The organism is Microbacterium sp. B19, from assembly GCF_000333395.1.
Classification (GTDB): Bacteria; Actinomycetota; Actinomycetes; order Actinomycetales; family Microbacteriaceae; genus Microbacterium.
The window spans coordinates 1-56260 of the sequence record NZ_BADA01000110.1 but is presented as its reverse complement, the minus strand read 5'-3'; the positions used below and the strand labels follow the sequence as shown (position 1 = coordinate 56260).

At 69.9% G+C, this 56260-nt stretch carries 56 protein-coding genes and 1 pseudogene (1 of these 57 cut by a window edge); 36 read left to right on the top strand and 21 right to left on the bottom strand.

Going from position 1 to position 56260, the window contains the following annotated elements; translation table 11 throughout:
* On the bottom strand, positions 1-95 hold the 5' end (the start) of the coding sequence (locus tag I5G_RS04320; protein ID WP_026095643.1) for a nucleotide pyrophosphohydrolase. 226 nt of this gene lie to the left of the window's left edge; 95 of the gene's 321 nt are visible here — the first part of the coding sequence; the start codon lies at positions 93-95; its stop codon lies beyond the left edge, outside the window.
* Positions 96-461: 366 nt separating this feature from the next.
* Here I5G_RS04320 and I5G_RS24435 point away from each other — a divergent pair, with 366 nt between their 5' ends.
* The 3 genes from I5G_RS24435 (at position 462) to I5G_RS04305 (ending at position 3753) form a co-directional block, all read left to right on the top strand.
* A complete protein-coding gene (locus I5G_RS24435; protein ID WP_239642489.1) occupies positions 462-1727 on the top strand; it encodes a hypothetical protein in 1266 nt (421 codons plus the stop codon).
* Positions 1728-1870: 143 nt separating this feature from the next.
* Complete coding sequence (locus I5G_RS04310) at positions 1871-3055, top strand: DUF4041 domain-containing protein (RefSeq protein WP_239642488.1); 1185 nt, start codon at positions 1871-1873, stop codon at positions 3053-3055.
* A 140-nt stretch (positions 3056-3195) separates the two neighbouring features.
* Entirely contained in the window at positions 3196-3753 is a 558-nt protein-coding gene (locus I5G_RS04305; RefSeq protein WP_022877964.1) for a dihydrofolate reductase family protein, read from the top strand.
* A gap of 46 nt (positions 3754-3799) precedes the next feature.
* Here I5G_RS04305 and I5G_RS04300 read toward each other — a convergent pair whose 3' ends face one another.
* On the bottom strand, positions 3800-4255 hold the full coding sequence (locus tag I5G_RS04300) for a VOC family protein (RefSeq protein ID WP_022877963.1): 456 nt from the start codon (positions 4253-4255) through the stop codon (positions 3800-3802).
* Between the two features lie 96 nt (positions 4256-4351).
* Between I5G_RS04300 and I5G_RS04295 the strand changes: the two genes are divergently transcribed.
* The 4 genes from I5G_RS04295 (at position 4352) to I5G_RS04285 (ending at position 8734) form a co-directional block, all read left to right on the top strand.
* The gene (locus I5G_RS04295; protein WP_022877962.1) at positions 4352-5332 is read left to right on the top strand and encodes a YafY family protein; all 981 of its coding nucleotides are present in this window, start codon (positions 4352-4354) and stop codon (positions 5330-5332) included.
* Positions 5333-5604: 272 nt separating this feature from the next.
* Positions 5605-5799: a hypothetical protein gene (locus tag I5G_RS25135; protein WP_148286398.1), complete on the top strand. Its 195-nt coding sequence runs from the start codon at positions 5605-5607 to the stop codon at positions 5797-5799.
* A 308-nt stretch (positions 5800-6107) separates the two neighbouring features.
* Positions 6108-7334 carry an AAA family ATPase gene (locus I5G_RS04290; protein ID WP_022877961.1) on the top strand — a complete coding sequence of 409 codons (1227 nt, stop codon included), beginning with the start codon at positions 6108-6110 and terminating at the stop codon, positions 7332-7334.
* Positions 7331-8734, top strand: a complete 1404-nt coding sequence (locus tag I5G_RS04285) for a lipopolysaccharide assembly protein LapB (RefSeq protein WP_022877960.1) — start codon at positions 7331-7333, stop codon at positions 8732-8734. The genes I5G_RS04290 and I5G_RS04285 overlap by 4 nt, the downstream gene beginning before the upstream one ends.
* A gap of 28 nt (positions 8735-8762) precedes the next feature.
* Here the strand turns inward: I5G_RS04285 and I5G_RS04280 are convergent, their stop codons facing one another.
* Positions 8763-9890, bottom strand: a complete 1128-nt coding sequence (locus tag I5G_RS04280) for a helix-turn-helix transcriptional regulator (RefSeq protein WP_022877959.1) — start codon at positions 9888-9890, stop codon at positions 8763-8765.
* Between the two features lie 141 nt (positions 9891-10031).
* Between I5G_RS04280 and I5G_RS20520 the strand changes: the two genes are divergently transcribed.
* The 10 genes from I5G_RS20520 to I5G_RS23880 all read left to right on the top strand — a co-directional run bounded on the left by I5G_RS20520 (position 10032) and on the right by I5G_RS23880 (position 17784).
* A complete protein-coding gene (locus tag I5G_RS20520; protein ID WP_022877958.1) occupies positions 10032-11408 on the top strand; it encodes an FAD-binding oxidoreductase in 1377 nt (458 codons plus the stop codon).
* 42 nt (positions 11409-11450) lie between these two features.
* Positions 11451-11747 (top strand): hypothetical protein, encoded by a 297-nt coding sequence (locus tag I5G_RS04270; protein WP_022877957.1) that lies wholly within the window; start codon positions 11451-11453, stop codon positions 11745-11747.
* A gap of 125 nt (positions 11748-11872) precedes the next feature.
* A complete protein-coding gene (locus tag I5G_RS20515; protein WP_022877956.1) occupies positions 11873-12436 on the top strand; it encodes an RNA polymerase sigma factor in 564 nt (187 codons plus the stop codon).
* A gap of 323 nt (positions 12437-12759) precedes the next feature.
* On the top strand, positions 12760-13422 hold the full coding sequence (locus I5G_RS04260) for a hypothetical protein (RefSeq protein WP_148286397.1): 663 nt from the start codon (positions 12760-12762) through the stop codon (positions 13420-13422).
* 15 nt (positions 13423-13437) lie between these two features.
* On the top strand, positions 13438-13899 hold the full coding sequence (locus tag I5G_RS23885; RefSeq protein WP_022877954.1) for a hypothetical protein: 462 nt from the start codon (positions 13438-13440) through the stop codon (positions 13897-13899).
* A gap of 185 nt (positions 13900-14084) precedes the next feature.
* Positions 14085-14519, top strand: coding sequence for a hypothetical protein (locus tag I5G_RS04250; protein ID WP_022877953.1), 435 nt, complete (start codon positions 14085-14087; stop codon positions 14517-14519).
* Between the two features lie 141 nt (positions 14520-14660).
* Positions 14661-15062, top strand: a complete 402-nt coding sequence (locus I5G_RS04245) for a hypothetical protein (RefSeq protein ID WP_148286396.1) — start codon at positions 14661-14663, stop codon at positions 15060-15062.
* A complete protein-coding gene (locus tag I5G_RS04240; RefSeq protein ID WP_148286395.1) occupies positions 15050-15883 on the top strand; it encodes a hypothetical protein in 834 nt (277 codons plus the stop codon). Before I5G_RS04245 ends, I5G_RS04240 begins: the two co-directional genes overlap by 13 nt.
* A 3-nt stretch (positions 15884-15886) precedes the next feature.
* The gene (locus I5G_RS20505; protein WP_036326210.1) at positions 15887-16600 is read left to right on the top strand and encodes an ABC transporter ATP-binding protein; all 714 of its coding nucleotides are present in this window, start codon (positions 15887-15889) and stop codon (positions 16598-16600) included.
* A complete protein-coding gene (locus I5G_RS23880; RefSeq protein ID WP_148286394.1) occupies positions 16597-17784 on the top strand; it encodes an ABC transporter permease in 1188 nt (395 codons plus the stop codon). The genes I5G_RS20505 and I5G_RS23880 overlap by 4 nt, the downstream gene beginning before the upstream one ends.
* Before the next feature lie 74 nt (positions 17785-17858).
* Here I5G_RS23880 and I5G_RS04225 read toward each other — a convergent pair whose 3' ends face one another.
* Complete coding sequence (locus I5G_RS04225) at positions 17859-18644, bottom strand: SDR family oxidoreductase (protein ID WP_022877948.1); 786 nt, start codon at positions 18642-18644, stop codon at positions 17859-17861.
* 83 nt (positions 18645-18727) lie between these two features.
* Positions 18728-19258, bottom strand: coding sequence for a MarR family winged helix-turn-helix transcriptional regulator (locus I5G_RS26685; RefSeq protein ID WP_022877947.1), 531 nt, complete (start codon positions 19256-19258; stop codon positions 18728-18730).
* A gap of 114 nt (positions 19259-19372) precedes the next feature.
* Between I5G_RS26685 and I5G_RS04215 the strand changes: the two genes are divergently transcribed.
* Positions 19373-19729 (top strand): nuclear transport factor 2 family protein, encoded by a 357-nt coding sequence (locus I5G_RS04215; RefSeq protein WP_022877946.1) that lies wholly within the window; start codon positions 19373-19375, stop codon positions 19727-19729.
* A gap of 55 nt (positions 19730-19784) precedes the next feature.
* On the opposite strand, the pseudogene I5G_RS20495 reads toward I5G_RS04215, so the two are convergent.
* A pseudogene (locus tag I5G_RS20495) lies at positions 19785-20860 on the bottom strand (alkene reductase).
* Positions 20861-21073: 213 nt separating this feature from the next.
* Here I5G_RS20495 and pdxH point away from each other — a divergent pair.
* On the top strand, positions 21074-21715 hold the full coding sequence (gene pdxH, locus I5G_RS04205) for a pyridoxamine 5'-phosphate oxidase (RefSeq protein WP_022877945.1): 642 nt from the start codon (positions 21074-21076) through the stop codon (positions 21713-21715).
* A 27-nt stretch (positions 21716-21742) separates the two neighbouring features.
* Here pdxH and I5G_RS04200 read toward each other — a convergent pair whose 3' ends face one another.
* Positions 21743-22390: a GntR family transcriptional regulator gene (locus I5G_RS04200; protein ID WP_022877944.1), complete on the bottom strand. Its 648-nt coding sequence runs from the start codon at positions 22388-22390 to the stop codon at positions 21743-21745.
* 153 nt (positions 22391-22543) lie between these two features.
* On the opposite strand from I5G_RS04200, the gene I5G_RS20490 reads away from it, so the two are divergent.
* Positions 22544-23239 (top strand): alpha/beta fold hydrolase, encoded by a 696-nt coding sequence (locus I5G_RS20490; RefSeq protein WP_022877943.1) that lies wholly within the window; start codon positions 22544-22546, stop codon positions 23237-23239.
* Between the two features lie 24 nt (positions 23240-23263).
* On the opposite strand, the gene I5G_RS04190 is transcribed toward I5G_RS20490, so the two are convergent.
* Positions 23264-23878, bottom strand: a complete 615-nt coding sequence (locus tag I5G_RS04190) for a hypothetical protein (protein ID WP_022877942.1) — start codon at positions 23876-23878, stop codon at positions 23264-23266.
* 235 nt (positions 23879-24113) lie between these two features.
* Here I5G_RS04190 and I5G_RS04185 point away from each other — a divergent pair, with 235 nt between their 5' ends.
* From I5G_RS04185 to I5G_RS04155, 7 genes are all read left to right on the top strand, one after another.
* Positions 24114-25130, top strand: a complete 1017-nt coding sequence (locus tag I5G_RS04185) for a LacI family DNA-binding transcriptional regulator (RefSeq protein WP_022877941.1) — start codon at positions 24114-24116, stop codon at positions 25128-25130.
* A gap of 137 nt (positions 25131-25267) precedes the next feature.
* On the top strand, positions 25268-26593 hold the full coding sequence (locus I5G_RS04180) for an ABC transporter substrate-binding protein (protein ID WP_022877940.1): 1326 nt from the start codon (positions 25268-25270) through the stop codon (positions 26591-26593).
* Complete coding sequence (locus I5G_RS04175) at positions 26593-27558, top strand: carbohydrate ABC transporter permease (RefSeq protein ID WP_022877939.1); 966 nt, start codon at positions 26593-26595, stop codon at positions 27556-27558. Before I5G_RS04180 ends, I5G_RS04175 begins: the two co-directional genes overlap by 1 nt.
* Positions 27555-28442, top strand: a complete 888-nt coding sequence (locus I5G_RS04170) for a carbohydrate ABC transporter permease (protein ID WP_022877938.1) — start codon at positions 27555-27557, stop codon at positions 28440-28442. The genes I5G_RS04175 and I5G_RS04170 overlap by 4 nt, the downstream gene beginning before the upstream one ends.
* On the top strand, positions 28442-30667 hold the full coding sequence (yicI, locus tag I5G_RS04165; RefSeq protein WP_022877937.1) for an alpha-xylosidase: 2226 nt from the start codon (positions 28442-28444) through the stop codon (positions 30665-30667). The genes I5G_RS04170 and yicI overlap by 1 nt, the downstream gene beginning before the upstream one ends.
* Positions 30668-30688: 21 nt before the next feature.
* Positions 30689-31045, top strand: a complete 357-nt coding sequence (locus tag I5G_RS04160) for a VOC family protein (RefSeq protein WP_022877936.1) — start codon at positions 30689-30691, stop codon at positions 31043-31045.
* Entirely contained in the window at positions 31045-31776 is a 732-nt protein-coding gene (locus I5G_RS04155; RefSeq protein ID WP_022877935.1) for an MBL fold metallo-hydrolase, read from the top strand. Before I5G_RS04160 ends, I5G_RS04155 begins: the two co-directional genes overlap by 1 nt.
* A 263-nt stretch (positions 31777-32039) precedes the next feature.
* Here the strand turns inward: I5G_RS04155 and I5G_RS20485 are convergent, their stop codons facing one another.
* The 4 genes from I5G_RS20485 to I5G_RS04135 form a co-directional block, all read right to left on the bottom strand.
* Positions 32040-33554 carry an HNH endonuclease signature motif containing protein gene (locus I5G_RS20485; RefSeq protein ID WP_022877934.1) on the bottom strand — a complete coding sequence of 505 codons (1515 nt, stop codon included), beginning with the start codon at positions 33552-33554 and terminating at the stop codon, positions 32040-32042.
* 190 nt (positions 33555-33744) lie between these two features.
* Entirely contained in the window at positions 33745-34212 is a 468-nt protein-coding gene (locus tag I5G_RS04145) for a GNAT family N-acetyltransferase (protein ID WP_022877933.1), read from the bottom strand.
* A 576-nt stretch (positions 34213-34788) separates the two neighbouring features.
* On the bottom strand, positions 34789-35916 hold the full coding sequence (locus I5G_RS04140; RefSeq protein WP_022877932.1) for a Gfo/Idh/MocA family protein: 1128 nt from the start codon (positions 35914-35916) through the stop codon (positions 34789-34791).
* Entirely contained in the window at positions 35913-36743 is an 831-nt protein-coding gene (locus I5G_RS04135; protein WP_022877931.1) for a sugar phosphate isomerase/epimerase, read from the bottom strand. Before I5G_RS04135 ends, I5G_RS04140 begins: the two co-directional genes overlap by 4 nt.
* Before the next feature lie 106 nt (positions 36744-36849).
* On the opposite strand from I5G_RS04135, the gene I5G_RS04130 reads away from it, so the two are divergent.
* The 3 genes from I5G_RS04130 (at position 36850) to I5G_RS04120 (ending at position 40698) form a co-directional block, all read left to right on the top strand.
* Positions 36850-37458: a TetR/AcrR family transcriptional regulator gene (locus I5G_RS04130; protein ID WP_022877930.1), complete on the top strand. Its 609-nt coding sequence runs from the start codon at positions 36850-36852 to the stop codon at positions 37456-37458.
* Between the two features lie 402 nt (positions 37459-37860).
* Positions 37861-39030 carry an acyltransferase gene (locus I5G_RS20480; RefSeq protein ID WP_022877929.1) on the top strand — a complete coding sequence of 390 codons (1170 nt, stop codon included), beginning with the start codon at positions 37861-37863 and terminating at the stop codon, positions 39028-39030.
* 222 nt (positions 39031-39252) lie between these two features.
* Positions 39253-40698, top strand: coding sequence for an SDR family oxidoreductase (locus I5G_RS04120; RefSeq protein WP_022877928.1), 1446 nt, complete (start codon positions 39253-39255; stop codon positions 40696-40698).
* Between the two features lie 190 nt (positions 40699-40888).
* Here I5G_RS04120 and I5G_RS04115 read toward each other — a convergent pair whose 3' ends face one another.
* The 6 genes from I5G_RS04115 to I5G_RS04090 all read right to left on the bottom strand — a co-directional run bounded on the left by I5G_RS04115 (position 40889) and on the right by I5G_RS04090 (position 47198).
* On the bottom strand, positions 40889-41239 hold the full coding sequence (locus I5G_RS04115) for a hypothetical protein (RefSeq protein ID WP_022877927.1): 351 nt from the start codon (positions 41237-41239) through the stop codon (positions 40889-40891).
* 213 nt (positions 41240-41452) lie between these two features.
* A complete protein-coding gene (locus I5G_RS04110; protein ID WP_022877926.1) occupies positions 41453-41860 on the bottom strand; it encodes an NUDIX domain-containing protein in 408 nt (135 codons plus the stop codon).
* Positions 41861-41993: 133 nt separating this feature from the next.
* A complete protein-coding gene (locus tag I5G_RS04105; protein WP_022877925.1) occupies positions 41994-43310 on the bottom strand; it encodes an FtsX-like permease family protein in 1317 nt (438 codons plus the stop codon).
* Entirely contained in the window at positions 43307-44044 is a 738-nt protein-coding gene (locus I5G_RS20475) for an ABC transporter ATP-binding protein (RefSeq protein ID WP_022877924.1), read from the bottom strand. Before I5G_RS20475 ends, I5G_RS04105 begins: the two co-directional genes overlap by 4 nt.
* Before the next feature lie 183 nt (positions 44045-44227).
* Positions 44228-45481, bottom strand: coding sequence for an alpha-hydroxy acid oxidase (locus I5G_RS04095; RefSeq protein WP_022877923.1), 1254 nt, complete (start codon positions 45479-45481; stop codon positions 44228-44230).
* A gap of 28 nt (positions 45482-45509) precedes the next feature.
* The gene (locus tag I5G_RS04090) at positions 45510-47198 is read right to left on the bottom strand and encodes an L-lactate permease (RefSeq protein WP_022877922.1); all 1689 of its coding nucleotides are present in this window, start codon (positions 47196-47198) and stop codon (positions 45510-45512) included.
* A gap of 119 nt (positions 47199-47317) precedes the next feature.
* Between I5G_RS04090 and I5G_RS20470 the strand changes: the two genes are divergently transcribed.
* Positions 47318-48067: a FadR/GntR family transcriptional regulator gene (locus I5G_RS20470; RefSeq protein WP_022877921.1), complete on the top strand. Its 750-nt coding sequence runs from the start codon at positions 47318-47320 to the stop codon at positions 48065-48067.
* 148 nt (positions 48068-48215) lie between these two features.
* Here the strand turns inward: I5G_RS20470 and I5G_RS20465 are convergent, their stop codons facing one another.
* A complete protein-coding gene (locus tag I5G_RS20465) occupies positions 48216-48710 on the bottom strand; it encodes a MarR family winged helix-turn-helix transcriptional regulator (protein WP_051038610.1) in 495 nt (164 codons plus the stop codon).
* Positions 48711-48792: 82 nt separating this feature from the next.
* Between I5G_RS20465 and I5G_RS04075 the strand changes: the two genes are divergently transcribed.
* The gene (locus I5G_RS04075) at positions 48793-50922 is read left to right on the top strand and encodes an MMPL family transporter (protein ID WP_022877920.1); all 2130 of its coding nucleotides are present in this window, start codon (positions 48793-48795) and stop codon (positions 50920-50922) included.
* 51 nt (positions 50923-50973) lie between these two features.
* On the opposite strand, the gene I5G_RS04070 is transcribed toward I5G_RS04075, so the two are convergent.
* Positions 50974-51633, bottom strand: a complete 660-nt coding sequence (locus tag I5G_RS04070; protein ID WP_022877919.1) for a response regulator transcription factor — start codon at positions 51631-51633, stop codon at positions 50974-50976.
* 244 nt (positions 51634-51877) lie between these two features.
* Here I5G_RS04070 and I5G_RS04065 point away from each other — a divergent pair, with 244 nt between their 5' ends.
* From I5G_RS04065 to I5G_RS20460, 4 genes are all read left to right on the top strand, one after another.
* Positions 51878-53023 carry a sensor histidine kinase gene (locus tag I5G_RS04065; RefSeq protein WP_022877918.1) on the top strand — a complete coding sequence of 382 codons (1146 nt, stop codon included), beginning with the start codon at positions 51878-51880 and terminating at the stop codon, positions 53021-53023.
* 128 nt (positions 53024-53151) lie between these two features.
* Positions 53152-53634 (top strand): hypothetical protein, encoded by a 483-nt coding sequence (locus tag I5G_RS04060; RefSeq protein WP_022877917.1) that lies wholly within the window; start codon positions 53152-53154, stop codon positions 53632-53634.
* Positions 53635-53827: 193 nt separating this feature from the next.
* A complete protein-coding gene (locus I5G_RS04055; protein ID WP_022877916.1) occupies positions 53828-54379 on the top strand; it encodes a Panacea domain-containing protein in 552 nt (183 codons plus the stop codon).
* Positions 54376-54762 (top strand): type II toxin-antitoxin system death-on-curing family toxin, encoded by a 387-nt coding sequence (locus tag I5G_RS20460; RefSeq protein WP_022877915.1) that lies wholly within the window; start codon positions 54376-54378, stop codon positions 54760-54762. Before I5G_RS04055 ends, I5G_RS20460 begins: the two co-directional genes overlap by 4 nt.
* A gap of 41 nt (positions 54763-54803) precedes the next feature.
* On the opposite strand, the gene ppsA is transcribed toward I5G_RS20460, so the two are convergent.
* The coding region (ppsA, locus tag I5G_RS20455; RefSeq protein ID WP_022877914.1) for a phosphoenolpyruvate synthase at positions 54804-56260 on the bottom strand (1457 nt) is incomplete at its 5' end.

The window sequence follows — 56260 nt, the reverse complement described above, 5'->3', positions numbered from 1 at the left end:
ATGCTCTTCGCCAGATTCTCAGGTGTATGGAACTGCGCCCAGTCGCGCTCGCGCACGAACTCCGCCAATGCTTCTCGCACACGCTCACTCGTCACGGAGCGACCGTAACCCACCGTCGACCGAACTCGGCTCGACCTGCTGGTCGAAGGGGGACCCGGCGACCGGAATGTCCGACAAAGCCCGAGGTGGCCAAAGGCCACTCCTCCCAGCCGAGTAGCCGACCAATTTGCTCAGCTGAGCGGCAGAGTGGTTCCGGTCGGTGCGGCCCTTCCCGCACAGCGAAGGCGGACCGCGCGAGGAGTTGGTCCGACCGACACGAGATCCGGGGCGCGATACTGGCATGCGCGAACGAACTCACCCACCTACTGCGGAGGCCTGAGAAGGGCGCCGCACCGACCCCCATTGTCGGAGGCTGCATCACGAAACAGACGATTGAGCCCCGCGTCAACCGTATGCTGGCGATGTTCGTCTACCTGGGGGCTGAAATGGCACGTCGTCGTGGATTCTTTGCGGAGTTGCAGCATCAAGCGAAGCTGGCCGATCAACGAGCGCAGGCAGCGGCGCGGCAACACTCCAAGCAGGTCGACGCGGCCCGGCGGGCTGCGGAGCGCGCGGCGCTGGCCGCTGCGCGTGCATCGGAGCAAGATCGCAAGCGGCTCGAGCGTGAGGCCGCCCAAGCGCATGCGGAAGCTCGGCTGGCGGAGGCCGACGAACTGACCGCTGAGGCAACGGAGCGCTTTCAGATCCTCGATCAGCTGCTGTCCGCAACACTCGCGATAGATGATTTCGTGGACCTTGAATCGCTGCGCGCTGTCGCACACCATCCACCGTTCCCGCGTGAGGATCTACGAGTCCCTATCCCAGCCCCAGCTCCAATCCCGGATCCGCCGCTTCCAGTCAAGCGCGAACCGGTGGCCGTGACCGGAATGTTTGGGCGCAAGCAAAAGGCCGCGGATGCATTAGCCGCCGTCGAACGCCAGTACGCCCATGATTACTCGGAATGGAAGACGGCCACTGAGGAGCTTCCGGCCCGCCGTTCGGCGCAAAGTGCGGCGTACGCCGCCGCGGAGGATGCACGTCAGGCGGCTCTCGCGCAGGCGACTGCTCGCTACCAGACCGAATCGGTCGAGCGCGAACGGCTGGTGACTGAGCAGAACGAGTCGCTGGACCAGCTGATCGCGGGACTGGCGTACGGCACCGTTGACGCGGTCCAGGAGTACGTCGGAATTGTGCTGGCCAATTCGGTTTACCCCGAATGGTTTCCTGTTTCACACACGGCGACCTTCGAGCCCACGAGTGCCGAGCTGAGTCTGCGGGTTGTCATGCCGGGACCGGATGCTGTACCGACGGTCAAGGCATACCGGTACACGAAGACAACTGACGAAATAACTCCCGTTGCGGCAACACAGAAGGAGACGAAGGATCGCTACGCGCGCGCTGTTCACAACATTGCGCTGCGATCCATTCATGAGGTCTTCGAGGCGGATCGGCGCAGACTCGTGCTAAGCATCTCGTTGGAGTTGGGTACGGAAACAGTGAGCCCCGCGACAGGAAAGCCCACGTACGTTCCGCTTGTGGCGGTTGCCGTGCGCCGCGATGAATTTGAGGCACTCGACTTGTCTGCCGTAGTGCCCTCCGCGACGCTCGAACACCTCGGTGCGTCTGTCTCCAAGAACCCACACGGCTTGGTCCCAGCCGTGGCGGGAGGTGTGCGTCGCGCACGATGACTGCTTCGTCGATGCAATTTAACCCGCCGCCCGGATGGCCCAAGCCCCCAACAGGGTGGGTCCCCCCGGCCGGATGGTCGCCCGACCCCGCATGGCCCGCGCCCCCAGCCGGGTGGCAGCTTTGGCTGCCAGGTGACCACCCGGTGGAGACCACGGATGCACTAGATCTAGCCGGGGGTCCGGCGGCACGCTTGCCTCTTCTGGAGTCCGATCGCAGGGCACTCCTGGAGGCCGAGAACGCCTCGCTCCGAGCGCAACTCAACGATGCGCAAACTGCAGGCTACGTGGAGCTAAATGATGCGCGCGTTCTGCAGGATGTCGGCATCTATCGGTACCACCATCCACTCGAGTCTGCCGCCGCGTACAAGGACGCATTTTCTGCAATAGAGTCGCGGATCGCTGACAACATCAGGGCAGGTCGGGCGATCGTCAAGTCTGAACTGTTCACCTTCAATAACTCGCTGGCACAGGGTCGTCGAATGACAGATGATCTCGCAAAGCTGATGCTCCGCGCTTACAACGCAGAGGCCGACAACTCGATTCGGGCACTCAGGGTAGGAAACGTTGTCACCGCAAAGCGGCGGCTAGAAGCGTCGAGGGTCGCGATCGCGAAGCTCGGCAGGCTGATGGAGATGCGAATCAGCGACGAGTTTCATGCATTGCGTATTGAGGAAATCGAACTCACTGCTGACTGGCTGATGAAGAAGCAGGAGGAGCGGGAAGCCGAGCGCGACGAGCGGGCACGTTTGCGAGAGGAGAGAAAAGTCGAGAAGGAGCTGGCGGAGGAGCGGGCGCGGCTCGACAAAGAACGTCAGCACCTTGTCAACACGTTGCGCGCCCTGGAGGAGCAGGGGCACAGCGATGAGGCACTTCGTTCCCGGCTGGCGGCAGTCGACGACGCGATTGCGCAGAACGACTTCCGGACGGCAAACATCCGAGCCGGTTATGTCTACGTGATCTCAAACCAGGGGGCGTTCGGCGAGAACGTGGTCAAGATTGGACTGACCCGCCGTCTAGAACCTCGCGATCGGATAGCCGAACTCGGCGGGGCTTCCGTGCCGTTTCGTTTCGACACTCACGCACTTTTCTTCTCGGAAGATGCCGTGACGCTTGAGTCGGAGTTGCACCACCACTTTGCGAACCGGGCGCTCAACAGGGCCAATGCGAGGAAAGAGTTCTTCTTCGCTACGCCGGCGGAAGTCCGCGATGTGCTCCGAAAGAAGGTCGGGAACATCCTCGAGTTCAACGAAGTCGGCGCGGCAACCGAGTTCAGACAGTCCGTCGGGCTCTGGCCGTCGGAGGGGACCCGCGGAGCCGGGCTAAGGTGATCGAACGTCTCCGCGCAGTCGGCATCTGAGTGCCCTCCCACGCTACGGGCAGCCGGGCGCGCTCACGAGCGATTCGCTATACGCCGGGTGACAGCGCCACTAACCTGACCCCACCGCCACCCGGCTCCAAGGAGACCGCAGTGCCCCGACCTCTCCGCTATGGCATCAACGTCTCCCTAGACGGCTGCGTCCATCATGAGGCGGGCTTGCCGCCGGACTCCGAGTCGATGGCGTTCTGGACCGACGAGCTACGCCGCTCCGACACCCTCCTGTACGGGCGCGTCACGTATGAGTTGATGGAGGGCGCGTGGCGGCGACCCCCGTCCAGGCAGTGGCCGGACTGGATGGATGACGGCGAGGTCGCCTTCGCGGAGGTGATGGATCCAATGCGGAAGGTCGTGGCATCCACCGCCCTCGACGCCGTGGACTGGAACGCCGAACTCCTCCACGGCGATGTCGTCGACGGGGTGCGGCGGCTCAGGGAGCAGCCGGGGCGGGGGATCTCGCTCGGTGGTGTGCGGCTGCCGGTGGCGCTCGCTGCGGCGGGGCTCATCGACGAGTACACGTTCGTCGTGCATCCGGTGATCGCGGGTCGCGGGCCGCGGCTGCTCAACGGCGTGGAGCTGACGCTCGAGCTCATCGAGCGGTGGGAGTTCCGCTCGGGCGTCACGGTGCAGCGGTACCGGCCGACTTCGTAGAGAAGGGCCCCACGCGACCTGGTCGCGCGAGGCCCTGCCTCCCGGGTCACTCCGCGGCAACCGACGCACTCCACGTCACGCCGAACCGGTCGGTCAGCATCCCGAACCCGGCGCTCCACGCCGACGCCGCGAGGGGCTCGACGATCGTGGCATCCACCGCCAGGGCATCCCAGTAGTCCTGCAGCTCGTCGAGCGTGGGCGAACTGATCGAGACGAACAGCGCCTGGTCGGTGATCGTCGTGTTGTTCTCGCGGCGGGTGGAGCCGCTGCCGGCGATGCTGCCCTCGGTCTGGCCAGGGATGTCGTACCCCATGAGGCGGAACCCGTTCGCGGCGGCGACGAGGCCGAACACGACCTTGTCGGCGCCGGGGATCTCGGCCGGCATCCCGAAATCGGCGTAAGTGTTGATGACGGAGTGCCCGCCGAAGACGGATCGGTAGAACTCCAGCGCCGCGCGCGCGTCGCCGCGGAAGTTCAGGTGAGGGGTGGTCTGCACGGACATGTCTGCTCCTTGGGTCTCGGCCGGATCGGCTCGTGCCACGACCCTCACAGCCATGTAGGGCTGTTTCTGTCCTAGACCGGAAATACCCTGGATGCCATGACGACGACATCGCGGCTGCTCACCCTGCTGTCGCTGCTGCAGACGCGACGCGACTGGCCGGGGTCGCTGCTCGCCTCGCGGCTCGGCATCACCGACCGCACGGTGCGTCGCGATATAGATCGCCTCCGCGAGATGGGGTACCGCATCGAGGCCACGATGGGTCCGGACGGCGGGTACCGTCTCGACTCCGGCACCGAGCTGCCCCCGCTGCTCTTCGACGACGACCAGGCGCTCGCCGTGGCTGTCGCGCTGCGCACCGCCCCGGCTCTTGGCGCGGGCATCGGTGAGGCGGCGATCCGCGCGCTCGCGACGATGCGCCAGGTCATGCCCTCACGTCTGCGGCACCGCCTCGACACCCTCGAGGTCACCACGGTCGCGCGGCCGGGGGAGGTGGCATCCACCTCCATCTCTCTCGACGTCCTCGTGACGCTCGCGCAGGCGATCCGCGACCGGGTGACGCTGCGGTTCGACTACGGCGGCGCGCTGCGGCGAGCGGAGCCGCACCACCTCGCCGTCTCGGACGGCCGGTGGTACCTCGTCGCGTGGGATCTCGACCGCGACGACTGGCGGATCTACCGGGTCGATCGCATCCATCCGCGCATCCCGCACGGCGCCCCCTTCACTCCGCGCACGGTGCCCGGTGGCGACGTCGACGCGTTCGTCTCGGCCCGATTCAAGGGAGCGGATGCCAACGCCTGGCCGTGCCGCGGAACGGTGCTGCTCCACCTCCCGGCGCAGGACGTGCGGCCCTTCGCCGGCGACGGAACCGTCACCGCGGTCGACGAGGGGAGCTGCACGCTCGAAGCGGGGTCGTGGTCGTGGGGAGCGCTCGCCGCGTCGTTCGGGCGGTTCGAGGCCGAGATGGAGGTCGTGGGGCCTCCGGAGCTGGCGGAGGCGTTTGGGGTGGTGGCGGAGCGGTTCGCGCGGGCGACCTCTCCCAGGTCACGCGGCACCCGGCGACATTCGCGGCGGGCCTAGTCGACGACACATGTTCGTTGTGCGTCTGATGATCGAGGGTCTGGGCCGAGGACTTCTCGACGACGTGAAGCTGGAGCTCTAGTTGATCGAGTGGCGTGACTTCCGCTGGGCGGTGACAGTGCCGCGTCATCGCCCACACGCGCTCCGCTTCGAGGCCCAGGTCCGGCGAAGGGAGCGCCCGGTGGGAGTGGGGCTGTGCCCTCCCTCGAGCGGGGTAGCCTGCCCTGACAGTCGGATGTGGCTCGAATGCGTACGAACCGGGAGGTGCGGGAATGGGCGAAAGGGATGACGCCAAGGAAGCCGCCAGCGGCTTCAACGGCATCCATCCCGATTTTGATGTCGAAGCCCACCGAGGAGAACCGATCTACATCGGGAAAAATCTCGCCGACGCACGCTTCGTCGGGTACGTGGGCGGCAGCCCGCGGGAACCTGCTGAGGAAGACTCAGAATCCGGGTCTGCCAGCTAGCCGACGGAACGGGCATGGCGGACGCGCAACAGCCCTTCACAGAGACTGTGCAGACCGGGTGCGGTGAGCCAGCCGCGCGCGTGACGCAGCCCCGCTCTCCCCGGACGGCCCGGAGGTGCGCCTCGCCCGGAGCGCTCGCGGGTAACTAGTAGACCAGGCGCTTCGTCGCCAGGGACACGTTGCGGAGTAACAGACCATTCGCTCTGGCGCCCGGGGGGGGGGGTATGCGCGTGCGGGCGGATCCGCCTAGCGCGGAGTCGTTCGACCGTCGACACACCGGCGCCACACGCGAGCCCTACGATGACGGCGTGACCGACGACGTGGTTTCCGCGCTGCTCCGTGCCCTCGAGCTGGCGCCCGACGACAGGGTGCTGCGCCTGCACGTCGCGGAACTGCTCATCGCCGACCGACGTACGTCCGAGGCCATCGTGCATCTCGGCACGCTCCTCGCCGCGGATCCGGGCCACGCTCGTGCGCTGGAGCTCATGGCATCCGCTCTCTCGAACACGCCGGTGGTCGAGGCGACACCGGCGGTCGAGGCCAACCCGGCGACCGCGCCGACGTATGACTGGGCGGCGGCGGAGGAAGACGTGGACGGCATCGTGGCTCCGGCGTTCGTCGAGGCGACGCCGACGGCGAGCGAGGAGCCGGCGGTGGAGCCGGAGCATCCGCGGCTCACGCTCGCCGACGTCGGCGGGATGGAACAGGTCAAGGAGCGGCTGACCGCGTCGTTCCTCGCTCCGCTCCAGAATCCCGAACTGCGGCGGCTGTACGGCAAGCGCCTGCGCGGCGGACTGCTGCTGTACGGGCCGCCGGGATGCGGAAAGACGCACCTCGCGCGGGCACTGGCGGGCGAGCTGGGGGCATCGTTCGTGACGATCCGGCTGAATGACGTGCTCAACATGTACCTGGGTGAGAGCGAGCAGAACCTGCATCGGATCTTCGATGACGCGCGCCGGAACGCGCCGTGCGTCGTCTTCCTCGACGAGGTCGACGGCATCGGTCAGCGCCGGACCGGACTCGGCTCGTCGCCGATGCGCGGCGTGGTGTCGCAGCTGCTCGAAGAACTCGACGGCGTCGCGACCCAGGCGGGCAACGAGGGCGTGTACGTGCTCGCCGCGACCAACCAGCCGTGGGACGTCGACGTCGCCCTCCGCCGACCCGGACGTCTCGACCGCACGGTCCTCGTTCTGCCGCCCGATCGCGAGGCGCGGGCGGCGATCTTTCACGCTCACCTCCGCGACCGGCCGATCGAGGCGGTCGACGTCGTTGAACTCGCCCGGCGCACCGACGGATACAGCGGCGCCGATATCGCGCACATCTGCGAGACGGCATCCGAGACCGCGCTCCTCGACAGCGTCCGCTCGGGCGAGGCGCGGCTCATCCAGATGGACGATCTCCTCACGGCGATCGCCGACGTGCGGCCCTCCGTCGGCGACTGGCTCACCTCCGCGCGCAACGTCGCGCTCTTCGGCAACGCCGACGGCCAGTACGACGAACTCAAGGCCTACCTGAAGAAAGTGAAGCGGCTGTGAGCCGAGGGGATGCCGCGCAGGCGCGCGCCCTGCTCGGGGCCGGACGGTTGCGCGAGGCGCAGGACGCTGCGCTGCGGGCGTTGCGCACCGACCCGCAGGACAACGTGTCGCGATTCGTTCTCGCGCACGCTCTCTACGGGATGGGCGAACACGACGCCGCGTTCGACCACGCGTCCACCGTCGTGGCGGAGGAGCCGGACTTCACCGCCGCACTCCGCCTGCTGGCGTACGTGGCGGGGGATACCGGGCGTCCCCGCCAGGGATTGGATGCCGCGAACGAGGCGCTGCGGCAAGAGCCGAACGACTGGCAGAACCACGCCGTCGTCGCCTACACCGAGGCCCGCGCGAACGGGCGCCAAGGGGAGAAGCGAGCCATCGCGGCCGGACAAGCCGCCATCGACCTCGCACCGGACGTCGCGGGCGCCCATCAGGCTCTCGGGACGGCCTACCTGCTGCTGGGGCGCCCTCGGAAGGCCGAGGGAGCGCTACGGCAGGCGCTGGCCCTCGAACCGAACGACGCGCAGATCCGGCAGAACCTCGGCGTGGCCCTCGAACGTCGGTTCCGCTTCGCCGGGGCAATGAACCAGTTCGCGGAACTGACGGGCGAGCAGCCCGCCAACCCCGTGCACACGCAGAACATCTCCGCCGCGTTCGGCCGCGGCGTCGCCATCCTTCTCCTGGTCAGTGCGGTCTGGATGATGATCGCGCTCCGGGTGTCACCGCCCGGGCCTGCGGCCGACGGCACACCCTCGCCGATGGCCTTCGTCTTCGGACTGGCGCTTCCCGTCACGGCGGTGATCGCCGTGGCGCTCTTCCGACTGCGGTTCCGATACTCGCTCGGCGCGCTATTCTCGCTCGTGCGCCGCGAAGGCGTCCGACACCTGCGGGCCGCAGCGGTGATGGTGGTCGCATTCGTCATCCTCTTCGCCGCGACGTTCTTCTCCGGCGAGACGCGGATGTTCACCGTCATCGCCGCGGCGTTCGTTCTCGCGACCGCGACGATCTTCGCGTTCCCGGAAGCCTGGAGGAACCCCGCGAAGCGGAAGGGTGCGGTTCCCCGCGAAGAACCGAGACCTCTCACGTTCCGCGAAGACCTCTTCCGCGCGTTCACGAACGAACCCGCGCCGCGCGGACTCGACGGAAAGCCCGTGATCCAACCCTGGGCGGTGGGTCCGGGGCGGATCATCGGCTTCGTGTGTGCGGTGATCTCGTTCGTTCCGCTCTTCGGCGCCATGTTCGGTCTTCTCGGCTTCGCGCTGTCGAACACCGCCTGGGCGCATCTGCGGAACGCCGGCCTTCCGCGCCGCCTCCCGCTCTACGGGCAGATCCTGAGCGCGATCGGCACGGTGCTCGGGATCGCGTCCATCGTTCTGTTCGTGGTGACGGTTCCGCGCGGGTAGAGGGCGGGGGGATCCCCGTTGATCCGACTCAGACCCCCGCGAACCACCCGTCCGCTCCCAGGTCCGACCCGGCGCGGGGCAGGTACTGGTCGAAGTAGACGCGCGCCACGAGCTCGCGGCGGCTGGTGACGCCGGCCTTCTCGAAGATCGACTTGAGGTGGTCCTGCACGGTGTACGGCGACACGTGCATCGACGCGGCGATCTCCTTCGTGTCGGCGCCGCGCAGGACGGCTCCGACGACTTCGTGCTCGCGGACGGTCAGCGCGAAGGCCGCGGCGACGATGTCGATGACCTCCTGCGGCCGGGCCTCCTCGATCGTGACCACGACGTCACCGGCGCGGTCGCCGAGACCACCGAGCGGCGCGGCGTGCAGCACCAGCCACACGCCGTCGCTCGTGCGCGTGCGGATCCGTGGCATCCGGGGGAGATCTCCCGACGCGAACCGGCGTGCGCCGCTGACGAGAGCCTGGATATAGGTGAGGGGATCGGCGCCCGGTACCGCCAACTGCGCGAGGCGCTCCTGCGCGCCGGGGCTCGACTGCACGACGCGATCCGACGCGTCGATGATGATCACCGCCGGACCCGACGCGGGCGCGGACGGGCGGTGGGCCAGCTGCGTGAGGAGTCCGGTGCGGATCCCCCGCGTCAGCGCCGGCGCGACGCTGGCGAAGAAGGCGAGCTCCTGCGGCGTGAACGCCGCGTCGTCGGAGCCGCGGAGCACCGACAGCGTTCCCCACACTCCCGCGCGATCCGCGAACACCACGCGCGCCTCGTCGACGTATCCGAACCGCGGGAGCACCAGGTCGGCCATGCGTTCCAGACGCTCGACCTCGCCGTCGGTGGCCTCGTGGATGCCGACGGCCACCTGTCCCGCGGACGCGATCGCGTCATACCGCGTCGGGTCGGGCTGACCGCCGTACTCGATGCGCGCCCAGGCGACGTCGGCGAAGTTCTTGCCGTCGAGATCGCCGAGTTTGAGGGTGCTCGCGATCATCGACGTCGCCGGATCGGTGCTCGAGAAACACCCGGCGATGTACGGCACCACGGACAGAAGGGCGCTCGCCGACTCCGCCATGAACTCCGCCAGCGGCAGACCGGCGCGCGACAGCACATCGATGTCGCTGCGCGCGCGTCCGGCGGCCAGGGCGGTGACCATGCGAACAGTGTGCTCCGCTCGCCGCGCCGCCACCATCCCAGGAATCTGGGGGGACGAAAATCCCCTCTCGTCTGGGATGGATGCCACCGCGGAAGAGGAGCAGAGTCGTGCCGTCACCCACCCGAGAGAACGGTCCACACCATGTCATCCACCGCTGAATCCACCCTCGACGAGCGCGCCGCGAAACTGCGCGATGCGCTCGGTTCCCGCGTCGTCCTGGCGAGCGACCCCGACTACGACGTCGTCCGCACGCCGTGGAATGTCGCCATCGACCAGCGCCCGTTCGCCGTCGTCACGCCCGAGTCCGCCGAAGAGGTCGTCGCCGTCGTCCGCGCGGCCACGGCCGCGGGCCTGCGCGTCGCTCCGCAGTCCACCGGGCACGGCGCTGCGGCGCTCGCCGACACCGACCTCGCGAATGCCGTGCTCGTGCGTCTCGATGCCCTGCGCGGCGTCACCGTGCACCCCGAGGCGGAGGCGGCGATCGTCCTCGGCGGTTCGCACTGGAACGACGTCCTGGCCGCCGCCGCACCGCACGGGCTCACCGCCCTGCACGGCAGCGCCGGCGACGTCTCGGTCGCGGGCTACTCGCTCAACGGCGGGGTGTCGTTCTACTCCCGCACGCACGGCCTGGCCGTCAACGCGGTGCGATCCGTGCAGATCGTCACCGCCGACGGCTCGCTCGTCCGCGCGAGCGCGCACCAGAACCCCGACCTGTTCTGGGCGGTCCGCGGCGGCTCCGGCGCCTTCGGCATCGTCGTGTCGCTCGAGATCGAGCTGCTGCCCTACGCCGACGTGTTCGCCGGAATGCTGCTGTGGGATGCCACGCACACCGCGGCCGTCAGTCGAACGTGGGCCGAGTGGACGGCATCCGTACCCGAATCCGTCACCTCGTCGCTGCGGGTGCTGCACCTCCCGCCGCTGCCCGAGCTGCCGCCGTTCCTGTCGGGACGCTCGGTCGTCGTGGTGGATGGGGCCGCGCTCGAGTCCGACGAGCGTGCTGACGAACTGCTGCGGCCGCTGCGCGACCTCGGCCCCGAGATCGACACGTTCACTCGCATCCCGTCCGCCGCCCTCGTGCACATGCACATGGATCCGCCGCAGCCGACGCCCGCGGCGACCCGCCACCGCGTCCTCGACGCGCTGCCCGCCGAAGCGGTCGCGGCGTTCGTCGCGGCATCCACGGATATGACGCTGTTCGTCGCCGAGCTGCGGCACATCGGTGGCGCGATCGCTCGGCCCCTGCCGGGCGGCGGGGCCGTGTCGGCCGTCGCGGGCGAGTACATCGCGCACGGGATCGCGGTGGTTCCCGTCCCCGAGGCGGCGGTGCCCGCGCACGGAGCCGTGGCCGCCTTCGTCGACGCGTTCGAGCCGTGGGCCGGCGAGGCGCTCGCGCTCACCTTCCTCGACGGCGGCATGGACCGCGCCGCCGGCTTCGCCGCAGCTCTCGACCGGTTGCGCGCCCTGAAGGAGCACTGGGATCCGCGGAACGTGTTCGCGGCGGGGAACCCTGTGCCGTGACAGAGTGTGAGTCCGCGAGGAGGGGGCGCTGTGAGGAAGCTGGTGAACGTTGGCGTCTGGCTCCTGCTGCCGATCCTCGCCGCGGCCTGGATCGCCGTGATCTCCGGGGCTTTGTCGACGATGGGGACGCTGCGGGGCACGGGACATCTCGTGGATGCCGCGAGCATCACGACCCTGACCACTCTCTGCGTGGTGCTCGTCCTCGCGATCCTTGCGGTCGTCTGGGACGCGCAGCGGATGCCGCGGCTCGCGACGGCAACGAGGGTCACGGCATTCGTCCTCTCGGCCGTGGCGCTCGCCGTCGCCGGGGTGCTCATGTTCATCGTGCTGGGCGGCTGAATCCGTGGCATCCGGGCTCGTTCGCCACGGAGATCGGAGCCGTGCCACCAGGCGCGGTGACCGCGCGGAGGACGACGTGAAAAGATCCGCGTAACCAATCGGTTCGAGGCGGAAACAGAGAGCACGTGGGCCCTGACATCGCGAACTCGCGCGCATCGCGCGTGCATGCGACGACCGTGGCGCGCTCGTTCGAGGTTCTCTTTCGCGAGTATCACGCGGTGATCGTGACTGCCGCGTTCAACCGACTGAACGACATCGGGGATGCCGAGAACGTGACGGCCGAGGTGTTCACCGCGGCATGGCGTCACCGCGCCGAGCACGAGGCCGTGTTCACGCTTCGCTGGTTGTACGCGACACTGCGGAACGTCGTGGGGAACGAATACCGACGCAGGTCCAGGGCGGCGCGGCGATATCAGCGACTCGTCGCAGAGACGTCCGCACCACAACCGGCCCTGGTCGACGATGACGCCATCATGCTGCGTCAGGTCGTGTCGAAGATGCGCCTCGAAGACCGTGAGCTGATCTGGATGGCCTACTGGGAGGAACTCTCTCGCGAAGAGATGGCGGAGGTCCTCGGGTGCAGCGTGGCCGCCGTGAAAGTCCGATTGCTTCGGGCGCGTGAGCGGCTGAGACAGCTGCTTGCTTCTCCTGCCGATGCCGATGCCGATGCCGAGAGGGGCGTGCGGTGAATCACGACGAACTCAGCGACCGTCTCCGCGCTGCGCGGCCCGGGACGCCTCGACGCGGCGAAACGCTCGATGCCGCGTCCCAAACCGTGCTCGAGCGAATCGTCTCCGATGAATCGGAGACGAACGGCGTACGGGACCTCGCCCCTCACCGTCGGCGGGCATGGCGCGGCCAACCTGCCTGGCTCGCCGCCGCGTCCGTTCTGCTGGTGATCGTGCTCGGGGCCGTGGGCTCGATCACGTTGCTCCAGCCGTCGTCGGCAGTAGCCGCGACCCCCCGACTTCTCACACCCGAACCCATCCCCGGGACCGCGGGAGAAAACCTGATGAACATCAGCGACGCGCTGCGCGCGGCCGGCGGCGGGGGAGGGGAGACGATCCGATTCCAGTCATGGGCGTTGGCCTTCGACCCTGAGACGGGCTCCTCCCCTCAGTTCATCGCCCCGGAGCAACACCGGATCGAACACCTCCCCGACGGGAGCGTGCGAGTGACGGTCATGGCCGGGACGCCCTACACGCCCGGCGGCTCACCCGTCTCAGAACCCACGCCGGCACCCGGAACCGTGCTGTGGTCCGATGTCCAGGCGCCGGCTGACGTCGTGACGCTGTTCGGTACTCCGCCGACGGTCGCATCGCGGGTCGGAGAGTACCTGGAGATGAGTGGCACCGTTCCCCATCGAACGAGCGGCGAGTACTTCTCCGCCATACGGTTGCTTCTCTCGGAGCGGCGCCTGTCGAGCGAAGAAGAAGCCGCGCTCATCGCGTTCCTGGCGACCCTCCCAGATGTCGAGGTCGAGGGAAAGGTGACCGATCGGCTGGGTCGACCCGGTGTGGCGTTCAGCACCGAGTCGCGTTCCCCGGGCGAGTACCGGGACACGCTCGTGCTCAGCGCGAGCGAGGGCGTGCTCTCCTACGAAGTGACCTACATCGGCTCCTCGCGCACGGATATCCAGGCTCCGGCGGTCATCGAGTACATCGCCTGGGAGTAGTCGAAGGAAGCCCCAATGAAATCGATTCGGCCGATCCTCGCCGCGGTCGCCATCGCCGCCCTGTCCATCATCGCCCCCGCTGCGGCGCATGCCGCGGACGATCGACTGCAGGACCGCGTCGACCACGTTCTGGCCGAATTCCCGGGCGGTACCCAGACGGGGGCGGGTGAGATCAGCTGGAACAACGGCGAGATCATTCTGACGTTCGGCGGAAGTGTCTCGGCGCGATCGGTGGGGTCCTGCGCCACGGGGAGCTTCTGCGCCTACTCCGGCACGTATCAGTCGGGAGCACGCATCGCCTTCACGAACTGCGCCGGGACGAACTCCGTCGCTCCGTTGGGAAGCCCGGTCCGGAGCTTCGCCAATGCCCGCACCGCGGGCACCGTCTACGCATTCAACGGCAGCACGGTCGTGGCATCCACCGCGTCCGGCACGTACAAGAACACGACCGCCACCATTTCGCGCCTCGGATGCTGAGGTTCCCTCCCTGCCCGTATGGGGGATCGGGCCGTGAGGGAGGGCACTTTCCTATCTCCGTGTAACCGATTCGCGGCGTCAGGAAACAACACAGACAACGGGTTCGGTGGGCGCGCAGGTTCTCGAACGCGGACACGATCCAGCGCCGGCATGAGCCGTCGCCGACAACGTAGATGGGGGTAATCATGCGCAGCACAGGTGAGAAGAATCGTTCGTTCCTCTGGCGGTCCGTGGCCAGCGGCGCTGTGGCCGCGGCATTGGTGGCGGGAAGCGTCCTGCCGGCGAACGCTGCGACCACGACGGTCAGCGGAGAGGTCAACTGCACCGGGTCGTGGGTCAACTACTCGACCGAACGCCGGACGACGAGCACGGGACCGACCCAGCTCTACCTCACGAATGGAGCCGGCAGCCAGTGGGGTGGCTGGCAGACCACCGTCGGAACCAAGATCACGGCGACCGGGGGAACGCACCAGGCCACCATGGTGACCGGTGCTGCGCCGTGGGGCACGATCATCCCGTCCGGTGCCTACGTCGTCAACACGCGATTCACGATGCGGGCGCACATGCAGCCCTCGAGCGGCGCGTGCGACAACACCTGGGGCGGCGATCTCCACTACTGAGCCGGCGTTTCTTCGCTTGCTCAGCACAATGACGACAGAGGCAGGACACGCATGACGACATGTCGGAAGCAGGGGGCACTGTCATTGATGGTCGTCCTGCCTCTGTTGCTTGCGGGGTGCGCGAGTGCTTCCCCGGATGCGGTGGACGATGAATCCCACGAGACCACGATCCTCGACTACGACGCCACGGTGGCGGAGTATGCGAAGACCGCGGCGACCCTCGCGCTCCCCGAGGGCAGGGAGTATCCCGACGTGCCATTCGACGGCACGGATGAGATGTACCAGCAGGGATTCGGGGCGAATCGCGCGGTGTACTTCTGGAACTGCGCGTGGGGCCGGGAGTGGCTCGCCGTTCGCGGTGTGGACGACGAGAAAGCCGCGCACGCTCTCTCGGTCTACGCCTCCGTGAAGGACACGGAGACGTACCAGCAGTCGTGGGACCCCGCCAGCATGCAGGTCCCGTTCGAGGCCGCATTGGAAGCGGCTGAACTCGGCGACGCCTCGCAGATCCAAGCCGATATCAGTGCCAATTGCCCGGCATGACGCGGGCTCGATTCGCCGCCGCGCTCGTCACAGCTGCCGTCGTCGGCGGATGTACGACGGCATGCACCGCGCAGCAGGCCGCGAATCCTGACCGAGGAGTCGAGGCGCCGCCGGCCATGGCCCAGGTGGAGAGGCGGTCACTCACTTCGACGGTGGTTCTGAGCGGCACGATCGTGCCGAACCCCGAATTCCTGGTCGAGGCGCCGGCGGCCGGGCAGGTCGCTTACACGGACCGATCCGCGGTGGGGAGCTCGGTCGATGCGGGTGACGAGATCGCACGGGTCGACGGGCAGTCCGTTGTCTCGCCCGCGCCCGGCGCCATCGCGGAAATGCGTGCGGCGGATGCGACCAAAGTCGTTCCGCGCATTCCGATCGCCGTCGTCGCGTACCGGGGCTTCGGGGTGGTTGTCGATGTCCCCGTCTCCGAGCAGTACAGGCTCTACGAGGGGGCGGTCACCGCGACCGTCAACGTCACGGGCGGTCCCTCGGGTGTCGTTTGCCAGCTCGTTCCGACCGCCCCAGTCCCCTACGCGAAAGAGGCCGTCGGCGTCCTCTGCCTCCTGCCCCTGGATGCCGCCGTGGCGTCGGGCCTGGAAACCAAGGTGGGCCTGAACACCGGAAGCAGAGCCGACGTGCTCACCCTTCCGCTGCAGGCTGTGTCGGGAAGGTCCGGGCAAGGTCGGGTTTCGCGGCTGAATCCCGATGGCTCCCGCGAGACGATCACCGTGGGGCTCGGACTCACCGATGGCGTCTACATCGAAATCGTCAGTGGCCTCGAAGCCGGAGACACGGTCGCGGGACTTCCGCCGGGGGTCGGCTAGGTGTTGGCCGACGTCGTCGTGGCGAAGGATCTCACTGCCGCGGTCCGTCTCCCCAGTGGGGAGCGACTGTCCATTCTGCGCGACGTCTCCTTTCGCATCCGTGAAGGCACCTCCGCAGCGATCCTGGGCAGGTCGGGGTCCGGGAAGAGCACGCTGCTCGCCATCCTGGGATTGATGAATCGTCCGGACGGCGGCGAACTCACGATCGCGGGGACCGACGTGTCGAACCTCCGCGACAGGGAGGCGGCCCGGCTCCGCAACTCTCTGGTGGGTTTCGTCTTCCAGAACTATTCGCTCATCGAGCACCTCACCGTTCGGGAGAACGTGGAATTGCCCTTCTCATTCGGCCCGAGTCCGAGGCCGCGCGAGATGAGGAGATCGGTCGACAGGGCGCTCGATCTCGTCGGCATGACGTCATTTGCGGCGCGTAAGCCGGCGCAGCTCTCCGGTGGGGAACAACAACGTGTCGCCATCGCGCGGGCATTGGTGCGTCACCCGCGGCTCATCCTCGCCGACGAACCGACCGGCGCCCTGGACGTCGATACGGGTCATCAGGTGATGAGCGTCCTGCGCGATGCCACGGTCGGTTCCGGGAGTGGTCTCGTCATCGTGACGCACGATCCAGCGATCGCTGACTCCACGGAGAGCCAGTGGCACCTCCTCGACGGAGCGTTGTACCCGCATCATTCCGCCCCCTTTCCCGGGGGTCTGCGGTGAGAGCGCTCGTCGCCGCGCTCCGGGATCTTCGCCGCCATCGCCTGAGGAATCTGCTGTCGGCGGGCACCATGTTCATCGGCGTGCTCGCCCTCGTCGGGGTTTCGGCGGCGAGTTCGATCGCCGGCGACATGCTCGTCGCCTACGAGGAGCAGACCGGCGGGCGGGCGGTGACGATGACCGCGCAGGTCGACGTTCCCCAGGAGGATCTCGGCCCCGGCGGCCGAGCGTTGGTGGATGTCCTCAACACTCGCCTCGGGAACGCGGGCCAGGCGGTCGTGAGTGGCCAGTCGACAGTCTTCCTCCGGACGCCCGCCGAGTTCGAGAACAATCAAGCGGCGAGCGTCCTGGACATCGAATGGGATGCCGGCGACCTCACATCCGTACGACGCCTCGCCGTGACGGACGGGCGATTTCCTCTCGCCGACGAACCATTCCCTCCCACGATCGCGGTGAACGAGGTGGCTGCGCGCCAATTCGGATTCCCCGAACACACATCCTTCTTCCTGGGGACCTCCCCGGACGCGCGAGGAGCGCTGTTCACCGTGGCCGCAGTGATCGCCGACGGGGGCACAGACCCGAAGGGCTACGGGAATCTCAGCGCCTACGCTTCGCTCCTCGGTACGTCGGACCTCGGGCCGCTCACGGTCAGGGTCACGAGCCCCACCATCGCCGAGCAGGCGAGCGCGGGGCTCGTAGCCGATGCCGCAGCGGACCTCGGCCTGGCTCTCTCGTCGCCGGCGGTGCGGACCGACACGACGTGGCGGGTCGCAGCTCAGATCGAAACCCTCAGCGTGATCTTCACGCTCTTCGCGGTCGTCATGCTGCTCGTCGCCGCGATCGGCCTGCTGAACGTCGGCCTGTCGGCGGTCGGCGAACGATCGCGGGAGCTCGTCATCCGGCGCGCGATCGGCGCGAATCGCCGGGACGTCTTCCTTCTCGTGATGGGTTCGTCGTTCGCCATGGCGACCGTTGTCGCAGTCGTCGCGACGGGCGCCGCGGTGGTTCTCGTCTACGCCGTCGCGCCCTCCCTGGTGCCCGCGGGATCGGTCGTGGGTGCTCCGCCGTTCCCGTGGATGGCGTGTGTGGTCGGATGCGTCGCGGCGGCGCTGACGGCGATCGCGGGCGCCGCGGTTCCCGCGATGAAGGCGGCCCGCCTGCCGGTCGCGCTGGCTCTGCGAGAGTGACCGAACCTCGCCCGGCGGACGACATCACCCTCGTGACACCGCCCGCCGTGGCATCCGGTCCATCCGGTGTCGACTCAGACCGTGCGGATCGTGCCCCCGTCGATCACCATCTCGGTGCCGACGATTCCCGACGCGCGGTCGGAGACCAGGAAGCCGACGAGGTCGGCCACCTCTTGCGTCTCGGCGAACCTTCCGAGGGGGACGCCTCCGAGCGAGTCCATGACGCGCTGGACCGCGGCATCCCGGGTGATCCCGTTGGCTTCGGCGATCCGCTCGTAGAAGCCCTGACTGCCTTCGGTACTGATGCCTCCGGGGCTGACCGCGTTCACGCGCACGCCCTTCGGGGCGAGTTCGGTCGCGAGACCCTTGCTGTACGTGCGGAGCGCAGCTTTGGCCGCCGCGTAGGGGAGGGTCGACTCCCACTGGGGCATCTGGCGCTGGATCGACGTGAAGTGCAGCACCACGCCCGACCCTCGCGCGATCATGCCGGGGATGAGCGCGCGATCCAGGCGCACGGCACCCAGGAAGTTCAGCTGGAGCTCGGCGATCCACTTCTCCTCGGGCACCGCCGCGAAGCCGCCCGCCGGAGTAGAGGAGCCGCCGACCACGTGCACCAGGATGTCGACGCCGCCGACCTTCTGCATCTCGGCGGCGACGTGGTCGGTGCCGGCCGTGGTGGAGGTGTCGGCCGCGATGAAGCGGTCGGGGTAGGCGTAGCCCTGGGGCATCGAGCGGGCCGACACCCACACGTCGGCGCCCAGCTCGCGCAGGCGCTCGGCGACAGCGTGTCCCGTCCCCTTCGTTCCCCCGCTGACCAGCGTGCGGCGGCCGTCCAGTCGGTCGCGATCCGAGTTCGGCATGCGTGCTCCCCTTTGCGTCAGTTGCTGTCCTCCAGGACGGTAGCACGGATGCTGTCCCTGGAGACGGGAACCACCGAGGGTGCTTACGTGTCGAGGGGGCGGAGGCCGCGCTCCAGCATGCGCTCGCCCGAGGCGATGGCATCCTTCACGAATTTCGCCGTCAAGTCGGTGTAGGCCTGAACGTCTTGCTCGGACCATCCGTCGAGGACCTCGGCGATCATCCGGTCGCCGAGCGCGTACACACCATGGGCGGCGACTTCGCCGTCCGCGGTGAGGGCGATGAGCGTCGCGCGCCCGTCGGACGGGTCGGTGGTTCGCTCCACCCACCCGTCCGCCTCGAGTCGGCGGACGATCTTGCTGACGTACGACGCGCCCGTTCCCAAGACGTCGGCGAGAGCGGAGGGGCGCATCGGCCCCCAGGCCAGCAGGTGGCGGAGCGTGGCGTGCGCCGGCTGGTCGATGACCTCGCCGCTCTTCGCGAGGATCTCGCCCTGGAAGCGGGGGGAGTCCCACAGCAGGATCAGCGCGCTGAGGTTGGCCAGCAGCTCAGAGCGGTACGGGAAGTCGCTCGCGCGCCGCGGGCGCGACGCGTCGAGGTCTGCATCAGTGCCCATGGGTCGATCGTATCGAGCGCCTGCTGTCGCATAGGACACCATCGGGAATATGTCTCGTGGGACAGTAGTTGGGTTTAGTGTCCTGTACGACAGTTTCATCGAAAGGCAAACGCCATGAGCACCACGCTGCAAGAAACCGAACTCCCCGCCGCCGCCCAGGGCTTCGTGGACGGATGGCAGGGAGGGGATGCCGACAAGGTCGCCGCCCTGTTCACCGTCGACGCCGTGGTCTCCGACCAGGGCGAGACCTTCCGCGGTCTCGACGAGATCCGCGGCTGGATCGACGGGTCCATCCACCTCTTCACGACCACGCTGACCTTCCTCGGCGCACGCGAGGTCGACGGAATGGTCGGGGCGTCGTACCGCCTCGAGGGCGACTTCCCCGGCGGCGTGGCGGAGCTGGAGTACCAGTTCCACGTCTCCGAGGACGGGAAGATCGAGCGGCTCGACTTCGCCCCGCCGGCGTCCTGAGCGGCGAAAGGGCCCCGCGCGAACGGATCGCGCGGGGCCCTTTGGCATCCAGTGCTCAGTCCTGGAGGAACGGGTAGTCCGTGTATCCGCGCTCGTCGGGGCCGTAGACCGACGCCTGGTCGACCTCGTTCTCGTCGGCGCGCGCTGCCAGCGGGTGACGAGGTCTGGGTTGGCGATCGCGGGGCGTCCGACGGCGACCAGGTCGGCGATGCCGTCGTCGATCGCCTGGACGGCCTCGTCGCGGGTCGTGACGCGCGAGAGCCCGGAGTGNACGATGAACGTGCCACCGAAGGCGCGGCGGAGGTCCTGGATCAGCTCGCTCGCCGGGTCGTGGTGCAGCACGCTGAGGTACGCCAGACCCAGGGGCGCGAGTCCGGCGATGAGCGCCTCGTACGTCGCGCGGGTCTCGGCGTCGTCCTTCTCCCAGACGTCCTGGATGTTGTGGGCGGGGGAGATCCGGATGCCGACACGGCCGGCGCCGATCTCGGCTGCCACGGCCTGCGCGACCTCGATGACGAAACGAGCGCGAGCTTCGGGCGACCCGCCGTAGCCGTCGGTGCGCTGGTTCGACGCGGGGGAGAGGAACTCGTGCAGCAGGTAGCCGTTCGCCGAGTGGAGCTCGACGCCGTCGATTCCGGCATCCACGGCTCGGCGGGCGGCGGCGACGAACTCGTCGCGGACGGTCGCGAGCTCTGCGGTCTCGAGCGCGTGCGGCACGGGGAAGGCGACCTTCGAGCCGTCGGCGAGGCGGGTCTCGCCCTCGATCGCGATCGCCGAGGGGGCGACGATGCGGTCGGTGCCGGTGATGCCGGTGTGCGAGACGCGTCCGCCGTTCATGAGCTGCATGAAGACAGTCCCGCCCTCGGCGTGCACGGCATCCGCCACCTTCGCCCAGCCGGCCGCCTGCGCGTCGGTGACGATGCCCGGCTGGCCCGGGTACGCCTTCGACTCGGCGCTCGGGAACACACCCTCGGTCACCAGCAGGCCGATGCTCGCGCGCTGCGCGTAGTACGTCGCGATGAGGTGTCCGGGAACGCCGTCGGCGCTCGCGCGCAGGCGGGTCATCGGGGCGAGCGAAACGCGGTTGCGGACGTCGACGGCGCCGACGGTGGTGGGGCTGAACAGGCTCACGCGGGTGTCCTTTCGTGGGGGAACAGGGCCGCGTGTTCCCAACCCGCTGCGTGTGGCGGGTATTCCTCATCGTCGGCGGGAAGAGCGGAGGAGAAACGGTGAGCGGAGGACGGATGCCGCCCGATTCGTCCTCCGCACGCGGAATCTCCTCCGCTCGCACTGCCCCGCCGGCCGTACGATGGTGCCTCCCGAGCCCCACCGGAGGACCGCGCGATGACCGAGAACCCCCTCGCCCACCGGCTCGACTACACGCTCGCCGAACTCGACGACCGCGCGCTCGCCGCCTCGCCGATCGCGCTGTTCCAGCGGTGGCTGGCCGACGCCGCCGACCTGCCCGAACCGAACGCGATGGTCGTTTCGACGGTGGATGCCACCGGCGCACCGACCTCGCGCACGGTGCTGCTGCGCGGAATCGACGATGACGGCGCGTTGTGGTTCTTCACGAACCGCGAGTCGCGGAAGGGGCGCGCGCTCGCCGGGAACCCGGCGGTGTCGGTGCTTTTCCCCTGGTACGCGCTGCAGCGGCAGGTCATCGTGCTGGGCACGGCGACGCCGTTGGCCGCCGAGCGCGATGACGCGTACTTCGCGTCGCGCCCGCGCGGTTCGCAGCTGTCGGCCTGGGCGAGTCACCAGTCGGAGACCGTGGCATCCCGAGCCGCTCTCGACGAGCGGATGGCCGCCGTCGAGGCGCGGTTCGGCGACGACCAGCCCGTGCCGCGGCCGCCGCACTGGGGCGGATACCGCATCGAGCCGCACGAGATCGAGTTCTGGCAGGGGCGCCCGTCGCGGCTGCACGACCGGATTGTGTTCACACGCGACGGCGACGGCTGGGTGGCGGTGCGGCGGCAGCCGTGAATCCCCGGTGAGGCATTGCCACCGAGGTCAGTCGGACGCGGCGTCGACCACCAGCGAGTGCCACGTCTCGAACGTCAGGTTCGATGCGCCGGCCGTGTCGCCGGCGGCGAGGAGGGCGATCAGCCGCTCGTGACGTTCGAGCGACTCGCGGCCGTGCTCGATGAAGCGCACGCGTTCGGCGCGGCGCACGACCGGACCGAACTGGTCGAGCACGGACTCGATCGCGGTGTTGCCGAGGGCCGCCACTGGGATGCGATGGAAGGCCTCATCGGCATCCATCGCCGCCGGAATGTCGCCCGCGTCGAGAGCTTCGGCGAAGCGCTGATTGGCCTCGCGCATCCGCTCGATGTCGGTCTCGTCGACCGCGGCGCCCTGGACCGCGAGCAGGTGCATCGCCGCGACGACGTCGCGCGCGTCGCGCACCGCCTTCGCGTCGATCGTGCTGACGGTTGTCGAACGGCCGGGCTTCGCGACCACCAGCCCGGACGCGCCCAGGCGCAGCAGGGCCTCCCGCACCGGCGTCCGGCTGACGCCCAACCACTCCGCGAGTTCGGCGTCGCGTAACTGCTCGCCGGGCTCGAACGTCCCGTCGACGATCGCGTCTCGCAAGCGCCGGAAAACGTCGTCGCGGAGGAGCGAGCGGTCCACGCCCGGAACCTGCTGAGGAATCGGCATGCAATATATTGCGACGCCTTCGCGGTGGGAAGCAAATCAGGGACCGCGGTGTTGACTCCCGTTGGATATGCAATATATTGCGTATCACTGACGTTACAAGCCATGTCGTCACCGACCCCGGCTCCGCGAGAGCCGCACCTGAAAGGCAGAACCATGACCGAGCAGGACATCACCAACGTCGTCCTCGTCCACGGCGCATTCGCTGACGGATCCGGCTGGCGGCGCGTCTACGACCTGCTGACCGCGCGCGGTTTCCGCGTGTCGATCGTGCAGAACCCGCTCACCTCGCTCGAGGCCGACGTCACGGCGACCACGCGTGTCCTCGACAAGCAGGACGGGCCCGCGATCCTCGTCGGGCACTCGTGGGGCGGCACCGTCATCACCGAGGCCGGCGTCCACCCCAACGTCGCCGGACTCGTCTACGTCTCGGCGATCGCCCCCGACGCGGGTGAGTCGTCGGGTCAGCAGTACGAGGGCTTCGCGCCGACCCCCGAGTTCGTCATCGACGTCGCCGACGACGGCTTCGGCTTCCTCAACCGCGACGCATTCCACGCCGGATTCGCCGCCGATCTGAGCGAAGAGGATGCCGCGTTCCTGGCGGACAGCCAGGTGCCGGTGGCCATGTCGGTCTTCGGCGAGGCCGTGACGAACGCCGCGTGGCGCGACAAGCCCAGCTGGGCGGTCATCGCCACCGAGGACAAGGCCTTCGACCAGGCGATGCTGCAGCACATGGCCAGCCGCATCGGGGCCGAGATCACCAACGTCCCCGGCAGCCACGCGCTGTTCATCTCGCAGGCCGAGACGGTCGCCGACGTGATCGCGACGGCCGCGCAGGCGGTCGCTCGCTGACCCACCCTGGGGGTGTGTGCCGCGTCAGATCCGCGGTACCGCCCCGCCGGCGACCCACGCCCGCAGCACGTTGAGGCGTGGTTCGTCGAGGCCCACGACGTCGACCGTCTTCACGCCGCCGATGCCATCGGCATCCTTCCGCCGGGATCGGCGGGCGATTCCGTCGGGCATCCGATGGGCGGTGAAGTCGAGCGTCGAGTCGACGACCACGACCTCATGGCCCGCGGGCAGATCGCGGGCGCGCTGGATCAGCGCCTGCACCTTCCAGTGCTCCCACAGCACGTTCGGTCCCACGTCGACGGGGTCGGTGGTCGGGGCGGCGGGGAGCTCAGTGGCATCCGGGAATCGGACCGTCTCGGCGAGACCGAGGTGCTCCGCGAGGACGCGCAAGGCCTCGGGGTCGGTCAGGCGGCGGGTGTGCCAGACGATGTCGGCGCCCGCGGCGGCCAGCTCGCGGATGCCGTCGACGATCGGGAGGCGGAAGAAGAACCGGCCGTCGGGGGTCACCGCGCCGTCGTCGGGAACCGGGAGCGGCGCGTAGTCCCGATCTTCTCTGAACGCCGTGTAGGCGCGGTCGCGGGAGTCGATCTCGACGAGCAGGACTCCCTCGACGCCGAGCAGGATCGTGTGGCGGGTCATCCCCGCAGTCTGCCAGGAGGCGTCCGGTGGGGGAGGAGATCCGGGGACCGGAGGATGGATGCCAGCCCGAGGCGCCTCCGCTGCCCGAATCTCCTCTGCTCGCCCGGGGCCGGCAGCGACCCCCGATTTTGTTGCCCGCGCCAACTTACCTCTTGCGCTCGATGCCGAACGTGGTTTAGCTTTGCCGTCGAAGCGCTTCCCGGAAGCGCATCGACAAAGCTACGAAGGAGTCGCGATGGCCAAGATCGACGAGGTCGCCCGTGCTGCGGGCGTGTCGATCAGCACGGTCTCCTACGCGCTGAGCGGCAAGCGTCCGGTGTCGGCCGAGACGCGCCGCCGCATCCAGGCCGCGGTCCACGAGCTCGGGTACAGCCCGAACGCCGGTGCCCGCATGCTCGCCGGCAGCCAGACGAACATCTTCGCGCTGTCCGAGCCGCTGCGCGCCGACAGCCACGCGCCGAGCCACATGGCGTTCATGCACGCGATGACCGTCGCCGCGCGCCGCAAGGACTACGACATGCTCCTCCTCACCGACGAAGACGCGTCGGCGGGCATGAAGCGGGTCGCGGCGAGCGGACTCGTGGATGCCATCCTCGTGCTGGACGTCGCCCCGGACGACCCGCGTGTCGAGATCGCGCGCTCCAGCGGCATGCCGACGCTGTTCGTCGGCATCCCGAACGACCACGACGACCTGGTGTGCGTCGACCTCGACTTCGAGCGCGCGGCCATCGACGCGGTCGACCGGCTCGCCGACGCCGGGCATCGCGAGATCGGGCTCATCGGCGGGTCGCGGCGCGCGTACGAGAAGTCGAACTTCCCGCCCCGCGTGCGGTCGGCCGTCACGGATCGCGCCACCGAGCGCGGGATGAACGCGCGGGCCGTGGCATCCGGGGAGGTCGTCACCGATCGCGCGCACGTGCGCGCCTCGGTGCGCGAGTTCGTCGCCGCGGGCGTGACCGGGATCGTCCTGCACGCCCCGGAAGAGGTGCTGCAGGTCGTGCTCGTCGAACTCGCCGCGCTCGGCAAGAGCGTCCCGGACGACGTCTCGATCGTGTCGGTCGGCAGCAGTTTCGACACCGACACGCTGCCAACGCCGGTCGACTCCATCCCGCTCGTACCGCAGAGCTCGTGCGAACTCGCGGTCGACCTCGCCATCGAGCTGATCGCCGGTCGGCCCGTGGCATCCGGTCTCCATCTCATCCCACCGACCTACCTGGACCGCGGCTCCGTCGCCGCGGCCCCTTCCGCCTGACCCTCCCAACTCCACAGCCTGCGTCGTTCGTCCGTTATCGAAGCGCTTCGACAGCTTTTCGACACCGGCATCGACGCATCCGCCCCCGCTAGCGGACACCCATGAACCAGCGGATCACAGTGAAAGGAGTGCCAACGATGGCACGCACGAACGCACAACGACGCGCGACCCGAGCCCTCGCGGCGATCGGCTCGGTCGCCGTCGCCGCCCTCGCCCTCTCCGCCTGCAGCGGCGGCGGAGGCGGAGACGCCGGCTCCACCGACGGTGCGGGCAAGACCCTCACGCTCTGGCACTACGAAGGTGCCGACAGCGCGATGGCCAAGGCCTGGAACGCCGCCATCCCGATCTTCGAGGAGAAGACCGGAGCGAAGGTGAAGGTCGAGGAGAAGTCCTTCGAGCAGATCCAGAAGACCGCCAGCCAGGTGCTCGACACCGACGCCGCGCCCGACCTCCTCGAGTTCAACAAGGGCAACGCGACCGCAGGCTTCCTCGCCAGCACGGGCCTGATCGCCGACATCAGCGACGCCGTCAAGGAACACGGATGGGATGCCAAGCTCGCCCCGTCGCTGCAGACCACCGCGAAGTACACCTCCGACGGCGTCATGGGCGGCGACACCTGGTACGGCGTGCCGAACTACGGCGAGTTCGTCGGCGTCTACTACAACGTCGACGCGTTCAAGGCCGCCGGCCTCGAGGTGCCGAAGACGTACGACGAGTTCGTGAAGGTGCTCGACGCGTTCGTCGCGAAGGGCATCACGCCCCTCGCCGAGGCCGGCGCCGAGTACCCGCTCGGACAGCTTTGGTACCAGCTCGCGCTGACCAAGGCCGACCGCTCGTGGGTCGACGACTACCAGCTGTACAAGAACCCGGTCGACTGGAACGGCACCGAGGTGACTTACGCCTCGAAGACGCTGAAGGACTACGTCGACAAGGGCTACATCGCCAAGGACGTCTCGTCGGTCAAGGCCGAGGACGCCGGTGTCTCGTTCATCAACGGCACCTCGCCGATCTTCGTGTCGGGCTCATGGTGGTACGGCCGCTTCGCCTCGGACGCGAAATTCGACTGGACCCTGTCGGCCTTCCCCGGCTCGAAGCTGTCGCTCGGATCGTCGGGCAACCTCTGGGTCGTGCCGGAGCGCTCGAAGCAGAAGGACCTCGCGTACGACTTCATCGACATCACGATGAGCCCCGAGATCCAGGCGATCATCGGCAACAACGGCGGCGTTCCGGTCGCGGCGAACACCGCGGACATCACGGATGCCAAGAGCAAGGAGCTCATCGACACGTTCAACGGCATCCTCGAGGACGACGGTCTGTCGTTCTACCCCGACTGGCCCGCGCCCGGCTTCTACGACGTGCTCGTCCAGGAGCTGCAGGGCCTGGTGACCGGCAGCCAGGATGCCGCGACCACCGACACCAACCTCGGTAAGAAGTACGACGAAGGCACGGCGGACTTCCGCTGATGGCTCTTCTGACCCGTCCGGCTGCTCGGGTGGCACTCCCGCCCGAGCAGCCGGCCATCCCCCAACGCAGCGGCGGCACCGCCGGGTACTGGCTGTACCTGCTGCCCGGCTTCGTGCTGCTGCTGGTGATCGTGGTCGTGCCGCTCGTGTGGAACGTGTTCCTCACCTTCACGAAGTGGCGCGGCGTCGGCGACCCCGAGTTCATCGGCCTCGACAACTGGGTGAAGCTCCTCGGCGACGAGGACTTCTGGACCTCCTTCACCAACTCGGTGTGGATGGTGCTCGCGATGGTCGTCGTGCCCACGGTCGTCGGGCTCGCCCTCGCGGCGCTCCTCTTCGACGTCGTGGGTCGCAAGTTCGGCGGCAAGGTCGGCAGCTTCCTCCGCGCGACCTACTACCTGCCGCAGATCCTCCCGGTCGCCGTGGCCGGCATCGTCATCGGCTGGATCGTCCGGCCCGGCGACACCGGTGCCCTGAACCAGATCCTGGGCGGGCTCGGCATCCCGTCGTACGACTGGCTCGGGCAGATGCCCTCGGCGCTCATCGTGCTCATGGTCGTGCTCGTGTGGGTGCAGATCGGGTACCCGGTCGTGGTCTTCATGGCCGCGTTGCAGCGGGTCGACCCCGAGCTGTACGAGGCCGCCGAACTCGACGGGGCCAACTGGTTCCAGCGGTTCACCGCGATCACGGTCAGCATCATCCGCCCCGAGATCTTCGTCGTGACCCTCACGTGCACGATCGCGGCGCTGAAGGTGTTCGGCCCGGTGTACGTCATCACGCAGGGCGGGCCCGCGGGCTCGACCATCGTCCCGGCGTACTACGCCTACCTCGAGTTCTTCACGAAGCGGAACGTCGGCTACGGCGCGACGATCGCGACGGTGCTGACGATCCTCGTCGTCATCGTGTCGATCGTGTTCATCCGCGTGCAGACCTCGCTCGAACGCAAGGAAAGGGCCGGACTGTGACCGCCACCGCCGTCATCACCACGGGACGCGCGCAGCGTCGCGGCGCCCGGGGCGGCATGACCCGCCGTCGCCCGGTCGACTGGCTGCTGCTCGCACTCGTCGTCGTCGGGGCGCTGCTCGTGCTCGCGCCGTTCTACCTCGTGCTCGTGAACTCGTTCAAGTCGCCGGTGGACTACGCGACGTCGGGGCCGCTCGCCCTGCCGCAGCAGCTCGACTTCGCCGGGATCATCGACTTCTGGAACCGCGTCGACTTCCCCCGCAAGGTGGGCAACTCGATCCTCATCTCGGGCGTCGTCGCGCTGCTCGCGGTGCTGATCTCGGTGCTGAACGCCTTCGCGATCGGCATCGGACGCGTGCGGGGCCGCACCGGGATCGTGCTGCTGTTCCTGCTCGCGAACCTGCTCCCGCAGGAAGCGCTGCTGTACCCGCTGTACTACATGTTCAAATCCGTCGGACTGTACGACAACGTGCTGTCGGTGATCATCGTGTTCACGGTGATCCAGGCGGCGTTCGGCACGTACCTGCTGTCGTCGGTCTACGGCACGTTCCCGCGCGAGATCCTCGAGGCCGCCGCGATCGACGGCGCGACGCGATGGCAGATCCTGTGGCGGGTCGTCTTCCCCATCAGCCGCCCGACGCTGTCGGTGCTCGTCATCTTCTTCTTCATCTGGACGTGGAACGAGTTCCTGATCCCCCTGACGTTCCTGGCATCCAATGACAACCAGACCGTGCCCGTGGCCATCAGCGTGCTGCAGGGCGACCGACTGATGGATGTCACCACGATCAGCGCGTCGGCGCTTCTGGGGATCATCCCGACGCTGATCTTCTTCCTCATCTTCCAGCGCACGCTGACACGCGGCATCACGGCAGGAGCAGTCAAGTAATGAAGTTCACCGATGGTTTCTGGCTCATGCGGCCGGGCGTCACCGTCGACTACGCCGCCGAGGCGTACGACATCGAGCGGACCGACACCGCCGACGGGCCGGGGCTGGTCGTGCACGCGCCGACGAAGGTCATCGCCAAGCGCGGTGACGTGCTGAACCGCAGCGTGCTCACCGTGACGCTGTCGTCGCCGCTCGACGGCGTCGTCCGGGTGCGGATCGTGCACCACGACGGCGCGCGGCGGTCCGCGGGCTTCGCGCTGCCGGGGGCGGTCGTGGGCGGCGGGTCCGTCGACGTCGCGGGCGGCACGCTCACCGCCGGCCGGCTCACCGCGCGCGTGACGCCGGGAGCGCCGTGGGACCTGGCGTTCGAGGTCGACGGGCGGCGGGTCACCGGGAGCGGCCACCGGTCGCTGGGGCGTGTGAGTCTCGCGGACGGGGCGGACGTCGAGAGCGGCGTGATCTCCAACGCCGGAGCGGACACGGGCGTGCCGTTCTCCCGGCACTTCGTGCACGAGCAGCTCGACCTCGGCGTCGGTGAGACGATCTACGGCCTCGGCGAACGCTTCGGACCCGTCGTGAAGAACGGCCAGACCGTGGACATCTGGAACGCCGACGGCGGAACGTCGAGCGAGCAGGCGTACAAGAGCGTGCCCTTCTACGTGTCGTCGGGTGGGTACGGCGTGCTGGTGAACGACCCCGGACACGTGTCGTTCGAGATCGGGTCGGAGAACGTCGAGCGCGTGCAGTTCTCCGTCTCGGGCGAGGCGCTCGAGTACTTCGTCATCGCCGGACCCACCCCGAAGGACGTGCTCGAGCGCTACACCGCGCTGACGGGGCGGCCGCCGGTCGTGCCGGCGTGGTCGTTCGGCACGTGGCTCACGACGTCGTTCACGACCGACTACGACGAAGCGACGGTCAACTCGTTCATCGACGGGATGGCCGAGCGCGACCTGCCCCTGTCGGTGTTCCACTTCGACTGCTTCTGGATGCGCGAGTTCAACTGGACCGACTTCACGTGGGACGAGCGGGTGTTCCCGGATCCGGATGCCATGCTCCAACGCCTCCACGACCGCGAGCTGCGCGTCTCGGTGTGGATCAATCCGTACATCGCGCAGCGCTCGCCGCTGTTCGCCGAGGGTGTCGCGAACGGGTACTTCGTGCGGCGTCCGGACGGCACGCCGTGGCAGTGGGACCTGTGGGTGCCCGGCATGGCGCTCGTCGATTTCACCAACCCGGATGCCGTGCGCTGGTACCAGTCGTACCTGCGGCGCCTCATCGCGCAGGGCGTGGACTGCTTCAAGACCGACTTCGGCGAGCGGATCCCCACGGACGTCGTGTACTTCGACGGCACCGACCCCGAGCGCATGCACAACCTGTACGCGCAGCTCTACAACGCTGCGGTGCACGAAGTGCTCGTCGAGGAGCGCGGCGAGGGGGAGGCCGTGCTCTTCGCGCGGTCGGCCACGGCGGGCGGGCAGACGATGCCCGTGCACTGGGGCGGCGACAACTCCTCGACGTTCGCGTCGATGGCCGAGACGCTGCGCGGCGGCCTGTCGCTCGCGTGGAGCGGGTTCTCGTTCTGGAGCCACGACATCGGCGGGTTCGAGGGCACGCCCGACCCCGCCGTGTTCAAGCGCTGGGTCGCGTACGGGATGCTGTCGTCGCACAGTCGCTTCCACGGATCGGACTCGTACCGGGTGCCGTGGGCGTTCGACGACGAAGCCGTCGACGTGACACGGCAGTTCTCACGCCTGAAGCTGCGGCTCATGCCGTACCTCTACGCGGCGGCGCGCGCGGCCGCGGCGACGGGCGTGCCGGTCATGCGGCCGATGGCGCTGGAGTTCCCCGAGGACCCCACGACGCTGCACCTCGACCGGCAGTACATGCTCGGCCCGGACCTGCTCGTGGCGCCGGTGTTCTCGGCATCCGGTGACGTGACGTTCTACCTGCCCGCCGGGGAGTGGACGCACCTGCTCACGGGTGAGCGCGTGACCGGCGGCGGCTGGCGTCGCGAGACGCACGGCTTCGACTCGCTGCCGCTGTATGTCCGGCCCGGTGCGGTGCTGCCGTGGGGCGCGCGGGACGACCGCCCCGACTACGACTACCTCGACGGGCTCACGCTGCGCGTGTTCCCGGGGGGCTCGGGCATCGCGGAAGTCACGGTCACAGCTCCCGACGGGCGGGCGGAGACGTTCCGCGTGGACCGCGCGGAGGTGACGGAGTAGGGCCCGACGTACGCTGGCGGCATGCTCACCGTCGGGTCGATCGTCATCCGTGTCGATGATCTGCACGCCCAGATCCGGTTCTGGTCGGCGGCGCTCGGGTATACCGTGCGGGAGCCCATCGACGACGACTTCGCGCTGCTGCACGCGGCAGACGGCGCCGGGCCGAACCTGTCGCTCGACGCGCAGCGTTCGGAACGGGTCCTCCCGCCGCGGATTCACCTCGATCTTTACGCCGACGACCAAGCGGCGGAGGTACGTCGACTCCTGGCGCTCGGCGCGACGGAGGTGCACTGGGCTGGCCGGCCGGATGACGCGGACTACGTGATCCTGCAAGACCCCGAGGGCAATCGGTTCTGCGTGATCGACATGGCATCGTGATGGTTCCCCTCCGTGAGGTCGCGCCGGACGTGCTCGCCGCCACGAGCTGCGTGATGCAGACGAACACGACGGTGGTCGTTGAATCCGGTCGGGCGTTGCTGATCGATCCCGGATGGTTGCCCGACGAACTCGACGCGCTCGCCGCCGCGTTGCGGGAGCGGGGGCTGACGGTCGCCGAGGGGTTCGCGACCCACGCGCATCACGATCATCTGCTGTGGCATCCCTTCTTCGGCGATGTGCCGCGGTGGGCGTCGGCGCGGACGGCTGAGCTCGCGGTCGTCGAGCGGGACGCTCTGGTCGCCGCGCTCGGGTCGGAGTTCCCCGCCGAACTTGTCGAGCTGATGGGCCGGGTGGATGCCGGCTCCCCCGCGTTCGACGTCGAACTCGTCGTGCACGATGGGCACGCTCCGGGGCACACGGCGGTCTGGCTGCCGGGGCCGCGGGTGCTCGTCGCCGGCGACATGCTGAGCGATGTCGAGTTGCCGTTGCCGTTCGATCCGGACGACGTTCCGGCGTACGAGCGGGCGCTCGACGTGCTGGAGCCGTTCGCGCGCGCGGCGCGGGTGGTGATCCCGGGGCACGGTTCGGTGGGCTCGGATGCGCTCGCGCGGCTGGAGGCCGACCGACGGTACCTCGCCGACGTGCGGGAGATGGGAGAGTCGCGCGACCCGCGCCGCGCGAACCCGGGCATGGCGGAGGAGTACGAGCGGCTGCGGGTGCTGCTGGGGTAGATGCCCAGCGAGGGCTCGTGGGCTCGCGGGCTGTGCCCCGCTCTGGCGTCAGGTACGCGCGTCTTGTGCGCGGTCCTGGGGGCCGGCCCCAGCGGGCCTTTGCGGGCGCGTCGCCCTCGCTCGCCGTGAGGGGCGCGCTGCCCCCGGGCCCCTCTGCTGGGCGCGCCACCCGCGGGGCTCCGCCCTGCCGGAGCGCACCTGGCTCGGGCGGCCGCGCCGGCGCGTGCACTCGCCTGTCCGCCCGGGCGCGCTGACGCACGGTTTCAGAGCGGCGCTGGTTCGCGTTCATGGCCGGCAGGGTCTGGCGGTTCGGTTGGGGGTGGCGGGTCGGTCGCGGGTGGCGGCGGTGGGGTGGGGTCGTCGGGGAGGAATCTGACTGCTGGGGAGTACGGGAGGGGTTCGTCGATATAGACGCGTCCCGTCGGCGAGGTCCACTCGAGGACCCCGGTGGGGAGTTGTCGGACCGTCCAGCGGGTGAACTGTTTCTGGGTGTGGTGTCTTTGACACAGGTGCGCCAGGTTGGTGACGTCGGTGGGTCCGCCGAGGGCCCAGTCGTGGGTGTGGTCGACTTCGCAGCGCACGGCCGGGGCGACGCACCCGGGCCATCGGCAGTGGCGGTCGCGGGCGCGGAGGTGCCGATCGATCGCGGTGGTCCGCTGGTACGTGTCGGTGCGGAGCACCTCCCCGGTGACGGGGTGGGTGATGACCCGGTCCCAGGGGACCGGGGTGGCTTCGGCCAAGGCGCGGGCGGTGCCGGCGTCGATGGGTCCGTGGCCGACGAGGTCAGCGGGATCGGAGTTCTCGGTCCCGGGGCGCAGCATCGTCAACGCCGGGACCACGACCTGCACCCGCGCCCGGATCGTACCGAGGGTGCCGGGGCCATCGTCGCTACGGGTGGGGTCGGCATCCGGTGCAGCCGTCAGCAGCAGATCCGCGAGGATGTCCGCGCGCACCTGATCGGCGGTCCGGGTGTCGCCCGTTCTGGTGTCGAGCGTTCGAATATCAGGGATCTGCGTGTCGGGCGCGGCAGTCGTTGCGGCGCCACTGGTGCCACCGCGTTCGTCACCACTCTCACGGCTACCCGCGGGTTCTCCCGTTGAGGCGTCACCGCGCCCGACATCTCGTCGCATGTCGATGATCGCGGCGCTCTGTTGCACGAGCCGGTCGTAGATCCCCACCGCCAGCACCGTCGGGAGCGTCGCGATCAGGTCGGACATCCCGTCCTCCCCCGGCACGACGCGCACGCACCGTGTTTCGCGGCCGCGGTGGTGCCGTTCGGTCAGGGTCGTGGGCTGCAGCGACTCCGCCAACGCGGCCAGACGGGCCTTCAACCGTCCGGGGCTCAATCCGTCGGCGGTGGCGACGGCGAGCACGTCGAACTCGCCACGCCGCTCCGGGGGCAGGGGTGTCCCGGCATCCACGATCACCCGCACATGCGTCCGCGTGAGGGCCCCCGCCTCCCACGCGTCCAGGGTGACGGGGAAGTCGTCGGCAAGGGTCATCGCCCGCCCGATCTGCGCCTGCACACTCCGATCCGACACGCACTCCGCGGCCGCGATCTCGGACGCGACTTCCCGCAACGCCAACTCCGCCGCTCTCCCCGACGCCCGCACCCCCGCGGACGCGTTCAGGGCGAGGCGGCCTGCGCGGGCCAACGCCCGCGTGCGTCGGGCTTCGGCGGAGGCGAGTTCGGCATCCGTTCCGCGCACCTCGACCAACACCGCCGAGAGAGCGGAAGCCCCCTTATCGGGCGGTGTCGGAACCGGATCGAAAGACATGTGTGCATGCTAGCGACGGCCTCCGACATCGAACCCGGCCCACGAGCCGAAATGGGGACAGATCCGCCGCGTCACCCGATGTGTAGAAGGGGTGCGGCGTCTGTGGATCCGTGGAAATCGCCAGCGACCTTCGATTTCCGTAGCAGGAAGCGCTGCGGGTGAAGTCTCGAAGACTCACGGTCCGGCCTATTCACGCGCCGGTGCGCCCTCCCAGCGGCCGCGACCACGCGACCTCGCGCCCCAGTTGCCCGGTTCGCTGGAACAGCCGCACTTGATGCGTATCAGCGAGTGCCGCGGCGAGTTCGTCGCGGTCGGCGGGTTCGAACCCCAGGCTCTGCCAGAACGGCCCGGAGCGGCGGCTGAAGAGCCAGGCCGTGCGCGCCCCTTCCTCGGCGGCGCGCGTCAGTGCGAAGCTCGCGAGGGCACTGCCGCTCCCGCGGGAGCGATGCGTCGGCCGAACCGCGACGCTGCGGATCAGCGCGTGATGACCGTCGCCGCTGATCTCATACCCGGTGCTGCCGACGATCGCACCAGTCTCATCGCGCTCCACCCACAGTCGCACGCTCGGTGCGTCCAGGCCGCTGAGCGTGAGGTCAACCGACTCGAGAAACGCCGTCAGCGCCCCGACATCTTCCGGACGGCACCGCTCGAGATCCACCAATCGAGTCAAGCACGCATGCCGTTCGGGTTGCGTGCCCGCGCCCGCCCTCACCATTCGGCACGCAGCGGGAGGGGATTCGGGGAGCGGAGGATGGATGCCGGGCGGATGGCCCTCTGCTGGCCGGATTTCCTCCGCTCGCGGTGGGCCGTGGCATCCGGGTTCCGGCTCAGCACTGGTTTCGGTACGCACTGCGTGCGGCCTTCTTGACGTCACGCGACGGGAGGGGATTCGGGGAGCGGAGGGTGGATGCCGGGCGGATGGCCCTCTGCTGGCCGGATCTCCTCCGCACGCCCGGGGCGCCGCGGCATCCGCGCGCAACGCCCCGCCCACGCGACCACCCCAGCGCGCCCCGCCGTCCCCGCAACCACGGCATCGCCCCCGCGACCACCCCAGCGCGCCCGCCGCCCCCGCAACCACGGCATCACCCCCGCAACAACCCAGCGCCCCAGCGCCCCCGCGCCCCGCGCAAAACCGCCCCTGAACACACCCCCGCCCCGCGGCATCCACAAGACACCCCGGGGCGGGAACGGCCGCGAGCGATAACAGCGCCCGCGCGGACGATGCTGCGAGCGGTTACAGCGTCCGCGCGAAGGGGTCGAAGCCCTCGTCGAGCAGCGGCACGGGCGCCACGGTGCTGCCGATCTCCAGCGTCTGGCCGGTGGCGGACGACTCCTCGGCCGACAGCATGACGTCGAGCACGTGGAAGCCGAGCTCGCCGGTCGCGACGTGGGGGCGGTCGGCGGCGATCGCGCGGGCCATGTCGAGCACGCCGAGTCCGCGGCCGACGACGACGCCCTCGTTCGGGATCTCGATCCACTCCTGCTCGGTCTTCATACCGTCGCGGAAGACGCCGAGGGGCTTCACGTACGCGATGCGGCCCTCGAAGCGGTTCGGATCGGCGAGCAGGATCGTGCCCTCGGATCCGTGGATCTCGACGACGCCGTGGCGCTCGAGCGCGGAGTCGAAGCTCAGCAGGTGCGTGCCGTGCTGCCCGGCCGCGAACGACGTCAGCACCTGCACGGTCGACGGAACCTCGACCGGGAACGTCTCGCCGGCGCGCGGGCCGGTGTGGATCGTCCGCTCGAGACGCGGGCGCGAGCCGCGCGCGGTGACCGCCGCAATCGGACCGAGCAGGCTCACGAGCGCCGAGAAGTAGTACGGCCCCATGTCGAGCAGAGGTCCGGCGCCGCGGGCGAAGAGGAACGCGGGATCCGGATGCCACAGGTCGGGCCCCTGCGTCTGGAACGACGTCTGCACGAACAGAGGTTCGCCGATCACGCCGCCCTGGATCGCGCGCTTCGCGGTCTGGAATGCGGGTCCGAGCAGCGTGTCGGGGGCCGAGCCGATGCGGACGCCCGCGGCATCCGCCTGCGCGAGGAGCGCGCGGGTCGCGTCGCGGTCGAGGCCGATGGGCTTCTCGGTCCACACGTGCTTGCCCGCCGCGATCGCCGCCGACGACACCTCGACGTGCACCTGCGGGATCGTGAGGTTCACGACCAGGTCGACATCGGGGTTCGCCAGCACGTCGTCGGGCGTTCCGGCCGCGGCGACGCCGTGTTCGTCGGCCTTCGCGCGGGCGCGATCGGGCAGCAGATCGCCGACCGCGACGACGTCCACGTCGGGGAACGACGTGAGGTTCTCGAGGTACGTCTGGCTGATGACGCCGGCGCCGATGACGCCGACTCCGAGCGGCCGGGTCATGCGACGAACCCGCCGTCCTTCAGGAACGCCAGGCTCGCGGCGATGTCGGCGAACACGTCGCCGGGCGCGCGGTCGTACTCGATGACGGCGAACTCGATGCCCGTGCCGGCGCGCAGCGCTTCGGCGAGCGGCACGTCCGCCGTGCCGGCGTGACGCTGGTCGAGGGTCGCGGACGACATCTCCCCGGCATCCGGTCCCCACGGGTTGATCGTCGGAACGACGCCGTCCTTCACGTGCACCGCGGTGAGGCGGTCGCCGAGCTTCGCGACGAGCGCGGGAACGTCCTGGCCGCCGGTCAGCGCCCAGAACAGGTCGAGCTCGAGCTGCACGCGCTCGTCGGTGAGCTCCACGAACCGCTCGTACGCCGTCTGGCCGGCGAAGTCGGCCACGAACTCCTGCGCGTGGTTGTGGTAGCCGACGCTCAGGCCGAAGGTCGCGGCGACGTCGGCGGCGCGGTTGAGGCGCTCGGCGATGTCGGCGACGCCCTCTTCGGTGAGCCAGCGGTCGGGCGAGACGAACGGGTCGATGACCGTCCGGATGCCGATCGTCGCGGCCGCCTCGAACACCACCTCGGGCGCGGGCGTGGGGATCGAGCCGTCCGGCGTCCACAGCTCGTCGCTGAGCAGCGGGGCGTGGCCGGTGGGGGAGGCCAGGCCGCTGGCATCCAGGGCCGCCCGGATCTCCGCGGGACGGTCGACGAACGCGAACGCCTCGACGTTGCGGAGGCCGAGGCCGGCGAGCTTGTCGAGCGAGCCCGACATGTCGGCCGAGAACTCGGATGCCAGCGCGTACAGCTGCACCGAGGCTTCGGGGAGGGAGGTGGTCATCGGAGTCCTTCTACAGGTCGTCGTTGAGGGCCGAAGGGGCCGTGCGGCCACTCTAACCTCCACGTGGAGGTTACGCTAGCCCCGACGGATGCGAGAAGGTGGGCGGATGAGCGAGGATGCCACGATCGGCCGACCCGGCCAGCGGCGCCGCGGAGTCGAGCGACGGCAGGAGATCCTCGACCGCGCCATCGAGGTGTTCCGCCGCCGCGGGGCGGACGGCACGTCGCTGCGCCGCATCGCCGAGTCCATCGGCGTCTCGCACGCCGCGCTCCTGCACTACTTCGACTCGCGCGAGCAACTCCTCGTCGCGGTGTACGACCACGCCGCCGCGAAGCAGCACGAGGAGGAGGTCGCGCACCCCACCGAACCCGGCGTCGAAGGCATGATCGCCGCCGCGACCGCCAACGTCGAGGTGCCGGGGTTCGTGCAGCTCTATTCCACGCTCGTCGCCGCCGCGCTCGAGGCCGACAGCGGCGTCGGCAAGGACTACTTCACGACCCGTTTCGAGCGGCTGCGGGCCGAGCTCGGCGAGACGTTCCGTGTGCAGCAGGCCGAGGGCCGCATCCGCGACGACGTGCCGCCCGACCACCTCGCGGCCCTGCTCATCGCGGCATCCGATGGTCTGCAGATCCAGTGGCTGCTCGACGCGTCCGTCGGCCTGAGCGACACCTTGCGGACGTTCGGGATGCTGCTGCAGGCGCCCGCCGACCGCTGAACCGCAGCGGGCGGCATCCCGTGTCCCAGTTTGTGCAGGTTTTTGGGGCTGTGGCTGCACAAAGTGGGACATGCGGCGTGGGGTGGGCTGCGGCGTCGGGTGGGGGGCATCCGGTGTCCCAGTTTGTGCAGGTTTGGGGGGCTGTGGCTGCACAAAGTGGGACATGCGGTGTGGGGTGGGCTGTGGCGTCGGGTGGGTGGCATCCGGTGTCCCAGTTTGTGCAGGTTTCGGGTGCTGCGACTGCACGAAGGGGGACATGGGCCACCCCGAGGGAGGACTGGATGCCATCGCCCCCGCCCCCGCGTCAAGCCCAGGCCTTCTCAGGCTTCTCCTCATCACGAACGGGTAACGTTCCGGCGTCGGAGCGGCTCCGCGCTGCCGACGCGAGCGTTCCGGGAGGCGATGACCATCAGTACGACCACGACGGCCCCCGACGTCGGCGTTCGCTCCTCGGCATCCGATCGCCCCCTCGCGGCCCGGCACCTGCCCTCGCTCACCGGCCTCCGCTGGCTGACGGCGATGCTCATCTTCGGCCACCACCTCATGGCCGTGGAGTACTTCGGCGGCCGCGCCGGCGACCTGTGGGGCTTCGTCTTCGAGGCCGGGAAGACCGGCGTGACCCTGTTCTTCATCCTGTCGGGGTTCGTGCTGGCGTGGGGGTACAAGCCCGCGCAGAGCGCCCGGTCGTTCTGGCTGCACCGCGCGGCGCGCATCTATCCGCTGCACGTCGTCGGCGTGATGCTCGCGCTCGCCGCTGCCGCGACGCTCGTGCCCGAGATCCGGTCCCCGGGCGTCCTGCCGGTCGGGGCGAACCTGCTCCTGATCAGCGGATGGTTCCCCGACTGGTGGCAGGCCGGCAACCCCGCGAGCTGGTCGCTCGTGTGCGAGGCGTTCTTCTACCTCACGTTCCCGCTCGTGATCCGGCTCGTCGCGGGGCGGTCCGCGCGCGTGCTCTGGAGCGTCGCCGCCGCCGCGCTCGTGCTCGTGGCCCTGGCCCCCGCGATCGCCGCCGGCTCGCCCGTGCCGATGTCGGCGGCATCCACTCCGCTCCTGCGCCTGCCGGAGTTCGTGCTCGGCGTCGTGCTGGCGCTGCTCATGAAGCAGACCGCATGGCGCCCGGCGCCGCTGCGCTTCGCGGTGCCGCTCGCGGTGCTCGGCTACGCGATGTCCGAGGCGCCGCCGCTGCCCGGCACGGACATCCACCCCGGCGTCGCGATGACGGTCGGGGGCTTCGCGCTGCTCGTGGCGTCGCTCGCGTCGGCGGACGCGCACCGCTCCTCGACCTTCCTCGCGGGGCCCACGTGGCAGGAACTCGGCCGCCTGTCGTTCGCGTTCTACCTCGTGCACCTGCTCGTGATCGCGTCGGTGTCGTCGGCGTGGCCCGACGGGCATCCGGAGCTCCACTGGCCGCGCGCGATCGCGCTCGCCGCATTGGCATTCGCGATCTCGCTCGGCCTCGCCTGGGTACTGCACCGCGGCGTCGAGATCCGCGCGCAACGCATGCTGCTGCGGTTCGACCCGGATCGGCGCGGCGCTCCCCGGGCGGTGGACGCCGGGGCCGCGGCGCGCTGAACGCGGTGCTGGGCCGGGAACAGGCGGCGCGCTGAGAGGCGTCTCGGCGGACGTCGGCGCCGCGTTCAGTGTCCAGAACACGCGGATGCCGCTCGGCACGGTCCGCGTGTCTTGGACACCGAAACCCGGGGCGGAGTGCCGCCCGGGGCGCCTCCCAGCCGGGCCTCGGTACACTCTCCCGTGCCCGAAACACTTCCGAGACCCGATCGCGAGGCCGGCCGCGTGGCATCCATCGATCCCCATGAGCTCGAGATCGCGCTGCGCGTGCTCGACGCGGCGTCGGCCCTCGACCCCGAGGATCCGGCCTACATCGCGCTGCGCCGCCAGACCGGCAAGCTCTACAAGGACGTCAAGCGGCAGTCGCGCAAGGAGAAGCGCCAGCGCATCGCCGACGCCGACAAGGCCGTGGTCGCCGCGACCGCGACCGGTGCGCCCGACCGCATCGACGACGAGACGCGCGGCATCCCCCTCGCGACGCGCGTCGAGACGCCGTACGCCGGCGAACTCCTCAAGGCCCGCAACTGCTACATCTGCAAAGAGCTGTACACGCTCGTCGACGCGTTCTACCACCAGCTGTGCCCGTCCTGCGCGGCGATGAGTCACGCCAAGCGCGACGCCCGCACCGACCTCACCGGCAAGCGCGCGCTGCTCACCGGCGGCCGCGCGAAGATCGGCATGTACATCGCGCTGCGACTGCTGCGCGACGGCGCCCACACGACGATCACGACCCGCTTCCCGCGCGACGCCGTGCGCCGTTTCTCGTCGCTCCCCGACAGTGCGGACTGGCTACACCGCCTCAAGATCGTCGGCATCGACCTGCGCGACCCCGCCCAGGTCATCGGACTCGCCGAGTCGGTGGCATCCGATGGTCCGCTCGACATCCTCATCAACAACGCCGCGCAGACCGTGCGGCGCTCGCCGGGTGCGTACAAACCCCTGGTGGATGCCGAACTCTCGCCGCTCCCCGACGGACCGCTGCCCGAGCTGGTCACGTTCGGCCACACCAACGACGCCCACCCGCTCGCGCTGGCGCAGTCGGTGTCGGCGCATCCGATCCTCGCGTCGGCCGCGCGCACGGCCGAGGAGCTCACCGCCGAGGCGATGGCCGCCGGGTCGTCGTCGCTCGAGCGGCTGGCCGCGGGTACCGCGATCGACGCGGGCGGCCTCGTCCCCGACGAGGACCGCATCAACAGCTGGACGCAGCACGTCGACCAGGTCGAGCCCCTCGAGATGCTCGAGGTGCAGCTGGCCAACATGACGGCTCCGTTCCTGCTCGTCAGTCGGCTTCGTCCCGCGATGGCGGCGTCGACGGCGCGGAGGAAGTACATCGTCAACGTCTCGGCGATGGAGGGCGTCTTCGGCCGCGGATACAAGGGCCCCGGACACCCGCACACCAACATGGCCAAGGCCGCGCTGAACATGCTCACGCGCACGAGCGCCCGCGAGATGTTCGAGTCCGACGGCATCCTGATGACCGCCGTCGACACCGGCTGGATCACCGACGAGCGCCCGCACTACACCAAGGTCCGCCTGGCCGAGGAGGGCTTCCACGCCCCGCTCGACCTCGTCGACGGCGCCGCCCGCGTGTACGACCCGATCGTGCGCGGCGAGGCGGGCGAGGACCTCTTCGGCATCTTCCTGAAGGACTACCGCAAGAGCTCGTGGTGAGGCGGCGGGCGGTGCCGGCTCTTCGTTGAGTGTCCAAGACACGCGGACGTGCCGCCGCGGCGTCCGCGTGTTCTGGACACTGAACGTCGGCGTGGCGCCGGATTCCTGTTGAGTGTCCAAGACACGCCGTTGGGCGTGCGCGCGGTGCGGCGTGTTCTGGACACTCAGCGCGAGAGGACGCGCCGAGGGCTCAGCGCGCGGGGCGGAGTCGCTCGGGGTCGACCGGGAACGCCACGTCGTAGTACAGCTGGGGCGCGCCGACGGCGCCGAAGTCGTCCTTCTTCACCCGGATGCCCCCGACCGACACCTCGGCGATCCGCACCCGCAGCCACGACCCGTCGTCGAGGCGGAGGTCGAAGAGGTCCGCAAGGTACGAGATGCCGAGCGCGTCGAGGGTCTCCTCGGCCGTCAGCCAGTCGACCGGGTCGGTGCGGCGGTGTCCGAGCAGGTCGATCGCGACGAAGTCCTCGCCCGCGGGCTCGATCCAGCCGAGCAGTTCGCCGTCGCCCGCGCGGCGGTGTTCGATCCAGTCCTCACGCACCCGGTCAGCGTACGCGGACGCCGGGTCCCGCCGCGCGCTCCTGCCGGTTGAGTGTCCAAGACACGCGGACGTGGCGCCGTGGCATCCGCGTGTCTTGGACACCGAAGCGGGGGCGGCGGGGGATTCCGGCCCAGTGTCCAGGACACGCCGTCAGGTGCGGTCGCGATGCGGCGTGTTCTGGACACTCGGCGGTGCCGGGGGCCGCGCGACCCGTCAGGACGGCAGGAAGTACTCCTGCGCGAGTGGGGCGATCTCCAGACCGGATGCCGTTGCGGCGGTGACCCAGCGGAGCTCGGCGATCTCGGCATCCGGGACCGGCTGCTGGTCGCCGATGTCGACGCGGAACACGTCCGCGACCACCGCGAAGCCGGGCTCGTTCGCCGCGGAGGCGGTGAAGGATCCGAGCGGCTCGGCGGTCGTGGCGTCCACGCGCAGCCCGAGCTCCTCGCTCAGCTCGCGCGCGAGGGTCTCAGCCGGCGTCTCGCCCGGCTCGGGCTTGCCGCCGGGCTGCATGAACGCCGTCGTGCCGGCCTTGCGGACGAGCAGCAGACGCCCGTCCGCGTCGGTGATGACCGCCGCCGAAACGTGGATGAGGCGCGGGGTCGTGGCATCCGGGATCATCCCCGCACGGTAGCACCGACGCGTTTCCCGCCCGTGTCGCGCCCGCCGCCCGCCGGTTCGGTGTCCAGGACACGCGGATGCCGCGCGCCGCGGTCCGCGTGTCTTGGACACTCAACCCGGACGCCGCTCCGGCCTACAGCGTGCCGCGACGGATGCCGCTCACGATCGGACGAGTGGATGCCAGGGCCGCGGCGACCAGCGCGAAGCCGACGACGAAGGTGCCCAGGACCGTCGCGATCGACACCGGCGCGACGACGACGCTCGCGCTCACGATCGGGAACGCCAGGACCGCCCCCAGGGCCGCGCCGCCGAGCGACGCCCACCGCAGCGGCACCATGACCGTCAGTCGGCGGGCGCGGCGGAGTTCGGCATCCGGGATGCCGAGGAGGTCCAGGCCCACGATCAGCTCGCGGTCCTCGAGGGCGGCGGACGCCTGCGTCACCGCGACCGCGCAGGAGAGGAGCACGAACGCGATCGCGAGCGTCACCAGCACGCCGGTGCGGATGTCGGCGAGCATCGGATTCGTGCCGCCGGAGAGGTCGACCAGTGCCAGGCCGCTCCCGGCCACGACGGCGATGAACGACACGAGCGCCATGCCCGACACCCGGCGCCACGCGGGTCCGGGGTGGGCGGCGAGTTCGCGGCCGGCGATGAGGCGCGCGGCCGTCGGGGCGGTGCGGGCCATTGCGCGTCCGCGGGCGGCGACGATCGGCGCACCGATGAGGTTCAGCAGGGCCATGCCGGCCGCGAACAGGCCGATGAGCACGGCGTTGATCGCCGCGGAGCGCACCGCGCCGACGTTCGACACGGCTCCCGCGACGAGCAGGATCAGGATGCCGCCGACCACGAGCATCCACCAGCGCTTCGGAGGCACGGCACTGCGCGTGCGGACGCCCAGCGGCGTGACGGTGACGCGCCGGAGTCCCGCGGCCGAGCTGACCGCCGCGATGGCGACCACCGCCGCGGTCACTCCGACCACGAGCAGCGGCGCGGCCGCCACGGCCGCGATCCCGACCGGACCGCCGAAGAACGGCAGCAGACCGACCGCCGGGAGCAGCACGAGGTACAGCACGACCCCCGCGAGAGCGCCCGCGGCCGCGGTGAGCGTCGCCTCCAGGATCGTGAGCGCCCAGATCTCGCGCGTGCTCGCGCCGAGGAGGCGCAGTGTGGCGAGCCGGTCGTTGCGGCGACGGCTCGACAGACGGGCCGCGGCGGCACCGAGGGTGGCGAGCGGGACCGCGAGCAGAACGAGGGCGAGCACCGCGAGCGTGCCATAGAGGCCGCCGCCCGCGACCGCGCGCGGGTCGACGAGGAACATGGCCGCGCCGCCGGCGACGACGAGGAGCAGGGCCGTCGTCACTGCGAACGCGACGACGGGCAGCACGATCGCCGCGCGCCCCTGGCGGCTCGGTCGCGCCAGCATCCGCGCGAGGGGGAGGACGGCGCTCATCGCGCGTCCTCGCGCGCGGCGACGGCCCCGGCGGCTACGGCGGTGTCGTCGACGATCCGCCCGTCGCGCAACCGCACGATCCGCGAGCACCGGCGCGCCACCTCGGCGTCGTGCGTGACCATGACGAGCGTGCGCCCCTGGCCGACGGTCGCGCCGAGGAGCGCCGCGAGCACGTCGGCCGAGGTCGCGGAGTCCAGCGCCCCGGTCGGCTCGTCCGCGAACACCACGGGAGCCCCCGTCACCTGGGCGCGCGCGATCGCGACGCGCTGCGCCTGCCCGCCCGACAGCTGTCCGATCCGGCGCTGCTCGAGGCCGGCGAGGCCGAGCATCGCGAGCCACGCGGCCGCGTGCCGCTCGGCATCCTGTCTCCGCTGCCCCTGGAGCAGCAGGGGCAGCGCGGCGTTCTCGACCGCGGTGAGTTCGGGGAGAAGCAGGTGCTCCTGGAACACGAAACCGAGCGCGTTGCGGCGGACGCGGGCGCGCTCGCCCTCGTCGAGGCCGACGAGCTCGATCGGCTCCGCGCCCGGCGCGCTCAGAACGACCGAACCGGTGTCGGGAGCCAGGATCGCGGCGAGACAGTGCAGCAGCGTCGTCTTCCCCGAGCCGGAGGCGCCCATGACGGCGACCGACTCGCCGCCGCGAATGGTCAGCGACACGTCGTCGAGCGCGCGCAGATCGCCGTAGGTCTTGACGAGACCGGATGCCGTGAGGACGGGAGGGGTGGGTGCGGACATGCCTCCATCCCACCGGGGTCTGGCATCCGGGTCGTCCGTCCGCGGGTGTATCCGGGTCCGCCGCGGGGATGATCCGGGGGTGGCTCCGCCCGGTGGCCGTCTCGGGGAGTTCCGCCGTGACACGCCGTGCCGAACCCTCCGGACACGGCGTGTCGTCGACGAACTCCGCACGACGGCGAGGGGTCAGACTCGCGCAGCCACCTGTCGCGGGACGAGGCGCTCGAGTTGCGTGACGTGCGCCGGGGTCAGCTCGGCGAGCGAGGTCACCTGGAGCAGCTGCATCGTGCGGACGACCTGGTCGGCGAGGATCTGGATCGCCCGGTCGACCCCCTGACGGCCCCCCGCCATCAGCCCGTACAGGTACGCGCGACCGATGAGCGTGAACTTGGCCCCCTGGGCGATGGATGCCACGATGTCGGCGCCGTTCATGATGCCGGTGTCGATCGCGATCTCGGTGTCGGCGCCGACCTCGCGCACGACCTCGGGCAGGAGGTGGAACGGCACCGGGGCCCGGTCGAGCTGGCGTCCGCCGTGGTTGGAGAGGACGATGCCGTCGACGCCGAGGTCGGCGAGGCGACGTGAGTCCTCGACGTTCTGCACGCCCTTGATGACGAGCTTGCCGGGCCAGAGTGCCCGGATCTCGGCGAGGTCGTCGAACGAGATCGACGGGTCCATCGCGGAGTTCAGCAGCTCACCGACGGTGCCGCCGGTGGCGCTGAGCGAGGCGAACTCGAGCTTCGGGGTGGTGAGGAAGTCCCACCACCACCAGGGGCGGGGAAGGGCGTCGATGATCGTCGAGACGCTCAGCTGCGGCGGGATCGAGAAGCCGTTGCGCTTGTCGCGCAGGCGGGCACCGGCCACCGGGGTGTCGACGGTGAAGAACAGCGTGTCGAAGCCCGCGGCGGCCGCGCGTTCGACGAGCGCGTACGAGATCTCGCGCTGCTTCATCACGTACAGCTGGAACCAGTTGCGCCCGTGCGGGTTCGCCTCCTTGACCGCCTCGATCGAGCTCGTGCCCAGCGTCGAGAGCGTGAACGGGATGCCGGCTGCCCCCGCGGCCCCGGCTCCGGCGATCTCGCCTTCGGTCTGCATCAGCCGCGTGAAGCCGGTCGGCGCGATGCCGAACGGGAGGGCCGATGAGCCGCCGAAGATCTGGCAGGTCGTGTCGACGTGCGACACGTCGCGCAGGATCGACGGGTGGAACTCGACGTCGGCGAAGGCCTGGCGGGCGCGGGCGAGACCCTCCTCGCTGTCGGCGGCGCCGTCGGTGTAGTCGAACGCGGCGGCCGGCGTGCGGCGCTTGGCGATGTCGCGGAGGTCGGCGATCGTCAGCGCGGCGTTCAGCCGGCGGCGGCGTCCGTTGAAATCGGGGCGCTTGAACTGCATCAGCTCGAGCAGCTCGACCGGGTTGGGGAACTGGCGTGTCACGGCGGACATGGCGTGCCTTTCGAGGGGGAGGGAAGGGTCAGGGGAGCATCCAGGACAGGACCGACGACTGCAGGCCCACGAGCAGGCACATCACGACGAGCATCCCGACGCTCCACCAGATGACCTTGCGGAGGATCGCGGACTCCTGTCCGACCAGGCCGACGGCTGTGGCGGCGATCGCGAGGTTCTGCGGGCTGATCATCTTGCCGATGACGCCGCCGGAGGTGTTCGCGGCGACCAGGAGCGTCGGGTCGATGCCGGCCTGGAGTGCCGCGCTCTGCTGCAGGGTGGCGAAGAGGGCGTTGGCGCTCGTGTCGGAGCCGGTCACCGCCGTGCCGAACCAGCCGAGGATCGGGGAGAGGAAGGCGAACAGGGCACCCGTGCCCGCGATCCAGGCGCCGATCGTGAGCGTCATGCCGGACATGTTCATGACGTAGGCGAGGGCGAGCACGGAGCCGACGGTGAGCAGGGAGAAGCGGAGCTTCACGAGCGTCTGGATCCAGGCTCGTCCCGCCTCCCGCAACGGCAGGCGGTAGACGAGCGCGACGACGATGCCGCACAGGATCAGCAGGCTGCCCGCGGACGAGAGCCACGCGAAGGTGTAGACGGTGGAACCGGCGGCTTTGCCGCTCGCGGTGAGGATGTTTCCGTCGAGGCCCGGCCACGGGATCTTCACGTCGGTGCTCGCGAGGAACGACTTCACGGGCGTCCAGAGCTTCGCGAGCGAGAACACGAGGATCACGAGCAGGTAGGGGAACAGCGCGAGGAACACCACGCGCGGGGTGAGGCGGGGGCGCTCGACCGAGGATTCGGCATCCGTGGATCCGGCGCCGCCGCCCGTGGCGGGGACGCTTGCTCCGACGAGGCTCGTCGCGCGCTCCTTGAGCAGGCGCTCGCGGGCCGCCGCGGTGCCGCGGGGCTGCCAGAAGCGCAGCAGCAGCACGGCGGCGGCGATACCGGCGAGGGATGCCACGATGTCGGTCAGCTCGACCGAGATCCAGGTGGCGCTGACCCACTGGGCGACGGCGAACACGGCGCCGAACGTGAGGGCCGCGGGCCAGGTCTCCTTGATGCCGCGCCACCCGTCGGCCAGCAGCACGAGGATGAAGGGCACGAACAGGGCGACGAGCGGCGTCTGATGCCCGACGTACGCACCGATCTCGTGATAGTCGATGCCGGTGAGGCTTCCGGCGGTGACGATCGGCGTCCCGACCGCCCCGAACGCCACGGGTGCGGTGTTGGCCAGGAGCACGATGATGGCGGCGCGCATCGGCGTGAAGCCGACGGCCATGAGCATCACGCCCGTGATGGCGACCGGTGCACCGAAGCCGGCGAGGGCCTCGAGGAGTCCGCCGAATCCGAAGGCGATGATGATCGCCTGGATGCGAGGGTCGTCGCTGAGGGCGTTGATGACGAGGCGCAGGTCCTCGAACCGGCCGCTGCGCACGGTGAGCTCGTACAGCCAGATGGCGTTGAGGACGATCCACATGATCGGGAAGAGGCCGAAGACGAAGCCCTGCGTGGCCGAGAGCGCGGCGAGGTCGACCGGCATGCGGAATCCGAAGACCGCGACGGCCAGCGCGACGCCGAGGCCGGCGAGTCCGGCCCAGTGCGCCTTCCACCGCAGCACGCCGAGGGCGAGGAACACGGTGAGGAACGGGAGGCTCGCCACGAGAGCGGAGAGCACGATGCTGGCACCGATCGGCGCGAGCTCTGGCGTGTACATGGGGCCCTTCTTCGAACGTCGTTGTCGCGAAGCGTCGACCACTAAGAGGTCTGACCGCTAGCCGAAGGTAACGGGTTGACCGCTACGATGTCAACACTCACTTCCGAAGGCGGCAGGTCATGGCATCCGTTCCCGACGTCGACGACACCGCCGGCGATCTCTGGCTTCCGGTGCGCAAGGCACGCGCGCACGAGCTCGTCATCGAGGTCATCGAGGACCGCATCCTTTCCGGTGCGCTGAAGGTCGGGGATGCGCTGCCCCCTGAGCGTGAACTGGCGGCGAGCCTCGAGGTGAGTCGCGCGGGTGTGCGCGAAGCCGTGCGCGTGCTGGAGAGCCAGGGTGTGCTGCGCTCGCAGCCCGGCGCCGGAGCGGCCGCCGGGACGTTCGTCGCCGCGCTGCCGCGCGAGGCCCTCACCCGGTTCCTGCGGCTGCACGTGGCGCTGTCGAACTTCACGATCCAGGACGTCACCGAGGCTCGCATCGTGCTCGAGCGGGCTTCCGCCGTCTCCGCAGCCCGGGGCCTCGACGGCGCCGCGCGAGCCGAGATCGAGGCGGCGCTCGCCGCCGGCGAAGCCGCGATCGGCGTGCGTGGGGCTTTCAACGAGGCCGACACGCGCTTCCATCTCGCCATCGCCGACGCTTCCGGCAGCAGCCTTTCCGCCGCCCTGACCGGAGCGATCCGCGAGGCCGTGCGCGTCCCCCTGCTCCACGCGATCGAGCGCAACGCGGACTGGCGCGACCAGTCCGCGCTGCTGCAGAGCGAGCACCGGGCGATCGCCGAGGCGGTGTTCGCGGGCGACGTCGACCGGGCCGCCGAGCTGACCGAGGCGCACATCCGCCGGGCGACGTCGGTGCTGTTCGAGGACTAGGCGCCTCGAGCGGACCGCGCGCGCCGCCGCGCGCGCCGTCGTGCGGACTGCGGTCTCGACACGCCGCTGCCGCCGCCGTGGGGCCGGCGTGTCCGCCGCAGACTCTGCAGGACGGCCCGACGCGCGGGCGCGTGCGCCGAGATCCGGGCTACCGCGGGCGGGCGGTGCCGTCGTCCTCCGGCATGCCGTACGAGGCCACGACCCGCTCGAGATACCGCGTGATCACGGCCTGTTCGTCGGCGCTGAAGTCGTCGAGCACGGCATCCACGCCCGCGATCATCGGCGCGAGGCGGCTCATCGCGCGCTGGACCGACGCCTCGGTCGGCACGACGAGCAGGCTGCGCCGGTCGGTGGGGTGGGGCGCCCGTGTGACGTGACCGAGCGCGACGAGACGGTCGATGGCCGCGGTCGTCGCGGCGGTGGTGAGATCGAGGCGGCGCGAGAGCTCACCGGGGGAGAGCGGGCCCGACATCACGAGGTGCCCCATGGCGTCGAGGCCGGTGGGGTTGACCGAGAGTTCCTGCTGCAGCGACTTCTCGAACTCCGCGCCCGCCGTGAACAGGGCACGCACGAGCGCCGTCGCCGGTCGTACGGGGGGAACGCCCGCGGCGGCGGGGGGAGCGGAAGATTCCGTCGCTTCCATGACTGGCATCCTACGTCCGCATTACGCTATCTTCCTTGTATCTCGATATTCGAGATTCTTCAGAATCTAGTGAAAGACGGCGATGAACGGCTTCCTGCGCTTCCTGACCTCGGCCCGCACCTCGTGGATCGTGCTCGTCGTGGCCTTCGCGGGGGTCGCCGCGCTGTTCGCCCTCGGTTCGGGCGGCGATTCCCAGACCGCGCCGGGATCGGGGCTCCCCGACTCGGCCGAGTCCGTCCAGGTCCAGAAGATCCTCGACACCTTCCCGGATGCCGACACCACCTCGGCCCTGCTCGTGTTCGCATCCGACGACGGGAAGGCCTTGCCCGTCGACACGGTCGCCGCGATCCAGAAGAAGGCGTTCGGCGACCTCGTGAAGCTCACGCCCGACGGCTTCATCCCGCCGGCGCAGGTGTCGGAGGACGGCACCGTCGCGCTGCTCGTCGTCCCGCTCCCGCCCGAGAGCGACGTCGCCGCGCAGGCCGACCGCGCCGCCGAGATCCGCACCGAAGCCGCCGACGGACTCAGCGGCGTCCGCACCTACCTCACCGGCCCCGAGGGGTTCGAGGTCGACATCGCCGCGGTGTTCGACGGCGCGGACTTCACGCTGCTCCTCACCACCGTCATCGTCGTCGCCGTCCTGCTGCTCATCACGTACCGCAGCCCGTGGCTGTGGCTCGTGCCGCTCGCGGTGATCGGCACCGCCGACGCCTCCGCCGGGATCGTGGCACGCCGCGTCGCCGCGCTCGCCGGAGTGGAATTGGATGCCTCGGTCACCGGCATCCTGTCCGTGTTGGTGTTCGGCGCGGGAACGAACTACGCCCTGTTGCTGATCGCGCGCTACCGCGACGAGCTGCGCCTGGCCGAGGACCGGCGCGAGGCGATGCGGCGGGCGGTGCGCGGCGCGGGCCCGGCGATCATCGCGAGCGGGTCGACCGTGGCGCTGGCCCTCGCGACGCTGCTGCTCGGCGAGCTGTCCGGCAACCGCGCGCTCGGGCTCGCGTGCGCGGTCGGGGTCATCGTCGCGATGGCATTCGCGCTCCTCGTGCTGCCCGCCGCACTCGTGCTGTTCGGTCGGTGGCTGTTCTGGCCGTACGTCCCGCGCTTCGGCTCGCCCGACGCGATCTCGCGCAGCCCGTGGGGCAAGCTCGGCCGCGGCGTCTCGAAGCGTCCCGTCGTCGTCGCGCTGACCGGCGCCGTCGTGCTCGGCGCCCTCGCGAGCGGACTGTTCTTCGTGCAGACCGGGCTGTCGCAGAACGACCGGTTCCTGCAGAAGCCCGACGCCGTGAAGGGACAGGAGGTGCTCGCCGAGGCGTTCTCGGCGGGTGCGACGTCGCCCGCGACGGTCATGGCCCCGGTGGGCGACGCCCAGGCGGTGCTCGACGCGGCCGGGAAGATCGAGGGCGTCGACTCGGCCCGCGTCGTCGAGGAGACGAGCGACTGGACCCGCATCGACGTCACGCTGAACGCGTCGGCCGAGACGCCGGAGGCGTTCGCCACGATCGAGCGGATGCGGGCGGACTTCGACTCCATCGGCTCCGGTCAGACCCTCGTGGGCGGTCTCGACGCGCAGGCGCTGGACGTCGCCGGCGCGCAGCAGCGCGATCAGAACCTGATCATCCCGCTGATCCTCGTGCTCGTGTTCATCGTGCTCGTGATCCTCCTGCGCGCCCTGCTCGCCCCGGTCCTGCTGCTGATCGCCGTCGTCGCGAGCTTCTTCTCCGCGGTCGGTGCCGCGTGGTGGCTGTTCCAGACGCCGCTGTTCGGCTTCCCCGCGATCGACACGAACGTGCTGTTGTTCAGCTTCCTGTTCCTCGTCGCCCTGGGCGTGGACTACAGCATCTTCCTCGTCACGCGTGCGCAGGAGGAGAGCCGCACCCTCGGCACCACGAACGGCATGATCCGCGCGCTCGCCGCGACCGGCGCGGTCATCACCAGCGCCGGCATCCTGCTCGCCGCCGTGTTCGCCGTGCTGGGCGTGCTGCCGTTGATCACGCTCACCCAGATCGGCGTCATCGTCTGCATCGGCGTGCTGATCGACACGCTCCTCGTGCGGACGGTGATCGTCCCGGCCATGGCCTTCATCGCGGGCGACCGGTTCTGGTGGCCGCGCCGTCCGCCGGTGACGGATGCCGAGGCCGCCGCGGCCGTGGCCGAGCCCGAGGCCCCGCTCACCCGCGCCGAGCGGCGCAAGCGCGAAACGGTCTCCTGAGCCCTCCGGGCCGGGGGACGCCCCCACATACCTCCCGGCCCGGAGCCCCCGTCAGGTGAAGGCGATGAGCCCCGCCCGGGCGGCGGCGACGATGATCTGCACCCGATCTCGGACGCCCCACTTGGTCATGATGCGGCCGAGGTACGCCTTGACCGTGCCCTCGGAAACGATCAGCTCGGCCGCGATCTCGGCGTTGGACATACCGCGCGCGAGGCACCGGAGGATGTCCCCCTCGCGGTCGGTCAGCGGTTCCAGGGCGGGCGCGCCGGCCGGCGTGGGGCGCTCGCGCTCGCGGACGTGGTCGATCAGCAGCGCCGCGATCCGCGGGGACAGTGACGTCGTACCCTCGTGGACCCGGCGGACGCCCGCGACGATCTCATCGGCGGGGGAGTCCTTCAGCAGGTAGCCGGAAGCGCCGGCATGCAGCATCGGCAGGACGGTGTCGACCGTGTCGAAGGTCGTCACCGCGAGCACCCGCACGTCGGGCCAGCGTTCGGCGATCTGTGCGGTCGCGTCGATGCCGTCCATCCGGGGCATCCGCACGTCCATGAGGACGACGTCGGGGCGGTGACGACCGACCTGGTCGAGCGCGTCGCGCCCGTCGCCGGCCTCGGCGACCACGGCGGTGCCCTCCTCGCGGGCGAGGAAGTGGGCGAGAGCCGACCTCACCAGAGGGTCGTCGTCGACGAGGAGCACGCGGATCTCGGCCATGTCGCGAGCCTACCCAGCACCCTCCCTGGACCTTCGGCCAGCGATGTGGTCGAAGGTCCACTGCGGCCGCGTGCGGCCGCCGGGGATCCTCTCAGCGGGGCTACGACCGGGAACACGAGGAGAACCGCATGATGATGATTCGGTCCGGGATCTGGACTGCTCTCTGCCGTCTGCTTGGCCTCTGTTCCTGACGCGTGCCCCCGGGTTTCGGGTACCACGGGGGCACGCGAGTCACAATGGGGCGGTGTCCATCGGCCCGCACGTGACCGCACCACGGGATCGCTCGTGGCTGCGGGCGACCATTCCTCTGACGCGCGTCGAGAAGACGGCGTTCGTCGTCCTCCTGCTGGCCGCCGTCGCGCTGAGCGTGATCTCGACGGTCACCGACCAGGGGAGCGACGGCACCGGCGGGCTGTTCGAGCTCGTCGTCACCGCGCTGTTCGCGCTGTATCTCTGGTCGGCGGCCGCCGGGACCGCGTCGCTCGGCGCGGCACTGGTGCTGTCGTTCCCGGCCGGGCTGTCGCACCAGACGTTCCTGGCGTTCGCGATCGCGGCCCTGTGCGTGGTCCGGCTCGGCACGGGGGCTCTCGTCCTCGGGTACACCGCCACGCTGACCGTGGCCGCCGTGGTGGTGGCCCGACAACCGGCATCCGGTCCATCCGTGGCGATCGGCTTCGTCGTGGTGGCGATCGTGCTGGGCGGCATCGGGCTGCTCCTGCGCGCGGCGCAAGCCCGCGGTGAACGTCTCGACGAGCAGCTGGTGCGCTCCCGCGAGCGCGAGCAGGCCGCGGCCGCTCTGGAGCGTCGCCGCCTCGCGGGCGACCTGCACGACGGGATCGCCCACGACCTGACGGTGATCGCTCTGCATGCACAGCTCCTGGACGATCCCGACGACGCGGTGCGGCAGACCGCTCAGGCGACGATCGGCGTGACCGCGCGCAACGCGCTCGGCGATCTCCGCTACCTCATCGAGATCGCCGCCGACGAGGATTCCCCGACGCCCGGGTTCGCCTCCGACCCCGCGGCCGCGGTCCGCGAGGCCGCGGACACGCTCACCGCAGCCGGGTACCGCGTCGATGTGCAGGCCGCGCCGCTTCCCCGCGCTCCCCGTCGCGTCGGTGTGGTCTTCGCCCGCGTGCTGCGCGAATCCCTGACGAACGTGCTCAAGCACGCCGCCCCCGGTCCGGTCTCGCTGATCGTGCGCGCCGACGAGACCCACGCCGAGCTCACCGTCCGCAACGCCCTCCCCGTGGTGCGCCGCGAGGATATCCCCTCCGCGGGAACGGGCGTCGCCCGCATGGCCGGTCTCGTGCGCGAGGTGGGCGGCGAGCTGCGTGCCGGGCCCGAGGCCGATGACTGGGTCGTGGTGGCGCGGGTGCCGTTGGCCTGACGCTCCGCGGGTGCGGATCCGGGACGCGGGGCTGGCGGGAGGTCGAGCCAGGTGTGGCCGGAGGAGCATTCCGCCGCACGCGGATCCCGCCGTAGCGTCGCGATCCTGCGTCGACGAAAGGACCCCCCATGCGCACTCTCGCCCGGCGACCCCTCACCCCGGCGTCGCGAGCCCTGCTGTTCGTCGGCCCCGCGATCCTTCTCCTGCTCGGGGTCGTGCACGTCGACACCCCTTCCGGGGCGATCGTGGCGTTGCTGTCCGTCGTCGCGCTGCTGGTCGTCACGTTCTGTTCGGGGGTGTGCCTCCGGGCGGGGGAGCGCGGGGTGTCGGTGTCGGTGGTGCCGTTCTGGGGCCGCCGCCTCCGATGGGATCAGCTGGCGCGAGTGGACGTGGAGGAGGTGCGTGCCCTGGAGGACTTCGGCGGATGGGGCGTCACGGGCAGCCATCGCGGCCCCGGCATCCTCGTCAGTATGGGCGAGTCACGCACCGTGCGGTTGACCACCACCGACGGTCGTAGCTACTTCGTCGGACTCGGAGACCAGGCGGTGGACGCGGTGGACGCGCTCCGCGCGTCGGCGCCTCCCTCCGCCGAGGTCCACTTCACGGTGTGAGCGGAACCGAGGCGGGCCCGGAGCCTTCCTCGTCTTCCGGAGCGCTACTTTCGGCGAGCTTCCTGTCATTCGAGGGTCACGCGGGCGAATCCGCGCGTATCGTCTGCCGGAATTGCGATCGGAATGCGGATGGCATCCAGGACGTTCCGTTACTGTCCTTGCAACGTCCGAGTTCGCGGAAGGGGATGCTCGAATGGAGACCGTCTCGGTCCTCGATGTCGCTGGTTACGTCAAGCGTGTCGCGAACGTGGGCCACAGCGACGCGATGAAGCTGCAGAAGCTCGTGTACTACGTGCAGGCGTGGCACCTCGCGTGGACGGGCCGCCCCGCGTTCGACGCTCCTTTCGAGGCCTGGCCGAAGGGCCCGGTGAATCGGGAGGTCTATCGGGTCAATCGCTACGTCCATCGGTTCCCGGATGCCGATCTTCCCGACGAGGTGCGCGAGATCGCCGACTCGGTGATCGAGCACTACGGTTCGCGCACGTCTGGCGAACTGGTCGAGCTGACGCATCGCGACGAGCCCTGGCTCGAGGCCCGCCGTGGCCTCGGCACGGACGAACCGTCGCGGACGACACTGCGGCCCGGCACGATGCTCGACTTCTACACTGAGAAGGCGATTTCGGGCGTCGATGCACCCCAGCGTGTGGCGCACGTCCACGACGCGGATCGCGCGGACGTGCGGGCGGCCGGCCTCCAGGTGAAGGAACAGTGGAGGGAAGGGCTCGCCCTTCTCGCCTCTCGGTGACCGACTACCTCTCGGCAGACGACGTCGTCGACCTGCACGACATGGTCAGTTCCGCTGCTGTCATCTCCCGGACGAAGCTCGAGGGTGCTGTCGGGCGTCCGCAAGCGTCGTGGAACGGCGTGTTCCTGCACGCGTCGATCTATCAGCAGGCGAGCGTGCTCATGCACGCCATCTGCCAAGCCCACGCGTTCGAGGACGGCAACAAGCGCGCCGGCTGGATGGCCGCTGTCACGTTCCTCCGCATCAACGGGGTAGAGGTGTCCCGCATCCCCGCCGAGCAGATGGCGAGCTACATGGAGGAGGTCGCCATGCACGTCCACACGGAGGAAGACACCGCCTACTGGCTCGCCGCGCTGGACCCGCGGAACGCGCGCGAACTCTGACGAGGCTCCGGACCGGGCTCCCCCCGGCCCGGAGCCTCCCGTCACAACCGCGACAGGTGCGCCTGCGCGAGGATCTCGGCCTTGGGTCGCTCGTCCGCGGCGAGCGTGAGCCACGTCTCCACGACCGTGTCCGGGTTCAGCGACAGCGATTGGATGCCACGGGCGACGAGCCACTGCGCGAAGTCCGGGTGGTCGCTGGGCCCCTGTCCGCAGATGCCGACGTACTTGCCCTGCCGCTGGCACGCGTCGATCGCCAGGCCGAGGAGGTGCTGCACCGCGGGGTCGCGCTCGTCGAACGCGGAGGCCATGAGCGCCGAGTCGCGGTCGAGGCCGAGCGTCAGCTGCGTCATGTCGTTCGAGCCGATCGAGAAGCCGTCGAAGTGCTCGAGGAACCGCTCCGCGAGGATCGCGTTGGCCGGCAGCTCGCACATCATCACGACCTTCAGGCCGTTCTGACCGCGGCGCAGGCCGTTCGCGGCGAGCAGTTCGATCACGGCGGCGGCCTCGGCGACGGTCCGCACGAACGGCACCATGATCTGCACGTTCGTCAGGCCCATGTCGTCGCGGACGCGCCGCAGCGCCTCGCACTCCATATCGAAGCACGCGCGGAACTCGGGCGAGACGTACCGTGCGGCGCCGCGGTAGCCGAGCATCGGGTTCTCCTCGTGCGGCTCGTACAGGGGACCGCCGAGCAGGTTGGCGTACTCGTTGGACTTGAAGTCCGACAGTCGCACGATCACGGGTTCCGGCGCGAACGCCGCCGCGATCATCGACACGCCCTCGGCCACGCGCTGGATGAAGAACTCCTCTGCCGAGGGGTAGGCGGCGATCCGCGCGCGGATGTCGTCGGCGAGTTCGCCGTCGAGCCGGTCGAGCTCGAGCAGCGCCCGCGGGTGGATGCCGATCTGCCGGTTGATGATGAACTCGAGGCGCGCGAGGCCGACCCCGGCGTTCGGCAGGCGTGAGAACGCGAACGCCTGGTCGGGCGTGCCGACGTTCATCATCATCTTGACGGGGGCCTCTGGCATCCTGTCGAGCTCGGTGACCTCCTCGGCGAAGTCCAGGATGCCGTCGTACACGACGCCGTCATCGCCCTCGGCGCACGAGACGGTGACCTCCTGGCCGTCCTTCAGGGCGTGGGTGGCGACGCCGGTGCCGACGACGGCGGGGATGCCGAGCTCGCGGGCGATGATCGCCGCGTGGCACGTGCGGCCGCCGCGGTCGGTGACGATCGCCGACGCGCGCTTCATGATCGGCTCCCAGTCGGGGTCGGTCATGTCGGCGACGAGCACGTCGCCGGGCGCGAAGTCCGCCATCTGCTCGATCGAGCTCAGCACGCGGACGCGCCCCGCGCCGATGCGCTGCCCGATCGCGCGGCCCTCGACGAGGACCGCGCTGCGCTCGGCCAGGACGAAGCGGCTCAGGACGTTCGCCGACCCGCGCGACACGACCGTCTCCGGGCGGGNCTGCAGCACGTACAGGTGCCCGTCGATGCCGT

Coding starts and splice junctions, on each gene's coding strand:
- I5G_RS04160 (WP_022877936.1), top strand. CDS start 30,689: ATGCTCACCGTCGGGTCGATCGTCATCCGTGTCGATGATCTGCACGCC.
- I5G_RS04295 (WP_022877962.1), top strand. CDS start 4,352: ATGACGACGACATCGCGGCTGCTCACCCTGCTGTCGCTGCTGCAGACG.
- I5G_RS20490 (WP_022877943.1), top strand. CDS start 22,544: ATGACCGAGCAGGACATCACCAACGTCGTCCTCGTCCACGGCGCATTC.
- I5G_RS04140 (WP_022877932.1), bottom strand. CDS start 35,916: ATGACCCGGCCGCTCGGAGTCGGCGTCATCGGCGCCGGCGTCATCAGC.
- I5G_RS04250 (WP_022877953.1), top strand. CDS start 14,085: ATGCGCAGCACAGGTGAGAAGAATCGTTCGTTCCTCTGGCGGTCCGTG.
- I5G_RS24435 (WP_239642489.1), top strand. CDS start 462: ATGTTCGTCTACCTGGGGGCTGAAATGGCACGTCGTCGTGGATTCTTT.
- I5G_RS20470 (WP_022877921.1), top strand. CDS start 47,318: ATGGCATCCGTTCCCGACGTCGACGACACCGCCGGCGATCTCTGGCTT.
- I5G_RS20520 (WP_022877958.1), top strand. CDS start 10,032: ATGTCATCCACCGCTGAATCCACCCTCGACGAGCGCGCCGCGAAACTG.
- I5G_RS04110 (WP_022877926.1), bottom strand. CDS start 41,860: ATGATCCCGGATGCCACGACCCCGCGCCTCATCCACGTTTCGGCGGCG.
- I5G_RS04155 (WP_022877935.1), top strand. CDS start 31,045: ATGGTTCCCCTCCGTGAGGTCGCGCCGGACGTGCTCGCCGCCACGAGC.
- I5G_RS26685 (WP_022877947.1), bottom strand. CDS start 19,258: ATGGGCACTGATGCAGACCTCGACGCGTCGCGCCCGCGGCGCGCGAGC.
- I5G_RS20475 (WP_022877924.1), bottom strand. CDS start 44,044: ATGTCCGCACCCACCCCTCCCGTCCTCACGGCATCCGGTCTCGTCAAG.
- I5G_RS04105 (WP_022877925.1), bottom strand. CDS start 43,310: ATGAGCGCCGTCCTCCCCCTCGCGCGGATGCTGGCGCGACCGAGCCGC.
- pdxH (WP_022877945.1), top strand. CDS start 21,074: ATGACCGAGAACCCCCTCGCCCACCGGCTCGACTACACGCTCGCCGAA.
- I5G_RS04090 (WP_022877922.1), bottom strand. CDS start 47,198: ATGTACACGCCAGAGCTCGCGCCGATCGGTGCCAGCATCGTGCTCTCC.
- I5G_RS20465 (WP_051038610.1), bottom strand. CDS start 48,710: ATGGAAGCGACGGAATCTTCCGCTCCCCCCGCCGCCGCGGGCGTTCCC.
- I5G_RS20480 (WP_022877929.1), top strand. CDS start 37,861: ATGACCATCAGTACGACCACGACGGCCCCCGACGTCGGCGTTCGCTCC.
- I5G_RS25135 (WP_148286398.1), top strand. CDS start 5,605: ATGGGCGAAAGGGATGACGCCAAGGAAGCCGCCAGCGGCTTCAACGGC.
- I5G_RS04180 (WP_022877940.1), top strand. CDS start 25,268: ATGGCACGCACGAACGCACAACGACGCGCGACCCGAGCCCTCGCGGCG.
- I5G_RS04190 (WP_022877942.1), bottom strand. CDS start 23,878: ATGACCCGCCACACGATCCTGCTCGGCGTCGAGGGAGTCCTGCTCGTC.
- I5G_RS04130 (WP_022877930.1), top strand. CDS start 36,850: ATGAGCGAGGATGCCACGATCGGCCGACCCGGCCAGCGGCGCCGCGGA.
- I5G_RS23885 (WP_022877954.1), top strand. CDS start 13,438: ATGAAATCGATTCGGCCGATCCTCGCCGCGGTCGCCATCGCCGCCCTG.
- I5G_RS04225 (WP_022877948.1), bottom strand. CDS start 18,644: ATGCCGAACTCGGATCGCGACCGACTGGACGGCCGCCGCACGCTGGTC.
- yicI (WP_022877937.1), top strand. CDS start 28,442: ATGAAGTTCACCGATGGTTTCTGGCTCATGCGGCCGGGCGTCACCGTC.
- I5G_RS04300 (WP_022877963.1), bottom strand. CDS start 4,255: ATGTCCGTGCAGACCACCCCTCACCTGAACTTCCGCGGCGACGCGCGC.
- I5G_RS04055 (WP_022877916.1), top strand. CDS start 53,828: ATGGAGACCGTCTCGGTCCTCGATGTCGCTGGTTACGTCAAGCGTGTC.
- I5G_RS04070 (WP_022877919.1), bottom strand. CDS start 51,633: ATGGCCGAGATCCGCGTGCTCCTCGTCGACGACGACCCTCTGGTGAGG.
- I5G_RS04095 (WP_022877923.1), bottom strand. CDS start 45,481: ATGTCCGCCGTGACACGCCAGTTCCCCAACCCGGTCGAGCTGCTCGAG.
- I5G_RS04185 (WP_022877941.1), top strand. CDS start 24,114: ATGGCCAAGATCGACGAGGTCGCCCGTGCTGCGGGCGTGTCGATCAGC.
- I5G_RS04175 (WP_022877939.1), top strand. CDS start 26,593: ATGGCTCTTCTGACCCGTCCGGCTGCTCGGGTGGCACTCCCGCCCGAG.
- I5G_RS20485 (WP_022877934.1), bottom strand. CDS start 33,554: ATGTCTTTCGATCCGGTTCCGACACCGCCCGATAAGGGGGCTTCCGCT.
- I5G_RS04135 (WP_022877931.1), bottom strand. CDS start 36,743: ATGACCACCTCCCTCCCCGAAGCCTCGGTGCAGCTGTACGCGCTGGCA.
- I5G_RS04260 (WP_148286397.1), top strand. CDS start 12,760: ATGAACATCAGCGACGCGCTGCGCGCGGCCGGCGGCGGGGGAGGGGAG.
- I5G_RS04200 (WP_022877944.1), bottom strand. CDS start 22,390: ATGCCGATTCCTCAGCAGGTTCCGGGCGTGGACCGCTCGCTCCTCCGC.
- I5G_RS04060 (WP_022877917.1), top strand. CDS start 53,152: ATGCGCACTCTCGCCCGGCGACCCCTCACCCCGGCGTCGCGAGCCCTG.
- I5G_RS04075 (WP_022877920.1), top strand. CDS start 48,793: ATGAACGGCTTCCTGCGCTTCCTGACCTCGGCCCGCACCTCGTGGATC.
- I5G_RS04215 (WP_022877946.1), top strand. CDS start 19,373: ATGAGCACCACGCTGCAAGAAACCGAACTCCCCGCCGCCGCCCAGGGC.
- I5G_RS04280 (WP_022877959.1), bottom strand. CDS start 9,890: ATGGTCACCGCCCTGGCCGCCGGACGCGCGCGCAGCGACATCGATGTG.